This is a genomic window from Hydrogenophaga sp. UC242_50, assembly GCF_042697355.1.
Lineage (GTDB): Bacteria > Pseudomonadota > Gammaproteobacteria > Burkholderiales > Burkholderiaceae_C > Hydrogenophaga.
Genome location: NZ_CP170553.1, coordinates 1,699,070 through 1,753,547, shown reverse-complemented (window position 1 = coordinate 1,753,547; position 54,478 = coordinate 1,699,070). Strand labels below are relative to the sequence as shown.

General features: G+C 69.7%; 47 protein-coding genes and 12 pseudogenes (2 of these 59 cut by a window edge). 30 read left to right on the top strand and 29 right to left on the bottom strand.

Annotation, left to right across the window (positions count from 1 at the left end):
- Nucleotides 1-129, bottom strand: a pseudogene (locus ACFJGX_RS09000) (CoA transferase); its annotated part reaches 309 nt to the left of the window's first position; the annotation flags it as partial.
- A 14-nt stretch (nucleotides 130-143) separates the two neighbouring features.
- A complete protein-coding gene (locus tag ACFJGX_RS08995; protein ID WP_382328236.1) occupies nucleotides 144-860 on the bottom strand; it encodes a glutathione S-transferase N-terminal domain-containing protein in 717 nt (238 codons plus the stop codon).
- A gap of 107 nt (nucleotides 861-967) precedes the next feature.
- Between ACFJGX_RS08995 and ACFJGX_RS08990 the strand changes: the two genes are divergently transcribed.
- Both ACFJGX_RS08990 and ACFJGX_RS08985 read left to right on the top strand, forming a co-directional pair.
- Nucleotides 968-1,819 (top strand): LysR family transcriptional regulator, encoded by an 852-nt coding sequence (locus ACFJGX_RS08990; RefSeq protein WP_382328234.1) that lies wholly within the window; start codon nucleotides 968-970, stop codon nucleotides 1,817-1,819.
- Between the two features lie 190 nt (nucleotides 1,820-2,009).
- Nucleotides 2,010-3,245, top strand: a complete 1,236-nt coding sequence (locus ACFJGX_RS08985) for a CaiB/BaiF CoA transferase family protein (RefSeq protein ID WP_382154282.1) — start codon at nucleotides 2,010-2,012, stop codon at nucleotides 3,243-3,245.
- Between the two features lie 65 nt (nucleotides 3,246-3,310).
- Here ACFJGX_RS08985 and ACFJGX_RS08980 read toward each other — a convergent pair whose 3' ends face one another.
- The 7 genes from ACFJGX_RS08980 to ACFJGX_RS08950 all read right to left on the bottom strand — a co-directional run bounded on the left by ACFJGX_RS08980 (nucleotide 3,311) and on the right by ACFJGX_RS08950 (nucleotide 9,643).
- Nucleotides 3,311-3,913, bottom strand: coding sequence for a 2-hydroxychromene-2-carboxylate isomerase (locus tag ACFJGX_RS08980; protein ID WP_382321892.1), 603 nt, complete (start codon nucleotides 3,911-3,913; stop codon nucleotides 3,311-3,313).
- A gap of 93 nt (nucleotides 3,914-4,006) precedes the next feature.
- Nucleotides 4,007-5,224, bottom strand: coding sequence for a tetratricopeptide repeat protein (locus ACFJGX_RS08975; RefSeq protein ID WP_382328232.1), 1,218 nt, complete (start codon nucleotides 5,222-5,224; stop codon nucleotides 4,007-4,009).
- Nucleotides 5,225-5,233: 9 nt separating this feature from the next.
- The gene (locus ACFJGX_RS08970) at nucleotides 5,234-6,451 is read right to left on the bottom strand and encodes a Tm-1-like ATP-binding domain-containing protein (RefSeq protein ID WP_382321894.1); all 1,218 of its coding nucleotides are present in this window, start codon (nucleotides 6,449-6,451) and stop codon (nucleotides 5,234-5,236) included.
- On the bottom strand, nucleotides 6,448-6,891 hold the full coding sequence (locus ACFJGX_RS08965; RefSeq protein WP_382154270.1) for an SRPBCC family protein: 444 nt from the start codon (nucleotides 6,889-6,891) through the stop codon (nucleotides 6,448-6,450). The genes ACFJGX_RS08970 and ACFJGX_RS08965 overlap by 4 nt, the downstream gene beginning before the upstream one ends.
- A gap of 26 nt (nucleotides 6,892-6,917) precedes the next feature.
- The gene (locus tag ACFJGX_RS08960) at nucleotides 6,918-7,748 is read right to left on the bottom strand and encodes a phosphoenolpyruvate hydrolase family protein (protein WP_382328231.1); all 831 of its coding nucleotides are present in this window, start codon (nucleotides 7,746-7,748) and stop codon (nucleotides 6,918-6,920) included.
- A 48-nt stretch (nucleotides 7,749-7,796) separates the two neighbouring features.
- The gene (locus ACFJGX_RS08955) at nucleotides 7,797-8,753 is read right to left on the bottom strand and encodes a branched-chain amino acid ABC transporter permease (RefSeq protein WP_382321895.1); all 957 of its coding nucleotides are present in this window, start codon (nucleotides 8,751-8,753) and stop codon (nucleotides 7,797-7,799) included.
- A complete protein-coding gene (locus tag ACFJGX_RS08950) occupies nucleotides 8,750-9,643 on the bottom strand; it encodes a branched-chain amino acid ABC transporter permease (RefSeq protein WP_382328229.1) in 894 nt (297 codons plus the stop codon). Before ACFJGX_RS08950 ends, ACFJGX_RS08955 begins: the two co-directional genes overlap by 4 nt.
- 29 nt (nucleotides 9,644-9,672) lie before the next feature.
- Between ACFJGX_RS08950 and ACFJGX_RS08945 the strand changes: the two are divergent.
- Together ACFJGX_RS08945 and ACFJGX_RS08940 are read left to right on the top strand one after the other, a co-directional pair.
- A pseudogene (locus ACFJGX_RS08945) lies at nucleotides 9,673-10,290 on the top strand (AraC family ligand binding domain-containing protein); the annotation flags it as partial.
- A 136-nt stretch (nucleotides 10,291-10,426) separates the two neighbouring features.
- A complete protein-coding gene (locus ACFJGX_RS08940) occupies nucleotides 10,427-10,516 on the top strand; it encodes a hypothetical protein (protein ID WP_382328227.1) in 90 nt (29 codons plus the stop codon).
- On the opposite strand, the pseudogene ACFJGX_RS08935 reads toward ACFJGX_RS08940, so the two are convergent.
- The 3 genes and pseudogenes from ACFJGX_RS08935 to ACFJGX_RS08925 form a co-directional block, all read right to left on the bottom strand.
- Nucleotides 10,513-11,218 (bottom strand): annotated as a pseudogene (locus ACFJGX_RS08935) (ABC transporter ATP-binding protein). The gene ACFJGX_RS08940 and the pseudogene ACFJGX_RS08935 overlap by 4 nt on opposite strands.
- Complete coding sequence (locus tag ACFJGX_RS08930) at nucleotides 11,211-11,999, bottom strand: ABC transporter ATP-binding protein (protein ID WP_382321898.1); 789 nt, start codon at nucleotides 11,997-11,999, stop codon at nucleotides 11,211-11,213. The pseudogene ACFJGX_RS08935 and the gene ACFJGX_RS08930 overlap by 8 nt, the downstream one beginning before the upstream one ends.
- Before the next feature lie 112 nt (nucleotides 12,000-12,111).
- Complete coding sequence (locus tag ACFJGX_RS08925) at nucleotides 12,112-13,338, bottom strand: ABC transporter substrate-binding protein (RefSeq protein ID WP_382321899.1); 1,227 nt, start codon at nucleotides 13,336-13,338, stop codon at nucleotides 12,112-12,114.
- 169 nt (nucleotides 13,339-13,507) lie between these two features.
- Between ACFJGX_RS08925 and ACFJGX_RS08920 the strand changes: the two genes are divergently transcribed.
- From ACFJGX_RS08920 to ACFJGX_RS08910, 3 genes are all read left to right on the top strand, one after another.
- Nucleotides 13,508-14,401 carry a LysR family transcriptional regulator gene (locus ACFJGX_RS08920; RefSeq protein WP_382321901.1) on the top strand — a complete coding sequence of 298 codons (894 nt, stop codon included), beginning with the start codon at nucleotides 13,508-13,510 and terminating at the stop codon, nucleotides 14,399-14,401.
- An 89-nt stretch (nucleotides 14,402-14,490) separates the two neighbouring features.
- Nucleotides 14,491-15,471, top strand: coding sequence for a Bug family tripartite tricarboxylate transporter substrate binding protein (locus ACFJGX_RS08915; RefSeq protein ID WP_382321903.1), 981 nt, complete (start codon nucleotides 14,491-14,493; stop codon nucleotides 15,469-15,471).
- 8 nt (nucleotides 15,472-15,479) lie between these two features.
- Nucleotides 15,480-16,439, top strand: a complete 960-nt coding sequence (locus ACFJGX_RS08910; protein WP_382321904.1) for a succinylglutamate desuccinylase/aspartoacylase family protein — start codon at nucleotides 15,480-15,482, stop codon at nucleotides 16,437-16,439.
- A 104-nt stretch (nucleotides 16,440-16,543) separates the two neighbouring features.
- Here ACFJGX_RS08910 and ACFJGX_RS08905 read toward each other — a convergent pair.
- Nucleotides 16,544-17,248, bottom strand: a pseudogene (locus ACFJGX_RS08905) (helix-turn-helix domain-containing protein); the annotation flags it as partial.
- A gap of 197 nt (nucleotides 17,249-17,445) precedes the next feature.
- Here ACFJGX_RS08905 and ACFJGX_RS08900 point away from each other — a divergent pair.
- The 4 genes from ACFJGX_RS08900 (at nucleotide 17,446) to ACFJGX_RS08885 (ending at nucleotide 20,732) form a co-directional block, all read left to right on the top strand.
- Entirely contained in the window at nucleotides 17,446-18,630 is a 1,185-nt protein-coding gene (locus ACFJGX_RS08900) for a thiamine pyrophosphate-binding protein (protein WP_382328225.1), read from the top strand.
- Entirely contained in the window at nucleotides 18,606-19,229 is a 624-nt protein-coding gene (locus ACFJGX_RS08895) for a thiamine pyrophosphate-dependent enzyme (protein WP_382328649.1), read from the top strand. Before ACFJGX_RS08900 ends, ACFJGX_RS08895 begins: the two co-directional genes overlap by 25 nt.
- Nucleotides 19,230-19,309: 80 nt before the next feature.
- The gene (locus ACFJGX_RS08890) at nucleotides 19,310-20,257 is read left to right on the top strand and encodes a Bug family tripartite tricarboxylate transporter substrate binding protein (protein WP_382328223.1); all 948 of its coding nucleotides are present in this window, start codon (nucleotides 19,310-19,312) and stop codon (nucleotides 20,255-20,257) included.
- Between the two features lie 52 nt (nucleotides 20,258-20,309).
- Complete coding sequence (locus tag ACFJGX_RS08885) at nucleotides 20,310-20,732, top strand: heme-binding protein (protein ID WP_382321908.1); 423 nt, start codon at nucleotides 20,310-20,312, stop codon at nucleotides 20,730-20,732.
- Between the two features lies 1 nt (nucleotide 20,733).
- Here ACFJGX_RS08885 and ACFJGX_RS08880 read toward each other — a convergent pair whose 3' ends face one another.
- Both ACFJGX_RS08880 and ACFJGX_RS08875 read right to left on the bottom strand, forming a co-directional pair.
- The gene (locus ACFJGX_RS08880; RefSeq protein ID WP_382321909.1) at nucleotides 20,734-21,153 is read right to left on the bottom strand and encodes a LysR substrate-binding domain-containing protein; all 420 of its coding nucleotides are present in this window, start codon (nucleotides 21,151-21,153) and stop codon (nucleotides 20,734-20,736) included.
- An 85-nt stretch (nucleotides 21,154-21,238) separates the two neighbouring features.
- A pseudogene (locus ACFJGX_RS08875) lies at nucleotides 21,239-21,601 on the bottom strand (LysR family transcriptional regulator); the annotation flags it as partial.
- 168 nt (nucleotides 21,602-21,769) lie between these two features.
- Between ACFJGX_RS08875 and ACFJGX_RS08870 the strand changes: the two are divergent.
- From ACFJGX_RS08870 to ACFJGX_RS08840, 7 genes are all read left to right on the top strand, one after another.
- Nucleotides 21,770-22,744, top strand: coding sequence for a Bug family tripartite tricarboxylate transporter substrate binding protein (locus ACFJGX_RS08870; protein WP_382321910.1), 975 nt, complete (start codon nucleotides 21,770-21,772; stop codon nucleotides 22,742-22,744).
- A gap of 82 nt (nucleotides 22,745-22,826) precedes the next feature.
- A complete protein-coding gene (locus ACFJGX_RS08865) occupies nucleotides 22,827-23,600 on the top strand; it encodes an SDR family NAD(P)-dependent oxidoreductase (protein WP_382321911.1) in 774 nt (257 codons plus the stop codon).
- 23 nt (nucleotides 23,601-23,623) lie between these two features.
- Nucleotides 23,624-25,288: a (2,3-dihydroxybenzoyl)adenylate synthase gene (locus ACFJGX_RS08860; protein WP_382321912.1), complete on the top strand. Its 1,665-nt coding sequence runs from the start codon at nucleotides 23,624-23,626 to the stop codon at nucleotides 25,286-25,288.
- A gap of 22 nt (nucleotides 25,289-25,310) precedes the next feature.
- Nucleotides 25,311-26,153: an amidohydrolase family protein gene (locus ACFJGX_RS08855; RefSeq protein WP_382321913.1), complete on the top strand. Its 843-nt coding sequence runs from the start codon at nucleotides 25,311-25,313 to the stop codon at nucleotides 26,151-26,153.
- 2 nt (nucleotides 26,154-26,155) lie between these two features.
- Nucleotides 26,156-27,370 carry a 3-oxoadipyl-CoA thiolase gene (gene pcaF / locus ACFJGX_RS08850; RefSeq protein ID WP_382321914.1) on the top strand — a complete coding sequence of 405 codons (1,215 nt, stop codon included), beginning with the start codon at nucleotides 26,156-26,158 and terminating at the stop codon, nucleotides 27,368-27,370.
- Nucleotides 27,367-28,176, top strand: a complete 810-nt coding sequence (locus ACFJGX_RS08845) for a crotonase/enoyl-CoA hydratase family protein (protein WP_382321915.1) — start codon at nucleotides 27,367-27,369, stop codon at nucleotides 28,174-28,176. The genes pcaF and ACFJGX_RS08845 overlap by 4 nt, the downstream gene beginning before the upstream one ends.
- A complete protein-coding gene (locus ACFJGX_RS08840; protein ID WP_382321917.1) occupies nucleotides 28,173-28,946 on the top strand; it encodes an enoyl-CoA hydratase-related protein in 774 nt (257 codons plus the stop codon). Before ACFJGX_RS08845 ends, ACFJGX_RS08840 begins: the two co-directional genes overlap by 4 nt.
- Here ACFJGX_RS08840 and ACFJGX_RS08835 read toward each other — a convergent pair.
- Together ACFJGX_RS08835 and ACFJGX_RS08830 are read right to left on the bottom strand one after the other, a co-directional pair.
- Nucleotides 28,943-29,137: a hypothetical protein gene (locus ACFJGX_RS08835; RefSeq protein WP_382321918.1), complete on the bottom strand. Its 195-nt coding sequence runs from the start codon at nucleotides 29,135-29,137 to the stop codon at nucleotides 28,943-28,945. The genes ACFJGX_RS08840 and ACFJGX_RS08835 overlap by 4 nt on opposite strands.
- Nucleotides 29,138-29,222: 85 nt before the next feature.
- A pseudogene (locus ACFJGX_RS08830) lies at nucleotides 29,223-29,822 on the bottom strand (LysR family transcriptional regulator); the annotation flags it as partial.
- 169 nt (nucleotides 29,823-29,991) lie between these two features.
- Here ACFJGX_RS08830 and ACFJGX_RS08825 point away from each other — a divergent pair.
- The 7 genes and pseudogenes from ACFJGX_RS08825 (at nucleotide 29,992) to ACFJGX_RS08795 (ending at nucleotide 35,385) form a co-directional block, all read left to right on the top strand.
- Nucleotides 29,992-30,963, top strand: a complete 972-nt coding sequence (locus ACFJGX_RS08825) for a Bug family tripartite tricarboxylate transporter substrate binding protein (RefSeq protein ID WP_382328221.1) — start codon at nucleotides 29,992-29,994, stop codon at nucleotides 30,961-30,963.
- Between the two features lie 5 nt (nucleotides 30,964-30,968).
- Nucleotides 30,969-32,018, top strand: a complete 1,050-nt coding sequence (locus ACFJGX_RS08820) for an amidohydrolase family protein (RefSeq protein ID WP_382328219.1) — start codon at nucleotides 30,969-30,971, stop codon at nucleotides 32,016-32,018.
- Entirely contained in the window at nucleotides 32,015-32,542 is a 528-nt protein-coding gene (locus ACFJGX_RS08815) for a VOC family protein (RefSeq protein WP_382328217.1), read from the top strand. Before ACFJGX_RS08820 ends, ACFJGX_RS08815 begins: the two co-directional genes overlap by 4 nt.
- Nucleotides 32,500-32,919: pseudogene (locus ACFJGX_RS08810) on the top strand (VOC family protein); the annotation flags it as partial. The gene ACFJGX_RS08815 and the pseudogene ACFJGX_RS08810, both read left to right, overlap by 43 nt.
- 32 nt (nucleotides 32,920-32,951) lie before the next feature.
- Nucleotides 32,952-33,818: a fumarylacetoacetate hydrolase family protein gene (locus ACFJGX_RS08805; RefSeq protein ID WP_382321921.1), complete on the top strand. Its 867-nt coding sequence runs from the start codon at nucleotides 32,952-32,954 to the stop codon at nucleotides 33,816-33,818.
- A gap of 2 nt (nucleotides 33,819-33,820) precedes the next feature.
- Nucleotides 33,821-34,450: pseudogene (locus tag ACFJGX_RS08800) on the top strand (FAD-dependent monooxygenase); the annotation flags it as partial.
- The gene (locus tag ACFJGX_RS08795) at nucleotides 34,447-35,385 is read left to right on the top strand and encodes an FAD-dependent monooxygenase (protein WP_382328216.1); all 939 of its coding nucleotides are present in this window, start codon (nucleotides 34,447-34,449) and stop codon (nucleotides 35,383-35,385) included. The pseudogene ACFJGX_RS08800 and the gene ACFJGX_RS08795, both read left to right, overlap by 4 nt.
- On the opposite strand, the gene ACFJGX_RS08790 is transcribed toward ACFJGX_RS08795, so the two are convergent.
- Entirely contained in the window at nucleotides 35,286-36,824 is a 1,539-nt protein-coding gene (locus ACFJGX_RS08790) for a UdgX family uracil-DNA binding protein (RefSeq protein ID WP_382321923.1), read from the bottom strand. The two genes, ACFJGX_RS08795 and ACFJGX_RS08790, sit on opposite strands and share 100 nt — an antisense overlap.
- Before the next feature lie 7 nt (nucleotides 36,825-36,831).
- Nucleotides 36,832-38,124, bottom strand: a complete 1,293-nt coding sequence (locus ACFJGX_RS08785; RefSeq protein ID WP_382325733.1) for a putative DNA modification/repair radical SAM protein — start codon at nucleotides 38,122-38,124, stop codon at nucleotides 36,832-36,834.
- A gap of 127 nt (nucleotides 38,125-38,251) precedes the next feature.
- Here ACFJGX_RS08785 and ACFJGX_RS08780 point away from each other — a divergent pair, with 127 nt between their 5' ends.
- Nucleotides 38,252-38,461, top strand: a complete 210-nt coding sequence (locus ACFJGX_RS08780; protein ID WP_382321925.1) for a VOC family protein — start codon at nucleotides 38,252-38,254, stop codon at nucleotides 38,459-38,461.
- A 19-nt stretch (nucleotides 38,462-38,480) separates the two neighbouring features.
- Here ACFJGX_RS08780 and ACFJGX_RS08775 read toward each other — a convergent pair whose 3' ends face one another.
- Nucleotides 38,481-39,245 (bottom strand): enoyl-CoA hydratase, encoded by a 765-nt coding sequence (locus tag ACFJGX_RS08775; protein WP_382321926.1) that lies wholly within the window; start codon nucleotides 39,243-39,245, stop codon nucleotides 38,481-38,483.
- A 190-nt stretch (nucleotides 39,246-39,435) separates the two neighbouring features.
- On the opposite strand from ACFJGX_RS08775, the pseudogene ACFJGX_RS08770 reads away from it, so the two are divergent.
- Both ACFJGX_RS08770 and ACFJGX_RS08765 read left to right on the top strand, forming a co-directional pair.
- Nucleotides 39,436-39,852: pseudogene (locus tag ACFJGX_RS08770) on the top strand (patatin-like phospholipase family protein); the annotation flags it as partial.
- Between the two features lie 130 nt (nucleotides 39,853-39,982).
- Complete coding sequence (locus ACFJGX_RS08765; protein ID WP_382328214.1) at nucleotides 39,983-41,710, top strand: patatin-like phospholipase family protein; 1,728 nt, start codon at nucleotides 39,983-39,985, stop codon at nucleotides 41,708-41,710.
- A 7-nt stretch (nucleotides 41,711-41,717) separates the two neighbouring features.
- On the opposite strand, the gene ACFJGX_RS08760 is transcribed toward ACFJGX_RS08765, so the two are convergent.
- The 9 genes and pseudogenes from ACFJGX_RS08760 to ACFJGX_RS08720 all read right to left on the bottom strand — a co-directional run bounded on the left by ACFJGX_RS08760 (nucleotide 41,718) and on the right by ACFJGX_RS08720 (nucleotide 53,280).
- Nucleotides 41,718-42,542: an acyl-CoA thioesterase gene (locus ACFJGX_RS08760; RefSeq protein WP_382321928.1), complete on the bottom strand. Its 825-nt coding sequence runs from the start codon at nucleotides 42,540-42,542 to the stop codon at nucleotides 41,718-41,720.
- A gap of 55 nt (nucleotides 42,543-42,597) precedes the next feature.
- Nucleotides 42,598-43,806 (bottom strand): acetyl-CoA C-acyltransferase, encoded by a 1,209-nt coding sequence (locus ACFJGX_RS08755; RefSeq protein WP_382321929.1) that lies wholly within the window; start codon nucleotides 43,804-43,806, stop codon nucleotides 42,598-42,600.
- A 9-nt stretch (nucleotides 43,807-43,815) separates the two neighbouring features.
- Nucleotides 43,816-46,215, bottom strand: a complete 2,400-nt coding sequence (locus tag ACFJGX_RS08750) for a 3-hydroxyacyl-CoA dehydrogenase NAD-binding domain-containing protein (RefSeq protein WP_382321930.1) — start codon at nucleotides 46,213-46,215, stop codon at nucleotides 43,816-43,818.
- A 34-nt stretch (nucleotides 46,216-46,249) separates the two neighbouring features.
- Nucleotides 46,250-46,687 (bottom strand): DUF2147 domain-containing protein, encoded by a 438-nt coding sequence (locus ACFJGX_RS08745; protein ID WP_382154167.1) that lies wholly within the window; start codon nucleotides 46,685-46,687, stop codon nucleotides 46,250-46,252.
- Nucleotides 46,688-46,725: 38 nt separating this feature from the next.
- Nucleotides 46,726-48,522, bottom strand: a complete 1,797-nt coding sequence (locus ACFJGX_RS08740) for an acyl-CoA dehydrogenase C-terminal domain-containing protein (RefSeq protein ID WP_382321931.1) — start codon at nucleotides 48,520-48,522, stop codon at nucleotides 46,726-46,728.
- A 40-nt stretch (nucleotides 48,523-48,562) separates the two neighbouring features.
- Nucleotides 48,563-49,256, bottom strand: a pseudogene (locus tag ACFJGX_RS08735) (TetR/AcrR family transcriptional regulator).
- A gap of 170 nt (nucleotides 49,257-49,426) precedes the next feature.
- A complete protein-coding gene (gene slmA / locus ACFJGX_RS08730; RefSeq protein WP_382328647.1) occupies nucleotides 49,427-50,056 on the bottom strand; it encodes a nucleoid occlusion factor SlmA in 630 nt (209 codons plus the stop codon).
- A gap of 183 nt (nucleotides 50,057-50,239) precedes the next feature.
- On the bottom strand, nucleotides 50,240-51,139 hold the full coding sequence (gene argB, locus ACFJGX_RS08725; RefSeq protein WP_382321935.1) for an acetylglutamate kinase: 900 nt from the start codon (nucleotides 51,137-51,139) through the stop codon (nucleotides 50,240-50,242).
- A 154-nt stretch (nucleotides 51,140-51,293) separates the two neighbouring features.
- Nucleotides 51,294-53,280 (bottom strand): annotated as a pseudogene (locus ACFJGX_RS08720) (SDR family oxidoreductase).
- Nucleotides 53,281-53,493: 213 nt separating this feature from the next.
- Between ACFJGX_RS08720 and ACFJGX_RS08715 the strand changes: the two are divergent.
- Nucleotides 53,494-54,021 carry a phasin family protein gene (locus tag ACFJGX_RS08715; RefSeq protein WP_382154151.1) on the top strand — a complete coding sequence of 176 codons (528 nt, stop codon included), beginning with the start codon at nucleotides 53,494-53,496 and terminating at the stop codon, nucleotides 54,019-54,021.
- Between the two features lie 120 nt (nucleotides 54,022-54,141).
- Nucleotides 54,142-54,478: pseudogene (locus ACFJGX_RS08710) on the top strand (patatin-like phospholipase family protein); it runs 914 nt beyond the window's last position.

Below are 54,478 nucleotides of genomic sequence, written 5' to 3'. Positions count from 1 at the left end.
GCGGGTGCGGTCGCCGAAGGGCGCGAGCTCGAGCTTGACCACCTCGGCGCCCATCTCGGCCAGGATGCGGGTGCAGGTCGGGCCGGCCACGATCTGCGTGATGTCGAGCACGCGGTAGCCGGTGAGCATGGGGGTCTTCTGGGTCATGGGGTCTTTTCCGAGGGGGAGAACTGGCCGGCGCCGAACAGGTTGTCCCAGCGCTCGCCGGTGGGCTTGGCGCCGGAGCGGTCGACCTTCTCTTCCAGCACGGCCAGGCCGCGCTGCACCGCCGGGCGCGCGCGCACCACCGCGTACCAGCGCTGCAGGTGAGGGAAGTCGGCGAGGTCCTGGCCCTGCCACTTGTGGGCGCGCAGCCAGGGGTAGGTCGCCATGTCGGCGATCGAGTACTGGTCGCCCGCGAGGTACTCGGCCTCGGCCAGGCGGCGGTCGATCACGGTGTAGAGCCGGCGCGCCTCTTTCGTGTAGCGGTCGATCGCGTATTCGATCTTCTCGGGCGCGTACTTGCGGAAGTGGTGCGCCTGCCCGAGCATGGGGCCGACCCCCCCCATCTGGAACATGAGCCACTGCACCACGTCATAGCGCGCGCGCAGGTCCTGCGGCAGGAAGGCCCAGCCCTGCTTCTCGGCCAGGTACATCATGATGGCCCCCGACTCGAACAGCGCGATCGGCGCGCCGCCCGGGCCCTCGGGGTCCACCAGCGCGGGGATCTTGTTGTTCGGGCTGATCCTGAGGAACTCGGGCCGGAACTGCTCGCCCTTGCCGATGTGCACGGGAATGACGCGGTAAGGCAGGCCCAGCTCTTCCAGCAGGATGGAGACCTTGTAGCCGTTGGGCGTGCTCCAGAAGTAGAGATCGATCATGGGCGGTGATGATGGTGCGCATGGCCAAGGTGCGCCAATACCGTGTCGGGCTTGGGGCATCGTGAAAAGATATGGAGCCCCCCAAGGGCCGATAGGACAATGGCCCGATGGAAATCCGCCAGCTCAAGTACTTCGTGCGCATCGTCGAACTGGGCAGCGTCTCGCGCGCCGCCGCCGACCTGTTCATCGCCCAGCCCGCGCTCAGCCACCAGATGGCGAACCTGGAGGACGAGCTCAAGGTCAAGCTGCTCTCGCGCAGCGTGCGCGGCGTCTCGGCCACCGAAGCGGGCGAGGTGTTTTACCGCCACGCGCGCGCCATGCTGCGCCAGATGGAGCGCATGCGCACCGACGTGCAGCACGCCGGCGACTACCCGCAGGGCCTGGTCTCGGTGGGCCTGCCCAGCAGCGCGGCCACGCTGCTCGCGCCTTCGCTGATCGCCGAGGCCGCCGCGAAGTACCCCGACATCCAGCTGCAGATCACCGAGAGCCTGAGCGGCCACCTGGAGGAGCTGGTGGTCAACGGCCGCATCGAGATGAGCCTGCTGTTCGAGCCGCTGGCGCCGGACACCGGCACGGCGCGCCAGAAGGTCTCCAGCCACCTGGACGTGCGCCCGCTGCTGATCGAGGACCTGTTCCTGATGTCGGCGCAGGGCGTGGGCGATGGCGACACGGTGTCGCTGGCCCAGGCCGCGCCCTGCGCGCTGGCCCTGCCCGGCCGCTCCAACGTGACGCGCCAGATCATCGACGCGGCCTTCCAGGCCGCCGGGCACGAGATGCGCGTGCTGGCCGAGCTCGACTCGCTGGCGCACCATCCGCGCGGTGGTGCGCCAGCGGCGTGGGCGCCACCATCGGCTCGGCGGCCATTCCGGGCGGCACGGCCGGCCTGCGCGTGCAGCGCATCACCGAGCCGGCTCTGCAGCGCCGCCTGTCGCTGTGCACCTTCGACATCGTGCCCCTGAGCAGCGCGGCGCACCGCATCGTCGAGCTCATCACCGAGGTCACGCACCGGCGGGTGGAGGCGGGCCAATGGCCCGGCGCCTCGCCCGTGCCGCCCCCATAGGACGGCGCGATACCGCCACGTCAAAGACCTATTTCCCCCCGCGCGGACCCGCTGCCTACACTGCGGCGCACATTTCCAACGGTGGGCCCATGACTGCAAAGATCCTCGACGGCGTGGTCGTTCTCGACCTCACGCGTTTTTTCTCCGGCCCCCAGGGCACGCTGTTCCTGGCCGGCCTGGGCGCGGAGGTCATCAAGATCGACGACCCGAAAACCGGCGACCCGACCGCCTTCGCGCCGCCCTTCGCGGGCCCGCAGGGCGTGAGCTTCCAGCGCCAGACCGACGAGGACATGGGCATTGCCTACCTCAAGCGCGCGCGGGGCAAGAAGTCGGCCACGCTCAACCTCAAGAGCGCCGAGGGGCGCGAGATCTTCCTGCGCATGGTGCGCCACGCGGACGTGGTGGTGGACAACTTCAGCGCCGGCGTGGCCGAGCGCCTGGGCGTGGGCTACGCGGCGCTGAAGGAAGCCAACCCGCGCATCGTGTACTGCTCGCTCACCGGCTACGGCGCCACCGGGCCGGACCGCCACCTCAAGGCCTACGACCTGATGGTGCAGGCCGCCGTGGGCCTGATGAGCATCACCGGCCAGCCCGGCAGCGCGCCCACCAAGGCCGGCTCGCCGGTGTCCGACGCGATCTCGGGCGTGTTCGCGGCGCTGGGCATCGTGGCCGCGCTGCTGCACCGCGACCGCACCGGCGAGGGCCAGGCCATCGACGTGTCCATGGCCGACTGCCTGTTCTCGCTGATCTTCGACGAGCCGCTGGACTGCTACCCGCAGCTCGGCCTGCAGCCCCAGCAGGGCAACCGCATCATGCGTTTCTCGCCCTTCAACGCCTACCGCACACGCGACGGTTGGGTCACGCTCGGCGCGGCCACGCACGACGACTGGCTCGCGCTGCTGGAGGTGATGGAGCGCCGCGACCTCCAGGACGACCCGGACATGATGTCGGTCGCCTGGCGCCTGGCGAACAACGCCCAGGTGGACGAGGTGGTCGCGTCGTGGGCGCGGACCATCACCACCGAGGAGGTCGAGGCCCGCCTGGCGCAGGCCAAGCTGGCCTGCAGCCCGGTGCGCGACATCCACGGTGTGCTGCGCTGGGACCAGATGGTCCAGCGCCAGATGGCGGTGCCGCTGTGGAACCCGCTGAGCCGCTCCACCATGGTGGCCGCGGGCTCGGGCTTTCCGATCAAGTTCAGCGCCGCCCCGGGCGGCTACGACCAGCCGGCCCCGCTGCCGGGCGCGCACAGCGACGAGGTGCTCACGCGCCTGGCCGGCCTGGACGCGGCGCAGATCGAGGCCTTGCGCGGGGCGCGGGTCGTCTGACACCCACCCCCCAAAAAAGCGCCGGCTCGAAGCCGGCGTTTTGTGAAGGGGCGCGGGAGAAACGCTCAGGCGGTGGCGCGCGCCAGCTCGTCTTCCATGAAATCGAGCCGGTCCTTGCCCCAGAACATCTCGTCGCCCACGAACATCATGGGCACGCCGAACACACCGCGCGCCACCGCGTCGTCCGTGCTCTTGGCGAGCTGGGCGCCGGTCTCGTCGCTGGCGCTGGTGGCCTCGAACCAGTCCGGGTCCACGCCGAGCCGCTCGGCGATGGGGCGCAGGCCCGCGTATTCCACGATGCCCGCGTTGCCCTGTTCCCAGTAGGCCTCGAGCGCCGCTTCGACGAAGGGCAGCTCCAGCCCCTTCTGGCGCATCGCCAGCGAACCGCGCAGCACGCGGCTGGACTTGATCGGGAACTGGAGCGGAATCTGGAACGGCAGCTGGTGCTTCTCGGCCCAGCGCATCAGGTCGCGCTTGCGGTAGCGCAGCTTGGCCTTGGACTCTTTCATGAGCTCGTACTCGTTGTTGCGGAACACGTAGCCCAGGTTGTAGGGGTGCAGCACGAGTTCGGCGCCGTGGCGCGCCACGATGGGCTGGAGGAGCTTGAACGCGAAATAGGTGTTCGTGCTGCCGATGTCCCAGTACAGATCGACGTGTGGCTTGGTCATGCGCTTTCCATGGTGGCTGTTGAGTGGCCCACAGTCTAGGAAGCGCGGCGCGCGCTGACCAATACGGAATGGCGATTCGGGTATAGGGCCGCGTTATGGGGCGCCGGCCGGCTCCAGCAGCACGTACAGGCCCATCACCGGTTTCTGCTGGTCTTCGCGCAGCGGCGCCTGCCAGGTCTGGCGCACCTGGAAGCCGTGCGCCCGGGCCAGGCGCTCCACATAGGCCGGGGCATGCGCGTAGCGCAGGCTGGGCCGCAGTTGCAGTTCTTCGGCGCCGGTGGCGAGTTCGACCGAGAAGGCGAAACAGCCCGAGGGCGCGAGGCGCTCGCGCACCGCGGCGAAGACGCCGTCGAGCGCGCCCACGTAGATGAACACGTCGGCGGCGATCACGAGGTCGGCGGGTTCACTTTGCGAGCGCAGGAATTCGAGCAGCTCGCCCTGCACCACCTGGCGGTAGGCGCCGCTGGCCCGCGCCTGCTCGACCATGGCCTGGGCCAGGTCCACGCCGTCCACCGCGTCGGCGTGCGGGCGAATGAGCTGGCCGCACAGGCCGGTGCCGCAACCCAGGTCCAGCACCAGCGGGTAGCGCCGGCCGCCCACGCGCAACGGCGCCAGCAGGGTCTCGTGCGCCTGGTACTTCAGCTGGTGGATCAGGTGGTGCTGGAAATCGTCGGCGTACTCGTCGAACAGCGCTTCCACGTAGGCGCGCGGCGGCTGCGGTGGCGTGGCCTCGCCGGCCTTCACCGAGGCGAGGTAGAAGCGGTGCAGGGTTTCGTCGCCACCGTGGGCCAGGGCCTGCTCGAAGCAGCGCGCGGCCTCGGCGTGCCGGCCGGCGTCGCGCAGCACGCTGCCACGCTGGCTCCAGGCCTCGGCCAGGGTCGGGTCGAGCGCGAGCGCCCGGTCCAGCGCCGCCAGCGCGTCGTCGGGCCGGTCCAGCCGCAGCAGGCACATCGCCAGGGACAGGTGGATCTGCGCGGTGGACGCCCCCAGCCGCACGCCCTGCTGCAGCGCGTGCGCGGCGCCGGCCCAGTTCGACAGGGCTTCGTGCGAGAGGCCGAGCGCGACCCAGGCGTCGCGGTGGGTGGGGTCGGCCTGGGTGGCCTGCGCCAGCGTGGCCACGGCCTCGGGCCAGCGGCCCAGGCGGCACTGGGTCACGCCCAGGTCTGCCAGGATGGACGGCCGCCCCGGCACCAGGGCCAGCGCGGCCTCGTAGCGGCTCTGCGCCTCGTCGAGCCGGTCGGCCTCGAAGAGGGCGTTGCCTTCGAAGAAAAAGGCCTTGGCCTGTTCGGTGGGGTCGGTGGCGTTGCTCATGCGGCAACCTTACACCACCGCCCTCAGCTGTTCGGCCACGGCCGCCGCGAAGGCCGGGTCGTTGATGTGAAACGGCAGCGGGATCAGCCGGTGCGCGTCGCTCGCCTCGAACAGGCGCTCCAGCGTGTCGAACAGCACCGCGTTGGCCTCGGGCGCGTGGAAAGCCAGGCCGGGCGCGTCGATCATGGACAAGCCGCCCAGCGGCAGCAGCAGGCGCACCGGGCCCCGGGCGCGGTTGAGCTGTTCGGCGATGCGCCGCGCCGCCGCCTCCAGCTCCTGGGCGTTGCTGCGCATCAGCGTCACGTTGGCGTTGTGCACGTGGAAGGTGCGGCCCTGGTGCCGTTCGGGAATGGTGGACGGCGCGCCCCAGTTGATCATGTCCAGCGCGCCCACCGAGCCCACCCAGGGCAGGCCATGGCGCGCGGCGGCGTCGAGCCGGTTCGGCCCGGCGTCGCACACGCCGCCGGCCAGGTGCTGACCCACCTCGGTGGTGGTGATGTCGACCACGGCGCGCAGCATGCCGGCGGCGGCCAGGGCCTCCAGCGTGCGACCGCCCGCGCCGTTGGCGTGGAACACCTGGGTGTCGAAATCGGCCTCGAGCAGCCCGCGCACAGCCTGCACGCAGGGCGTGGTGACGCCGAACATGGTCAGGCCGATGGAAGGCTTGTCGGCCCCGTGGTCCGTCGGCGCGTGGTGCTGCAGCATGCCCACCAGCGCGTGCGCCGCGTTGGCCAGGATGGTGCGCGAGAGCCGGTTGAGGCCGGCGATGTCGGTCACCGGGTACATCAGGGTGAGGTCCACCACGCCCACGTAGGCCGAGACATCGCCGGCCGCCATGGTGGAGACCAGCAGCTTCGGCATGCCGATGGGCAGCAGGCGCATGGCCGGCGCGATCATGGAGCTGCCACCCGAACCACCCACGCCCAGCATGGCCTGGATCCCGCCTGCGCCCAGGCGCTCGCGCACCAGCGCGCTCAGCGCCTCGCTCATCGCGATCACCGCTTCGCCCCGGTCGGTGGGCTCGAACACGGCGGCCGCGCCCTTGGGGTGGTGCCGCGCCACGGCGGCGGCGTCGATGTCGGCCACGCCGCTCGCGCTGCGCGTGCCGATGTCCACCGTCAGCACGCGCACGCCGGCCGCGCGCAGCAGGCCGGCGAGGTAGTCCAGCTCGGCGGCCTTGGTGTCGAAGGTGCCCACCACCCACGCGGCGGCTGGCGCGGTGGTCATCGGGTCTTGCCGTGGTGCGCGTTGACGCACTCGAAGAAGGTGCGGAAGGTGCCTTTCACGCGCTCCACCGCCTCGGCCTCCTGGTCGGCCGGCACGTCCCACTCGGCCCACCACTCACCGAAGCAGCGGTTGCCTTCGGTGATGGGCAGCAGGTGCATCTCGGCCACGTAGTTCTTCCAGTCGGCGTCGATGTGCAGGATCCTGTAGCGGCAGCGGTGCGTGTCGTCGGACAGCGCGAGCAGCTGTTCGCGCAGGAAGCCGCCGCCGTCGCGCACGGTGAAGTGGCGCACGCAGCCGACCTGGTCGGCCGGTTTGCCGTCTTCGATGTAGGAGTTCTCGAAGTACGGGTGGTAGTTGCCGAGCGCGCCGAAGTCGCGCAGGTAGGCCCACGCCTCCTCCAGCGTCGCGTCCATCACCGCGCTCACGTAGACCCTGGCCATGTCCTGTCTCCTGTGGTGGTTCGAATTCAGAAAGTCACTTGCTTGTAGCGCTCCACGTGCGACTTGATCGCGATCTCCGTCGGCAGCCGTTCCATGCTGCTGGCGCCGTAGAAGCCATTGCAGTGTCGGCTGTGCTTGAGCACGTGGGCCACGTCTTCCGGGCTGGAGATCGGGCCGCCGTGCGCGATCACGATCACGTCCTTGCGCACCTTGCGCGCCGCCTCGCCCCACTCGTCGATGAGTTTCACCGATTCGTCGAGCGACTTGGCCGTGGTGGCGCCGATGGTGCCACCGGTGGTCACGCCCATGTGCGGCACGATGAAGTCGGCGCCGGCCTCGGTCATCGCCACGGCCTCCTCGGCGGAGAACACGTAGGGCGTGGTCAGCAGGTCGATGGCGTGTGCCTCGCCGATCATCTCGACCTCGGTCGCGTAGTTGATGCCGGTCTCCTCCAGGCTCTGGCGGAAATTGCCGTCGATGATGCCCACGGTCGGGAAGTTCTGCACGCCGGAAAACCCGAGTTCCTTGAGTTTCTTGAGGAACACCGGCATGACGATGAAAGGGTCGGTGCCGTTCACGCCCGCGATCACCGGCGTCTTCTTCGCCACCGGCAGCACCTCGCCGGCCATCTCGAGCACGATGTCGTTCGCGTTGCCGTAAGCCAGCAGGCCGGCCGAGGAGGCGCGTCCGGCCATGCGGTAGCGGCCCGAGTTGTAGATCACGATCAGGTCGATGCCGGCGGCCTCTTCGCACTTGGCGGAGATGCCGGTGCCGGCGCCCCCGCCGACGATGGGCTGGCGCTGGCGCACCATGTCCTGGAATTTCGCCATCAGGGCTTGGCGTTCGAAACGCGGCATGAAAATCTCCTTGAAACGGAAAACGGAAACGTGAAGGGGGCCGCGGGCTCAGGGCCCGGGGCGTGGGCGGGTTCTGAGCGCATCGATCGCACCGGCGATGCCGCTGCGGAACGAGAGCACGCACACCATGAAGATCAGGCCGGTGACCAGGGTCACCCAGCCGCCGAAGGCGTCGAGGTAGTACTGCAGGCCCACCACCAGCGTGGCGCCGATGGCCGGGCCGAACACGGTGTGCATGCCGCCGAGCAGGGCCATCAGCACCACGTCGCCCGAGAGGTGCCAGTGCACGTCGGACAGCGCGGCGAGCTGGAACACCAGGGCCTTCATGGAACCGGCCAGGCCCGAGAGCGCGGCCGAGAGCACGAACAGCGTGAGCTTGTAGCGCTCCACCGGGTAGCCGAGCGAACGCGCGCGCGGCTCGTGCTCGCGGATCGCCACCACCACGTGGCCGAACGGCGAGCGCACCACGCGGTGGATGAGCCAGAGGCCGGCCACGGTGAGCAGCAGCACCAGGTGGTACATGGCGGTGTCGTTGCGCAGGTCGATGAAGCCGAACAGCGTGCCGCGCGGGATCTGCTGCAGACCGTCTTCCGCGCCAGTGAAGGGCAGCTGCAGGAAGATGAAATACACCATCTGCGCCAGCGCCAGCGTGACCATGGCCAGGTAGATGCCCTGGCGGTGGATGGCCAGCGCGCCGAACACCGCGCCCAGCAGCGCCGCGAACAGCGTGCCGCCCAGCAGGCCCAGCTCGGGCGGCAGACCCCAGATCTTCACCACCAGGCCGGTGATGTAGGCCGCGCTGCCGAAGAAGGCCGCGTGGCCGAAGGACATCATGCCGCCGAAGCCGAGCAGCAGGCTGTAGGCACAGGCGAACAGCGCCATGCACAGCAGCTTCATGACGAACACCGGGTAGACCACCTGCGGCACCCAGGGCACCGCGAGCAGCAGCAACAGCAGCAGGACCCCGACGAAGGCCTTCTGCCAGGGAGCGAGCGAGCGGTTCATGCTGCACCTTCCTTGCCGAACAGGCCGCGCGGGCGGAACAGCAGCACCAGGGCCATGACGACGAAGATCACGGTGGTCGATGCCTCCGAATAGAAGACCTTGGTGAGCCCCTCGATCACGCCGATGCCCAGCGCGGTGACGATGGAGCCGAACACCGAGCCCATGCCGCCGATGACGACGATGGCGAACACGATGATCACGAGGTTGGAGCCCATGCCCGAGTTCACGTGCAGGATGGGCGCGGCCAGCACGCCGGTGAAGGCGGCCAGCGCGATGCCGCCGGCGTAGGTGAAGGTGAGCAGGCGCGGCACGTTCACCCCGAAGGACTGCGTGAGCGCCGGTTTCTCGGTGGCGGCGCGCAGCCGCGCGCCCAGCGGGGTGCGCTGGATCAGCCACCAGGTGAGCAGGCAGGCCGCGAGCGCCGCGAAGATCACCCAGGCGCGGTAGATCGGCAGCACCATGAAGCCCAGGTTGAACACGCCCTGCAGGTTGGACGGCACCGGGTAGGGCTGGCCCGAGGTGCCGAAGGCCACGCGAAAACCGCCTTCGAGCACCAGCACCAGGCCGAAGGTGAGCAGCAGGCCGTAGATCGGGTCCAGACCGTAGAGGCGGCGCAGCAGGCCGCGCTCGAACACGCCGCCCAGGCCACCCACCACCAGCGGCACCAGCAGCAGCGCGGCCCAGTAGCCCAGGCCCGCGTAGCGCTGCAGCATCCAGGCGCCGAAGGCACCGGCCATGAAGAAGGCCCCGTGCGCGAAGTTGACGATGCGCAGCAGGCCGAAGATCACGGCCAGGCCCAGGCTGAGCACGGCGTAGAAGCAGCCGTTGACCAGCCCCAGCATGACCTGGCCCGCGAGCACTGGCAGCGGCAAACCGAACACCTCCGTCATACAGCCTTCCTCTCTATGATGCGCAGGCCATGTCGATGAAACATCCCGATATCTCCACAGAAACCCATGTGCTGGGCGACGCCACCGTGCAGACGGTGGTGCGCGCCGAACATTGCGATGCCCTGGCCGCGCGCCACATCGCCCACGTGGCGGTGGTGGACGCGGCCGCGCCTTACACGGTGGTGCGCACGCACCTGAGCGGGGCCTTCATGCAGGTCTGCCTGAGCGGCGAAGGCCAGACCCTGCTCGACGGCCGCTGGTACCCGCACAAGCCCGGCAGCGTGAGCTTCGCGCCCGCGCACGTGCTGCACGCCTTCCATTGCGTGCCGGGCCAGCGCTGGCGGCTGGCCTGGGTGCGCTTCATGCCCGACTCGGTGCGCTCGGTGGACGGTGCCATGGCCCCGACCATGAGCCCGTTCGACGGCCAGGTGCTGGAGCACGCCATCCTCGGCCTGCACGGCGAGATGCAGGGCGCGGCCGACCCCGGCACCTGCGTGGTGTGGGTGGACGTGATCGAGCGCTACGTGGCCCGCCTGCTCGAACCGCTGCAGCGCGAGCCGCGCCTGGTGCCGGTGTGGAACGCGGTGAAGGCCGACCTGGCGCGCGACTGGACCCTGGCCGACCTGGCCAGCCTGGCCAACACCAGCGAGGAGCACCTGCGCCGCCTGTGCCAGAAGAACCTGGGCCGCAGCCCCGGCCGCCAGCTCGCCACGCTGCGCATCGCGCACGCGGCCCACCTGCTGCGCCACCAGCGACGAGAAGGTCGAGGCGATCGCGCGCAGCGTGGGCTACGTGAACCCGTTCGCGTTCTCCAACACGTTCAAACGGTTGACGGGATTTCGCCCTTCCGATTACAGGATGCGCCATCTCTAGACTCCGATCCTGGCGGTAATGGCGTCGAAATCGCGCAGCAGCGTGGCCGCGTCGAAGGTGTCGGTGATGCGGCCCGATTCCATCAGGCAGTGCCGGTCGGCCAGCTCGGCCGCGAAATGCACGTTCTGCTCCACCAGCACGATGGTGTAGCCCTGCCCTTTCAGCTGGCGGATGAGCTCGCCGATGCGGTCCACGATCACCGGGGCCAGGCCCTCGGTGGGTTCGTCCAGCAGCAGCACGCGCGCGCCGGTGCGCAGGATGCGCGCGATCGCCAGCATCTGCTGCTCGCCGCCCGAGAGGTGCGTGCCGGCCGAGCCGGCGCGCTGCGCGAGGTTGGGGGAACAGCTCGTACAGCGCCTGCTCGCTCATGCCGCCCTCGGCCACCACGGGCGGCAGGCGCAGGTTCTCGCGCACCGTGAGCGAGGCGTAGATGCCCCGGTCGTCCGGGCAGAAGGCCAGCCCCAAGCGGCCGATGTGGTGCGGCGCCATCCCGATGAGTTCCCGGCCCTGGAAGCGGATCGAGCCCTGGCGCCGGCCCATCATGCCCATCACGGTCTTGAGCAGGGTGGACTTGCCGGCGCCGTTGCGGCCGAGCAGCGTGACCAGCTCGCCTTCGCGCACGTCCAGGCTCGCGCCGTGCAAGGCCTGGCTCGGCCCGTACCAGGCCCTCACGTCGCGCAGGGTCAGCAGCGGTTCAGCCATGCGGGGCCTCCGCCTTGTGGTGCTTGCGCTGGCCGCCATGGCGATGGCCCAGGTAGGCCTCGACCACGCGCGGGTCGCGCGAAACGCTGGCGTAGTCGCCCTCGGCCAGCACCTCGCTGCGCGCCAGCACGGTGATGCGGTCGCACAGGTCGGCCACCACCGAGAGGTTGTGTTCCACCATGAGCACGGTGCGCCCGCGCGCGGCCTGGCGGATCATCGCCGCCGCGTGGGCGATGTCCTCGGCGCCCATGCCGGCCATGGGCTCGTCGAGCAGCAGCACGCGCGGCTCCAGCGCCAGCGTGGTCGCCAGCTCCAGCGCGCGCTTGCGGCCGTAGGGCAGTTCACCGGCGCTGTGCTCGGCCCAGGCCGAGAGGCCGGCCTCGTCCAGCAGCTCGCGGGTGCGGCCGTCGTACTGGGCCAGCGCGCGGTCGCTGCGCCACCAGTCCAGCGAATGGCCGCGGCGGCGCTGCACCGCCAGGCGCACGTTCTCGAACACGCTGAGCTGGCCGAACACGGCCGAGATCTGGAACGAGCGCACCAGGCCCTGGCGCGCCACCGCGTCGGCCGGTGTGCGCGTGATGTCCTGGCCCTGGAAGCGGATGCGGCCGGCGCTCGCGTCGATGAAGCGGGTGAGCAGGTTGAAGCAGGTCGTCTTGCCCGCGCCGTTGGGGCCGATCAGGGCGTGGATGCTGCCTTCGCGCACCGACAGGTTCACGTTCGAGACGGCGTGAAACCCGTTGAAGCTGCGCGAGAGGCCCTGCGTTTCGAGGATAGAAGACATGGTGGAGAGAGGCAATCAAGGGGCCGCTGCGCACGGCCGCTCCGAAGCGGCCGGCCCGCCCCCCGGTGGGGGGTATGCGGCTACACGCAGTGAGCAAGCAACGGGGGGCTTCTTACTTCTTGACCAGGTAGCAGGTGCTCTGCGCCAGCGGCATGAAGGCCTGCTCGCCAGGGATCGTCTTCACCAGCTTCAGGTAGTCCCACGGGTACTTGGACTCGGCCGGCGCCTTCACCTGCCACAGGTACATGTCGTGCACCATGCGCCCGTCTTCGCGGATCTTGCCGCCCTTGGCGAACATGTCGTTGATCGGCAGCTCGCGCATCTTGACCGAGACGGCGTCCGGGTCGTCGGAACCGGCGGCCTGCACGGCCTTGAGGTAATGCAGGGTGGACGAGTAGTCGCCCGCGTGCGCCATGTTGGGCATCTGGCCGCCCACGCGCTGCTGGTAGCGCTTGGCGAAGGCGCGCGTCTCGTCGTTCATGTCCCAGTACCAGGCGTTGGTGAGCTGCAGGCCCTGCGCGGTCGGCAGGCCCAGGGCGTGCACGTCCTGGATCCACAGCAGCAGCGCGGCGAGCTTCTGGTTCTTGGTCAGGCCGAACTCGTTGGCCGCCTTGATCGCGTTGATGGTGTCGTTGCCGGTGGAGGCCAGGCCGATGATCTTGGCCTTGGAGGCCTGCGCCTGCAGCACGTAGGACGAGAAGTCCGTCGTGCCCAGCGGGTGGCGCGCGGCGCCCACCACGCGGCCCTTGGCGTTGCGCACCACGTCACCCACCTGCTGCTCCAGGCCGATGCCGAAGGCGAAGTCCACCGTCAGGAAGAACCAGGTGTCGCCGCCGCCTTCCACGATGGCCTTGCCCGTGCCGTTGGCCAGGGCGTACGCGTCGTAGGTGTAGTGCACCGCGTAGGGCGAGCACTGCGCGTTGGTCACGCCCACGTTGGAGGCGTTGTTCACGATGGCGTGGCGCTTCTTCTCCTTCGCCACGCCGGCCACGGCCAGCGCCACGCCGGAGTTGGCGAGGTCGTTGATCATGTCCACGTTGCCCGAGTCGTACCACTCGCGCGCCTTCGCGGCGCCCACGTCGGCCTTGTTCTGGTGATCGGCGAAAACCACCTCGATCGGCTTGCCGAACATCTTGCCGCCGAAGTCCTCCACGGCCATCTTCACGGCCTCGACCGCGCCCTTGCCCGAGATGTCGGCGTAGACGCCGGAGATGTCGGTCAACACGCCGATGCGCAGCACGTCGTTCGACAGTTTGCCCTGCTGGGCGGTTTGAGCCTGGGCCACGCCCACGCTGGCGGCGGCGACAACGGACGCGGCGGCCCACAGTTTCAGATCCATGCTGCTTGTCTCCTGTTTTGGTGATGGCCCCGAACAAGGGTGTTCGAGTCGGGCCAATGCTAGGAGACGGGGGCCCCCTCAACCATGGTCTGAAGGCACAGGAATCTACTCAAAACCCACATGACCACTTCCACGCATCATGTGCCATCCCTTCAACGAGGACCACCCCATGCAGATCAAATGGCTGGAAGACCTGATTGCCCTGGCCGAGACCCAGAGCTTCGTGCGGGCCGCGGCTCGGCGCCATGTCACCCACCCCGCGTTCGGCCGGCGGATCCGCAGCCTGGAACAATGGGCCGGCGCGGAGCTGGTGTCGCGGGATGGCGCGCCGTTGAGCTTCACCCCCGCCGGAGAAACCCTGCTCCAGCATGCGCGGCAAGCGGTGGAGGCACTGGCATCCGCCCGCAGCGAGATCCAGGACCACGCTTTCCCCGGGCAGAACGTTCTCACGCTGGCCACCGGCCGTACCCTGGCCCGGACGCTGGCCGCCGACTGGCTGTGGCGAATCAGGGCCCACACTGCCGGGGCGCTGGTCCACGTGCGCACCGGGTCGATGGGCGAGTCGCTGCAGCGCTTCGAGCGCGGCGATGCCGACTTCCTGCTGACCTACTACCACCCCGCCATCAGCGTGCGCCTGCAACCCTCCCGGTACCTGCAGCACACCATGGCACACGACCGGCTGGTGCCGGTGTCGCGCGCCAGCGCCGGCGGAAAGCCGCTCTACAACTTCTCGTCCAGCAAACCCGTGCCTTATCTGGCCTACGCCAACACGCTGGCGCTGGGACAGCTGGTCTCCGATCACCTCTCGAACCATGCCCAAGCCCCGCGTCTGACGCACACTCTGCAATGCGATTCGGCCGACGCCCTGCTGGAGTACGTGCTCAAGGGACTGGGCGTTGCATGGCTGCCCTGGTCGCTGGTGGTGGGGGCCCACAAGGCAGGAAAGGTCACCCCGCTGGCCGGCAAGGCGCTGGAGGTCGTTTTCGAGATCCGGATGGTCCGCACCAAACGGCGCCTCTCATCGCTGGCGGAAAGGCTCTGGGAGGTCTCCTGCGTGGGCTGATGTCAAAAAGGCACTGAAAGGTGCCGTTTCAGCACCTTGGCGAAAGGCCCCGACACCAAGAATCGCGGTTGTTCAAAGAGGAGACCCACATGAGAAACCTTCACCGCGTCCTTTCCACCGTCCTGCCGATGGTGCTGTCCGTGGGCCTGGCGCCTGCCGCGCTGGCCCAGACCGGCGCCTATCCAGAGCGTCCGATCACGGTCGTGGTGGCCTACCCACCCGGCGGGAGCACCGACCTCACCGGCCGGGCCGTGGCCGACCAGCTGGCGAAGAAGCTGGGCGTCGCCGTCATCGTGGAAAACGTGGGCGGCGCGGGCGGTGCCATTGGCGCGCACAAGGTTTCGCGGGCGGCACCGGACGGCTACACGCTTCTCCTGGGGGCCAACAACGAGATCGCGATCAACCGCCTCATTTCGTCTTCGGTCAAATACAGCTACAAGGATTTCACGCCCATCGGGCTGGTGGCGTCGCAGCCCATGGTGCTGGTGGCCTCCACGCAGAGCGGCGTCAAGACGGTGGACCAGTTCATCAAGACGGTCAAGTCCAGGCCTGGCAAGTACATCTACGGCAGCTCCGGGGTGGGCACCGCGCTGCACCTGTCGGCGGAAATGGCCAAGCAGCAGGCCGGCCTTTTCATGTCGCATATTCCTTACCGCGGTGTCGGCCCGCTGACGACAGACCTGTACGCTGGCACGGTCGATTTCGGTGTGTACGTGCTCTCCAGCGGGCTGCCGCACATCCGCGGTGGCAAGGTGGTGGCCCTGGGCATCACCGAGAAGAAGCGCTCGGCCGTCGCCCTGGACATCGCGCCGCTGGCCGATCACCCCTCGCTCAACCAGATGGACATCAGTGTCTGGTTTGCCCTGATGGCGCCACCCAATCTGCCCGAGGCGATCACGGTGCGCCTGCGCAACGCGCTCGCCGAATCCCTGCAGACACCGGAGTTCCGCAAGAAGCTGGAGGACAGCGGGTCGACCGTGGCGCCGCTCAACGTCGAGATGAACGGGTTTCTCGCCACGGAGTCGGCGAAGTACCAGAAGATCGTCGACTTCGCGAACATCAAGGAATGAGCCATCCCATGTTCTCCCTCAGCCCTCCCGATCTCGGCCGCTGGCGCGTCGGCAACACCGGCGTCGAAGGCGTGTGGCACTTCGACACCGGCGTGGCCGGCCGCCGCGTCATGCTGAGCGCGCTGGTGCATGGCAACGAGTTGTGTGGTGCCTGGGCGGTGAAGGAACTCCTGGAGGCGGGCCTGCGGCCCGAGGCCGGTTCGCTCACGCTGGCGTTCTGCAATCTGGCGGCCTTCGACCGCTTCGACCCGGCCGACAGCGATGCATCTCGGTTCATCGACGAAGACATGAACCGGCAATGGACGCCAGAGCGCCTGCGCGGTGCCGACACCCGCGAACGCCAACGCGCTGCCGCCCTGGAGCCCTTTGTCGAACGCGCGCAATGGCTGCTGGACCTGCACTCCATGCACGAGCCAGGACAACCGCTCTCGCTGGTGGGGTTGCACCGGCGCAACCTGGCGCTGGCGCGCCAGCTGGGCGGGCCAGCGCACGTGGTCGTGGACACGGGTCATCAGGACGGGGTGCGCATGCGGGACTATGGCCAGTTCGGCCTGCCGGACGAGGACGCGCCCGACACGCGCTCCCTGCTCATCGAATGTGGCTATCACGGCGACCCGACCAGCCTCGATGTCGCCCGCGATCAGTGCGCGCGCTTCCTGCTTCAGGCCGGCACGGTCACGCATGCGGGCGCGCTCCGATGGATGCCAGGGTGGAGGCAGCCCGACGCCCCCCGGCAGTGGGCGCTGCACGTGACCGGGGCGGTGGTGGCGAGAAGCCCCCGCTTCTTCTTCACCGAGCGCTTCCTGGGTTTGGAGACGATTGCCCACGCGGGCACCGTCATCGGGGACAACGACGGCGAGCCGGTGGTGACGCCGCACGACGACTGTGTGCTCGTGATGCCCTCGACGCGGCAGGCCCGCCGGGGTGTGACGGTGGTGCGGTTCGCGCGCCGCGAAGCGCTCGACTGACCTCCCGCACGGCGTTTCGTCAGGCCGCGCCGCGCACCCCGCTGCGCCACCAGCGCGCGGTAGTCCGAGGGCGTGTTGCCCACCGCGCGGCCGAAGAACTTGCTGAAGTAGGCCGCGTCGTCGTAGCCCAGTTGCTGCGCCACCTGCGCCACCGGCAGCGACGAATACGCCAGCAGGCGGCGCGCCTCCAGCATCAGCCGCTCGTGCAGGATCTGCAGCGCCGACTGGCGCGCCACGTGGCGGCAGGTGCGGCTGAGGTGGTCGGGCGTCACGCCCAGGGCCAACGCGTAGAAGCTCAGCGGCTCGTGCTCGCGGTAGTGCTGCTCGACCAGCGCGAGGTAGCGCTTGACCAGCGCGTCGCGCTCGCCCTGCCCGCGCTCGCGCTTGAAGTGCTCGCCGCGGCGGCGCAGGTATTGCACGGCGAGCAGCGTGGCGCTGGCCAGCAGCGCGTGCACGCGGCCCGGGTGCTGGGCGCGGAACTCGCGCGCCACCTGCGCGAAGAGGTTCGCGCATTCCGCCTCGTCCCCGTCCTGCAGGCGCGGCAACACGCAGGAGGTGCCCAGCCCGTCGTCCACCAGGTTCGAGCCGCCCAGCAGCTGGCGCAGCGTGGTGGTGGGCAGCGTGACCTGGTGGCCCACGGCGTCGGGCGTGTAGGTGAAGCCGTGCACCGAGCCTGGCGCGAGCAGCAGCATCACCGGGGCCTGGGCCTCGAAGTCCTGGCCGTCGATGGTGCCGCGCACGCTGCCGTGCGCGAGGAACTGGAACTGGTGCAAACCCTCGTGCCGGTGCGCCGGAATCGTCCAGTCCATTTCGGCGCCGCGCACCGCCACGGACTCGTAATGCAGGCAGTCGTCGGGCTGGTCGTGGCGGACTTCCCGGAAGGGAACGAGCAGCAAGGGGGAGGCGGTCATGGCAGGGGCGGGTGGCAGGCGATGCCGGAAAAGTACCTGAATCGGGCCGAAACGTCCATCGCTTCGGCGGCGCGGCTCGCGCATCATCCGCCTCCATGACACGCAACCCCCACCCCGACGCCGCGCTGCCGCCGGCGCCCGCGACCGCCGTCCCGCCCCTGCGCCTCACGGGGGCGCAGGCGCTGGTGAACGTGCTGCTGGCCGAGGGCGTGGACACGGTGTTCGGCATCGTGGGCGGCAAGCTCTCGCCGCTGTTCCACGCGCTCAGCCGCGAGCCGCGCATCCGCTTCATCGGCGTGCGCCACGAAGCCGCCGGGCCGATGATGGCCGCCGCCGTGCACGCGGGCACCGGCCGGCTCGCGGTGGCCGTGGGCGAGCTGGGCCCCGGCGGCCTCAACCTCGCCGCCGGCCTGGGCGTGGCCTTCAACAACAACCTGCCGCTGCTGGCCGTCACCACCAACCAGCACCGCGCCTCGTCGTATCCGCACAGCGGTGTGTTCATGGACCTGGACACGGTGGCCGTGACCCGGCCCCTGACCAAATGGAACGCGGTCGTGCACGACGCGCGCCGCATGCCGGAACTCGCGCGGCGCGCCTTCCGCGAGGCCCTGGGCGGGCGGCCCGGCCCGGTGCACCTGGACATTCCGCAGGACGTGCTGGGCGAGGTGCACGCCTTCGCGGCCGACGAGTTCGACGTGGCCCCCGGGCGCTACCGCGCCACGCTCGGGCCGCGCCCGGCCCAGGCCTCGGTGAAGGCCGCGGTGCGGCTGCTGCGCGGCGCGCAGCGCCCGCTCATCGTGGGCGGTGGCGGCGTGGTGGCCGCCGGGGCCGCCACCGCGCTGCGCGCGCTGGCCCAGCGCCTGAACGCGCCGGTGGTGCCCACGCAGATGGCGCTGGGCGTGGTGCCCTCGGACAGCCCGCACTTCATCGGCCACGGCGGCATCATCGCGGGCGATTCGGTGAAACACGCCTTCGAGCGCGCGGACGTGATCCTCAGCGTGGGCTGCCGCTGGTCGTCGTGGATGTGGGACGCGCGCGGCGCGCTCGCGCGGCGCCACCACCGCCTCATCAACATCAACATCGACCCGTCTTCGCTCGGCCAGGCCGCGCTGCACGAGGCGCGATGCAGGCCGACGCGGGCGAGGCGCTGCGCGACCTGCTCGCCGCCCTTGGCGACGGCGCCGCGCCGGCCGACGGCGCCTGGCTCGCCGAGCTGCGCGCGGTGCGTGCGGTGCACGAAGGCCAGCTCGCGCGCATGGTGGCCGACCCCGACCCCGTGATGCACCCCGCCGCGCTGGCCAAGGCCCTGGGCGATGCGCTGCCGGCCGACGCGCTCGCGGTCTACGACGGCGGCCACACCACCTTCTGGAGCAACGACCTCACGCCGGTGCACGAGGTGCGCACGCGCTTTCACGAACCCGGCATGTCCCACCTGGGCTACGGCCTGCCGGCCGCGATCGCGCTGCAGACGCAGTTCCCCGGCCGCCCGGTGCTCAACATCACCGGCGACGGCGCCTTCGGCTTCACGCTCAACGAACTCGACACCGCGCGCCGCCACCGCCTGCCGGTGATCACGGTGGTGCACAACAACGCGGCCTGGGGCGTGATCCGCATGGGCCAGAAGGCCGGGCTCGGCTTCGAGATCGCCACCGGCCTGGAAGACACCGACTACGCGGCGATCGCGCGCGGCTTCGGCTGCCACGGCGAGGTGGTCACGCGCGCGGCCGACGTGGCCCCCGCCTTGCAGCGCGCGATCGCCTCCGGCCTGCCCGCCGTGCTCGACTGCCGCACCCGCTTCGTGCCACACCCGGCGGTGGGCGCGTTCGTGGGCATGAACAAATACGGTTTCGCCTCGCTCACCCGGCTCGACCCGCCCTGACACCGGGCGCCCCGTTTTCCACAACAACAGGAGACAAGACATGCAACGCAGAACCCTGCTGCGCGCCAGCGCCGCCTTCGGTGGCCTGCGCCACCACCGGCCTGCCCGCGTTCGCCCAGGCCCCGGCCGCCAACGCCACGCTGTGGTCGGGCTTTCCGGTCGGCGGCGGCCTGGGCGACCAGGTCGCGCGCCCGCTGATCGACCAGCTGCGCGGCAAGTACCCGCAACCCATCATCTACGACAGCAAACCCGGCGCGGGCGGCCGCATCGCGGCCGAGTTCGTCAAGCGCTCGGCGCCCGACGGCAACACCCTGTTCGGCTGCCCGAGCTCGGTCATGACGCTGCACCCGCACGTGTTCAAGAAGCTGCCCTACGACACGCTGGCCGACTTCACGCCCATCGCCGGGCTGTGCACCTACACCGCCGTCTTCACCGCCGGCCCGGGCCTGCCGGCCGAGATCCGCAGCGTGGCCGACTACCTGAAGTGGGCCAAGGCCAACCCGGCCCAGGCCAACTACGGCGTGCCGGCCACCGGCTCCTCGCTGCACCTGGCCGGCGCCATGCTGGGCAAGCAGTCGGGCGTGGACATGCAGGCCGTGCCCTACAAGGGCGGCGCGCCGCTGCTCACCGACCTGCGCGGCGGCCAGATCCCGGTCAGCTTCAACGTGGTCAGCGAGGTGCTGCCGCACATCCGCGCGGGCAGCCTGCGCGCGCTCGCGGTCTCGGCGCCCACGCGCTGGAAGGCCCTGCCCGACACGCCCACGCTGACCGAGCTCGGCTACAAGGACGTGGCCTTCGTCGACTGGCTCGGCTGGTACGGCCCGGCGGGCATGGAGCGGGCCAAGGTGGCCGCGCTCAACACCGCCGTGAACGACGCGCTGGCCTCGGCCGCGATGAAGGACGTGATCGACAAGAACGGCCTGGAGGTCATGCGCGTCACGCCCGAGGGCCTGGCCAAGGCCATCCGCGAGAACCACGCGTTCTGGGCCCACGTGGTCAAGGTCACCGGCTTCAAGCCCGAAGACTGAGCGTGGCAAGATCGCGCGCCCCTTTTTTCCCTTTCCGAACCGCCACCCCACCATGAGCCTCACCCTCGATCAAGCCCGGCAGATCCTCGACGCCGCCCTCGCCACCTCCAAGGAGAAGGCCTACGCGCCGATCGCCATCGCCGTGCTCGACGCCGCCGGCCACCTCAAGGCCTTCGTCAGCGAAGACGGCGCCAGCATGTTCCGCTTCGACATCGCCCAGGCCAAAGCCTGGGGCGCGGTCGGCATGGGCGTGTCCAGCCGCACGCTGAGCGAGCGCGCCAAGGGCAACCCCAACTTCTTCGTCTCGCTCGCGGCCACGGCCGAGGGCAAGTTCCTGCCGCAGACCGGCGCCGTGGTGATCAAGGATCCGCAGGGCCGGCTGCTCGGCGCGGTGGGCGCCAGCGGCGGCACCGGCGATGAAGACGAGCTGATCTGCCTGGCCGGCGTGGCCGCCGCCGGGCTGCAGGCCGGCTGATTCAGGCCTTCGGCAGGCCGCGCAACAAGACGTCGCAGAAGAACTCGGCCGGCGGCGAGAGCGGCAGGTCGGGCCGCCGCACCAGCACGATCGCCGGCGCCGGCAGCCGCTCGCGCACCGGGATCACCTCCAGCAGGTCGCGCGTCATCGCGAAGTCCATCCACTGCCGGGGCAGCATGGCCAGCAGGTCGGTCTGCACCAGCGCCACCTGCACCGACAGCGCCGAATGCGCGCTCAGCATCACGCGCGGCGCGGGCTGGCCGTGCGTGGCGAACAAGCGTGCCAGGTCTTCCTCGGCGTTGTAGTCGATGGTGGTGCTGGCCCAGTCGGCCCCGGCCAATGACTTCAGGCTGCGCACGCGCGCCAGCGGGTGGCCCTTGCGGCACACCACCACGCGGGTGTTGTCGCACAGGTGCTGCATCGCCAGGACCCGGCGCGGTCTTCTGCCAGGGCGCCGCGCCGAGGTAGAAGTCCAGGCTGCCGTCGCGCAATGCGCCCTCCACCGCGGGCATCAGGCTTTCCGTGAGGTTGAGTTTGACCTTGGGGTAGGTCTTGCGGAACACCGACAGGGCATCGGGCAGCATGCCCAGGTGCGGCATGATGGACAGCGCCACCGACACCGTGCCTTCGTAGCCCGGCCCGGGGTGCTGCACCTCCTCGCGCGCGCGGCGCGCTTCGCTGGAGATCACGCAGGCCCGTCGGTGAAAGCGCACGCCTTCGGCCGTCAGCACCATGCCCGTGGTCTGCCGCGCGAACAGGCTCACCCCCAGCTCCCGCTCCAGCGCGCGCACGCTGCGCGTGAGCGCGGGCTGGGGCATGTCCAGCCGCCGCGCGGCCGAGCGCAGGCTGCCGTGTTCGACGATGGCCATCAGGTGCTGCAGCTGATCGAGTTTCATGCGCAGGTGTGTCTCCAGGGGGATGCGATTTTCGTATCGCTTTCGCAATCACGCCATCTTATTGGAATCCTCGTGTTTGCCTAGAGTCCGCCTCAGCCCCACCGAGCGGGGACACCAAGACCAACGATCCGGAGACACGACATGACCTGCCTTTCCAAACGCCATGCCCTGCATGCGGCTTTCCTGCTGCTCATGCTGGGCAGCACCACCGCCATGGCCCAGGCCTGGCCCCACAAACCGGTGCGCATGATCGTGCCGGTGGGCGCCGGCTCCGCACCCGACGTGATCGCGCGCATCGTGGGCGACAAGCTCGCCGCCGCCTGGGGCCAGGGCGTGGTGGTGGACAACCGGCCCGGCGCCGGCGGCATTCCCGGCATGTCGGCGCTGGCCCGCTCGGCGCCCGATGGCTACGCCATCGGCTTCGTGCCGGCGGCCATGGGCACCATCACGCCGCTGGTGTTCAAGAACCCGCAGTTCAACCCCGACACCGACCTCACCCCGGCCGCGACGGTGGGCATCAGCCCGCTGATGCTGGTGGTGCCGGCCGCCAGCGACATCCGCTCGGTGAGCGACCTCGCGAAACACGCCAAGGCCCAGCCCGGCAAGGTGAACTTCGCCGCGCCGCAACTCAACTCGCTGCCGCACCTGGCCGGCGAGATGGTCAGCAAGGCCGGCGGCATGGGCATGTTCACCGTGCCCTACCGCACCCCGCCGGAGGCCGTGGCCGCCGTGCTCGCGGGCGACGCGCTGCTCACCGTGGACGGCGTGCCGGGCCTGCTGCCGCATGTGAAGTCCGGCCGCCTGCGCGCGGTGGGCGTCACCTCGGCCAAGCGCCTGCCGGGCATCGACGCCCCCGCCGTCGCGGAGACCTACGCCGGCTACGAGGCCATCGGCTGGTTCCAGATCATCGTGCCCGCCGGCACGCCGGCCGCCATCGTCGAGCGCATCAACGCCGACGTGAACCGCATCACCGCCTCGCCCGAGGTCACCGCGCGCCTGGGCGAGCTGGGCGTGTACCCGCGCCAGGACAGCGTGGTCGGCGCGCGCGAGTTCTTCGTGCAGCAGCAGGGCGCGATGAAACACCTGGTGACCGAACTCGGCGTGCAGCCGCAATAAGCCGCCTCAACCCCACCGCCCGAGGGCACCGGTCACGCCGGTGTCCGGGATGAACTCACCCTTTCAACTGGAGAAACCCACCATGACCCCACGCAAAAAAGCCCTCGTGACCGGCGGCGGCACCGGCATCGGCCGCAGCGCCGTGCTGGCCCTCGCCCAGGCCGGTTACGACGTCGCCATCAACTACGCCTCCAGCGCCAAGGCCGCGCAGGCCGTGGCCGCCGAAGCCCAGGCCCTGGGCGCGAAGACCCTGCTGCTGCAATGCGACGTGAGCGACGACGCGGCCGTGCGCCAGATGCTGGCCCAGGTGGGCGAGGCCTTCGGCCACCTGGATGCGCTGGTCAACAACGCCGGCACCACCGCGACCTGGAAGGTGAAAGACCTGGAGAGCCTGAAGATCGACGAATGGGACCGCACCTTCGCGGTCAACGTGCGCGGCAACTTCCAGGTGAGCCGCGCGGCCGTGCCTCTGCTGCGCCAAGGCAAGGCGCAAGGCGGCGAGCCCTGCATCGTCAACACCGCGAGCATCGTGGGCCTGCGCCCCGGCCCGCAGCCCTTGCCCTACGCCGCGAGCAAGGCCGCCGTGGTGAGCCTGACCAAGATGCTGGCCTGGAACCTCGGCCCGGACATCCGCGTGAACGCCGTGGCCCCGGGCTGGATGGAAGGCGACTGGATGGAGCGCATGTTGGGCGACAAGTACGACGCCCTCATGGGCGCGCGCGCCAAGGCCACGCCGCTCAAGCGCTGTGTGACCGCCGACGACGTGGCCGAGGTGATGCTCAACCTGATCCAGGGCATGCGCTTCGTGACCGGCGAGGTCGTCGTCATCGACGGCGGCTTCACCAGCTCGACCTGATCGAACCACCCAGGAGACCCACCATGCTTGAAGGATTCGTTCCCTTTCCCCCCGAGTACGCGGCGCGCTACCGCGCCAAGGGCTACTGGCGCGACCAGTCGCTGGCGCAGGAGTTCGACGCCGTGTTCCGCCGCTACGCGGACCGCGTGGCGCTGATCGATGGCGACGTGAGCTTCACCTACGCCGAGCTCGACCGCGCCACCACCAACCTGGCGCTGAACCTGCTCGAACTCGGTCTGAAACCGTTGGACCGCGTCGTGCCCACGTTGCCCAACGTGCACGAGTTCGTGCTGCTGTACTTCGCGCTGCAGAAGATCGGCTGCATCCCGATCGCGGCGCTGGTCACGCACCGCTACGCCGAGATCAGCCAGTTCGTGCAGCTCTCGGGCGCGACCACCTGCGTCTACCCGGACACGGCGGGCGACTTCGCCTTCGCCCCGGTGATCGCCCGCGTGCAGGCGGAAAACCCGTCGCTGAAATTCCGCCTCGTGCTCGGCGAGGCCGGCCCGGGCGAGGTCTCGCTGCGCGAGCTGATCAACAAGCCCGCCACGCTGCCGGCCTCGCGCCTGGCCGAGATCCGCATCGACCCGACCGACCCCTGCATCTTCCAGCTCTCGGGTGGCACCACCGGCATCCCCAAGCTGATCCCGCGCACCAACAACGACTACGCCTACAACTCCAAGGTGGCCGCCGAGGTCACGGAGATCGACGCCGAGTCGGTGCTGCTGCTGGTGCTGCCGATCGCGCACAACCTGCCGCTGGCCTGCCCAGGCATCCAGGGCTTCCTGTTCCGGGGCGCCAAGGTGGTGCTGCACGCCAACACCCGGCCGAGCGAGATGTTCGCGCTGATCGAGAAGCACAAGGTGACGCACCTGAAGGTGGTGCCCGCGCTGCTGATCCGCCTGATCAACGACGACGCGGCCGAGGCCTTCGACCTCTCCAGCCTCAAGCTGATCCAGAGCGGCGGGCAGCGCATGCAGCCCGAGGTGCGCGCGAAGACGCGCGCGCTGATCCCCGGTGTGTTCGTGCAGGAGAACTTCGGCATGTCCGAAGGCACGCTGATGTTCGTGCGCGCCGGCGACCCGGAAGAGGTCAAGCTCGAGACCTGCGGCCGCCCGGTGTGCGACGACGACGAGGTGCTGCTGCTCGACGAAGAAGGCCGCGTGGTGCCCGACGGCGAGGTGGGCGAATTCACCGTGCGCGGCCCCTACACGCTGCGCGGCTACTTCGGCGTGCCCGAGTACAACGCGCGCCAGTTCACGCCCGACGGCTTCTACCGCTCGGGCGACCTGATGCGCAAGCACCCCTCGGGCAACTACATCGTGGAGGGGCGCAAGAAGGACCTGATCAACCGGGGCGGCGAAAAGATCAGCGCCGAAGAGGTGGAGAACCTGATCCTGATGCACCCCGCCGTGCAGAACGTGGCCTGCGTGCCCATGCCCGACGCGGCCCTGGGCGAAAAGATGTGCGCCTTCGTGATCCTCAAACAGGGTCAGTCGCTGCACCTGAAGGAACTCGTGGGCTTCCTGCTCACCAAGGAAATCGCCAAGTTCAAGCTGCCCGAGCGCCTGGAGGTGCTGCCGGATTTCCCGGTCTCCACCTTCGGCAAGGTCTCCAAGAAGGCCCTGGGCGAACTGATCGCGCACAAGCACGCGGAAGAAGAGGCCGCGCGCCGCGTGCCCCACTGAACACCGAAAGAAAAGAGCCACCATGCGAATCATCGACCTGCACTGCTACCCCGGCACCCCGACCTGGATCGAGTCCCAGGGACCCTACCCCGCCGAACTGGCCCGCTACTGGAAACGGGACTGGGTCGGCAAGACCGAAGACGAGGTGATCGCCGAGTTCACCGGTGCCGGCGTCGAGGCCTGCCTCGTCGCGCTGGACCTGGAGACCACGGTCGCCGCGCCGCCCTGCACCAACGAATACGTGCACGGCATGTGGAAGCGCCACCCGAAGCGGGTCATCCAATGCTGGGGCGCGGTGGAGCCGGCCAAGGGAGAGATCGCGATGATCCAGGCCCGCAAGGCGATCCGCGAGCTGGGCTTCATCGGCTTTCACTTCCATCCCATCATGCAGCACTTCGCCGTGAGCGACCGGCGCTACTACCCGCTGTTCGAGGAGATCAACGCCATGGGCGCGGCGGTGATGATCGACGTGGGCACCACCGGCATGGGCGCCGGCATGCCGGGTGGCAACGGCGCGCTGGTGCGCCACGCCCACCCCAAGCACATCGACCAGCTGGCCGCCGACTTCCCGAACCTGAAGATCATCATGGCCCACCCCGGCTGGCCCTGGGTGGAGGAGACCACCGCCGTGGCGCTGCACAAGGGCAACGTGTACTGGGAGATGTCGGGCTGGGCGCCCAAGCACTTCCCGGGCAACCTGAAGGTGGACATCCGCGGCCGGCTGCAGGACAAGATCATGTTCGGCAGCGACTACCCCAGCCTGCCCTACGAGCGCATCCTGCGCGAGTGGGACGAGCTGGGCTACAAGCCCGAGGTGATGGAAAAGATCATGCACGGCAATGCCGAAAGGGTGCTGGGCCTGTGAACATGGATGCCTATCTTTGCGACGGCGTGCGAACGCCGATCGGCCGCTACGGCGGCGCGCTCTCGGGCATCCGCACCGACGATCTCGGAGCCCTGCCCCTGCAGGCCCTGCTGGCGCGCCACCCTTCGCTGGACCCGGCGCTGATCGACGAGCTGATCTACGGTTGCGTCAACCAGGCCGGCGAAGACAACCGCAACGTGGCGCGCATGAGCGCGCTGCTCGCGGGCCTGCCGGTGGAGGTGCCGGCGGTCACGGTCAACCGGCTGTGCGGCTCGGGCCTCGAAGCCGTGGCGCAGGCGGCGCGCGCGCTGCACGCGGGCCAGGCGCGGATCGCCGTCGCCGGCGGCGTGGAAAGCATGAGCCGCGCGCCGCTGGTGATGCCCAAGCCCACGGCCGCGTTCTCGCGCCACGCCGAGGTGCACGACTCCACCATCGGCTGGCGCTTCGTGAACCCGCGCATGGAGGCGCTGCACGGCGTGGACAGCATGGGCGAGACGGCCGAGAACGTGGCCCGGGAACACCGCATCTCGCGCGCCGACCAGGACGCCTTCGCGCTGCGCAGCCAGCAGCGCGCCGCGGCGGCCCAACAATCGGGTGTGCTCGCACAGGAGATCGTGCCGGTGTCGGTGCCCGGCCGCAAAGGTGCGGCCACGCGGGTGAGCGTGGACGAGCACCCGCGCGCCGACACCACGGCCGACAGCCTGGCCGCGCTCAAGCCCGCGTTCCGCCAGGGCGGCACCGTCACCGCCGGCAACGCCTCGGGCGTGAACGACGGCGCGGCCGCGCTGCTGATGGCCAGCGAGGCGGCGGCGCAGCGCCACGGCCTGCGGCCGCTCGCGCGCATCGTCGGTTGCGCGAGCGCCGGCATCGCGCCGCGCGTGATGGGCTTCGGCCCCGTGCCCGCGGTGCACAAGCTGCTGGCGCAGACCGGCCTGCGGATGCGCGATTTCGACGTGATCGAACTCAACGAGGCCTTCGCGGCCCAGGGCCTGGCCGTCACGCGCGCGCTCGGCCTGCCCGACGACGCACCGCACGTGAACCCGAACGGCGGCGCCATCGCCTTCGGCCACCCCCTGGGCATGAGCGGCGCGCGCCTGGTGCTCACCGCGGCGCGGCAGCTGCAGCGCAGCGGCGGGCGCTATGGCCTGGTGACCATGTGCGTGGGCGTGGGCCAGGGCGTCGCCATGGCGATCGAACGCATGGGAGACACCGCATGAACGAACCCGCCATCCTCATCGAACGGCGCGGCCCCATCGCCCTGCTCACCCTCAACCGGCCGGACACCCGCAACGCCCTGAGCGGCGAAGCCATGTTCGCGGCGTTCGAGCAGACCTTCGCAGCCTTGAACGCCGACCTGGGCGTGCGCGTGGCGATCCTCACCGGTGCGGGCACGGCCTTCTGCTCGGGCGGCAACGTGGCCGAGATGCGCGACCGCACCGGCATGTTCGCCGGCTCGCCCGAGCAGATCGCCCAGGGCTACCGCGAAGGCATCCAGCGCATCCCGCGCGCCTTCGAGGCGCTGCAGGTGCCCATCATCGCGGCGGTCAACGGCCCGGCCATCGGCGCCGGCAACGACCTGGCCTGCATGTGCGACCTGCGCATCGCATCGACCAGCGCGCGCTTCGCCGAGAGTTTCGTCAAGGTCGGCATCGTGCCGGGCGACGGCGGCTGCTGGCTGCTGCCGCGCGTGATCGGTCACGCGCGCGCGGCCGAGATGGCCCTCACGGGTGACACCATCGACGCCGAAGAGGCCTTGCGCTTCGGCCTGGTCTCGCGCGTGGTCGCGCCCGAGGCGCTGCTCGACGAGGCGTTCCGCCTGGCCGGGCGCATCGCGGCCAACCCGCCGCAGGTGCTGCGCTGGACGCGCCAGCTGCTGCAGCAGGCCCGCACCGGCACGCTGGACGAAGCGCTGATCGCCGCCGGCCGCCTGCAAGGCCTGGCCCACCACACGGCCGACCACGCCGAGGCGGTGGCCGCGTTTTTCGAGAAGCGCGCGCCCACGTTCACAGGTGGTGCGGCATGAGCGAGCCCATCCTGCTGGAAGAACGGCCCTTCGAGGGCGTGGCCCTGCTGCGCCTGAACCGCCCCGAGGTGTTCAACGCGCTCAACCTGGCCTTGCGCCACGCGCTGGCCGAGGCCTTTCGCCGGCTGGACGCCGACCCCTCGGTGCGCGTGCTGGTGCTGGCCGGCGGCCCGCGCGCCTTCTGCGCGGGCGCCGACCTCAACGAATACGTGGACGCCACGCCCATGGACCTGCTGGCGCGCCGGCACGACCTGCTCTGGGGCCCCATCGCCGCCTGCCGCAAACCGGTGATCGCGGCGGTGCGCGGCCACGCGCTGGGCGGCGGCTGCGAACTGGCCCTGCACGCCGACCTGATCCTGGCCGGGCGCAGCGCGCGCTTCGGTCAGCCCGAGGTGAAGGTGGGCATCATGCCCGGCGGCGGCGCCACCCAGCGGCTGACGCGCGCGCTGGGCAAGTTCGGCGCGATGAAGCTGCTGCTGCTCGGCGAGCCGATCACCGCGGAGGCCGCCCTGCACGGCGGCCTGGTGGCCGAGGTGCTCGACGACGACGCCGTGGACGCCACCGCCCTGGCGCTGGCGCAGCAGCTGGGCGAGCTGCCGGCGGTGGCGCTGCGCCTGATCAAGGAGTCGGTGCTGATGGCGATGGAGACGCCGCTGTCGGCCGGCCTGGAGTACGAGCGCAACGCCTTCCAGACCGCCTTCGCCAGCCCCGACAAGCACGAGGGCATGCGCGCCCGGCTGGACAAGCGGCCCGCGCGGTTTTCCCGCTAGGGCCGCAGCCCCTCGTTCGCCTCGCGCCGGTTCACCTCGTGGAACAGGCCGCGCAGCCAGCGATTCGCCGGGTCGTGCTGCATGCGGCGGTGCCAGAACTGCTGCACGTCGATCACCGGCACCGCGAAGGGCAAGGCGATGCGGCGGATCGCGATGTGGCGCTCCATCACGGTCGCGATGTCCTCCGGCACCGTTGCGCACCAGGTCGGTGCCGGGCAGCAGCGAGAGCAGGCTCATGAAGTGCGACAGCTCCAGCGTCACGTGGCGCTGCCAGCCCTTGTCGTCGAGGTAACGGTCCAGCAGGTGCTCGCGCCCGTCGGGCCGCACCACCACGTGCCGCGCCGCCAGGTACTGCCGCTGCGTCATGCGCTCCACCGCCGGCCCGGCGTGCGCGCAGGTCACACACGCGTAGGAGGTCTTGAACAGCGCCTGCTGGAAGAAGCCGGCCTTGTGCAGATCGGGGAAAAAGCCCACGGCCAGGTCGCCCTCGCCCGACTCCAGCGCCTCGGCGGCGGCGAAGCGCGTGCGCGCCGTGGCCCGCAGGCGCACCTGCGGCGCCTCCTGCCGCAGGCGGCGCAGCACGCCGGGCAGGAAGGCCACTTCGCCGATGTCGGGCGTGAGGATGGTGAAGGTGCGCTCGGCCCGCGCGGGGTCGAAGCTGGCCTTCTGCAGGATCTCGGCGTTGATCGCCTCCACCACCCGGTGCACCGCGGGCGCGAGCTCCATGGCGCGCGGCGTGGGCTTCATCTGCGCGCCGGCGCGCACGAACAGCGCGTCGTCGAACACGGTGCGCAGCCGCGCCAGCGCCGCGCTGGTGGCCGGCTGGCTCAGGCCCAGGGCTTCGCCCGCGCGGCCCACGCTGCAATGCCGGGCCATGGCGTCGAACACCACGAGCAGGTTCAGGTCCACGGTTCGAATATCCATGGCATGGATTCTATGAATCCATGGAGGCATCTGGTCATCCATGGCGTTGATCCCTAGCATCCGCTGCGGATTCATCCCAACACCATCGGCACCGCACGCACGGCGCCCAGGAGACAAGACCATGAAACGCAGAGACTTCGCGGGAGCCGCACTCCTCTTGCCGCTGGCCGGCGCCTTGCACGCCCAGGCCCCGGCCTGGCCGCAGCGGCCGGTGAGATTCATCCTGTCGCAGCCGGCCGGCGCCGGCCCCGACATCCTGGCGCGCTACATCGGCGAGCAGCTCGCCCGCCTGTGGAACCAGGGCGTGGTGGTGGAGAACCGCCCGGGCGGCCAGAACGTGATCGGCGCGCAGGCCGCCGCGCGCTCGGCCGCCGACGGCTACACCTTCTACTACGCCACCACGGCCGCGATGGTGACCAACGCCTTCACCTTCAAGGCCCTGCCCTACGACCCGGTGAAGGACTTCGCGCCGGTGCGCCTGGTGGGCCGCAGCCCCTTCGTGATCGCCACCAGCAGCGCAGCGCCGTTCAAGGACCTGGCCCAGGCCCTGGCCGCCGCCAAGGCGCAGCCGGGCGCCGTCACCATCGGCACCGAAGGGCCCAAGACCTTCTCCGGCATGCTGGCCGACAGCGTGGCCGTCAAGGGCGGTGTGAAGCTCAACCACGTGTCGTACACCAAGGGACCGGAAGCGATCCAGGACCTGATCGGCGGCCGCATCCAGCTGGTGTGCCTGCCCGACGCGGCGCTCACCGCCTTCATCAAGAGTCGCCAATTGCGCGCGCTGGCGATCAGCACCGCGCAGCGCCAGCCCGACATGCCCGATGTGCCGGCGCTCGCCGAAACCTTCCCCGGTTTCGAGTACACCGGCTGGAACGGCCTCTTCGCGCCCGCCGGCACGCCGGCCGACGTGGTGGCCCGCGTGAACCGCGACCTGGAGACCGTGCTGCGCCAGCCCGAGGTGGCGCAGCGCCTGCAGACGCTGGGCTCGCTGGCCGAACCGAAGATGTCGGTGCCCGAGTTCGAGGCCTTCATGCGCGGCGAGCACGAGCGCTGGCGCGAGGTGATCAAGTCCCTCGGCATCACGGCGGAGTGAACGGAATGAGCGGCGTGGCGGCACGGGCTTCCTGCACCTGCGGCGGCATCGACGTGCATGCGCACGTCGTGCCCGAGAACTTCCCGGCCTACATCGGCCGCAGCATGCCGGCCGACTGGCCGTCGATGGCGCCGGCGCAGCCCTGCCACCGCCACGTGATGATCGCGGGCAAGAACTACCGCACCGTCGCCGACAAGTGCTGGGACGTGCCCAAGCGCCTGCAGGACCTGCCCGGCATGGGCCTGGCCCTGCAGGTGATGTCGCCCATGCCCGAGCTGCTGTCGTACTGGATGCCGGCGGCCGATGCGCAGCAGCTGCTGCGTTTCCTCAACGACCAGATCGCCGCCATGGTGGACGCCGGCGGCGGCCAGCTGGCCGGCCTGGGCGCGGTGCCGCTGCAGGACGTGGACCTCGCCATCCGCGAGCTGGAATACGCGGTGAAGACGCTGGGCTTCGCGGGCGTGGAGGTGGGCAGCAACATCAACGGCGTGCCGATCGGTGCACCGGTGTTCGACCCCTTCTTCGAGGCCTGCGAGGCACTGGGCGCGGCGGTGTTCGTGCACGCCATCCGCCCCGCCGGCATGGAGCGCCTGGTGGGCCCCGCGCCCCTGCAGCAGGTGATCGCCTACCCCGGCGACGTGGGCCTGGCCGCCGCCTCGGTGATCACCGGCAACCTGCTGGTGCGCCGGCCGAAGCTGCGCATTGCGTTCAGCCACGGCGGCGGCACGCTGGCTTCGCTGCTGCCGCGCCTGCAGCAGGGCTGGGGCGTGTTCCCGGCGCTGCGCGACAGCGTGCTCGAAGCCCCGGCCAAGCAGGCGCGCCGCCTGTTCTACGACACCCTGGTGTTCGACACGCCCACGCTGCGCCACCTGGTGGCGAGCTTCGGCGACACGCAGCTGATGGTGGGCACCGACCACCCCTTCAACTTCCACGACCACACGCCGGTGCAGCGCATCGAGGCCGCTGGCTTCGATGCCGACACCACCGCGCGCCTGGTGCACCAGAACGCCGAGCGTTTCCTCGGCCTGCCGCACAAGAAAGTGAGCACCCCATGAGTTCCCCCTGGATCGAGGCCGTGCGCAGCGTGGCCCTGAACGTGCCCGACCTGGCGCAGGCCGAAACCTTCTACACCGAGGTCTGGCGCCTGAGCGTGGCGCACCGCGGCGAGCAGGCGATCTGCCTGCGCGGCACCGGCAGCGACCACCACCTGCTCGCGCTGCACGCGGGCGGCCCGGTGCCGCAGATCCGCCAGGTCACGCTGCGCGCGCGCAGCCTCGACGCGCTGCACGCCGTGGCCGAGGCCGTGCCGCGCGCGGGCGGCACCCTGCTCTCGCCCATCGGCCCGCTGCGCGACGACCCGGCCGGCGGCACCGGCCTCACGCTGCGCGACCCGCACGGCCGCGTGATCCAGGTGGTGCACGGCGATGCGCGCGGCGAAGACACCGGCCCGCAACGCGACCAGCCCGCGCGGCTCACGCACGTGGTGCTCAACAGCCACGCGGTGGACGACACGCAGCGCTTCCTCACCGAGGCCCTGGGCTTCACGCTGGCCGACCGCACCGTGCCATTGCCTTCATGAACTGCAACCACGACCACCACACGCTCGCGGTGGGCGTGGCCGACAACGACGCGCTCAACCACATCGCCTTTCTGATGCCCGACGCCGACTCGGTGATGCGCGGCGGCGGCCGCATGAAGGACGCCGGCCACCCCATCGAATCGGGCCCCGGCCGCCACGGCCCCGGCAACAACCTCTTCAACTACTTCATCGACCCCTTCGGCATCGTCATCGAGTACACGGCCGAGGTCGAGCAGGTGGACGACAGCTACGTGCCCCGGGGCCCGGCGGAATGGAAATGGCCGCCCGGCCGCGTCGACCAGTGGGGCATTTCGCCGCCGCCCGGCGCCACGCTCAAGGAAGCGCAGCGCCGCGTGCTGTTCGCCCCCATGCCCTGAACCCGTTTTTTTCTCCGCAACCTGACCGCACCATGAAATTCACCACCTACCTGCGCGATGGCGCGCCACGCCTGGCCGTCGTCGACGGCGCCGACTTCGTCGACCTGCACGACGCCCAGCCCCAGGTGCCCGCCGACCTGCGCGCCGCGCTGAAGGCCGGCGTGGACCTGCACGCCGCCGCGAACGCCGCACTGGCCGGCCCTTTCAAGCGCCAGGCGCTTGCCGGTGCCGCGCTCGCGCCGCTGGTGCCCGAACCCGGCAAGACCGTGTGCCTGGGCCTCAACTACTTCGACCATGCCAAGGAAGGCGGCCGCGAGAAACCCGACTACCCCTGGTTCTTCTACCGCGGCAGCTCCTCGCTGATCGCGCACGGCGACGCTGGCGTGGTGCCCCGCGTCTCCGGCAAGTTCGACTACGAGGCCGAGCTCGCCGTCGTCATCGGCCGCACCGTGCCGCGCCACACCACGCAAGCGGATGCGCTGCAATACGTGTTCGGCTACAGCTGCTTCAACGACATGAGCGTGCGCGACTACCAGAAGCGCACGCCGCAATGGACCATCGGCAAGAACTTCGACGGCACCGGCGGCTTCGGCCCGGTGCTGGTGACGGCCGACGAACTGCCGCCCGGTGCCGCCGGCCTGAAGATCCAGGGCCGCCTCAACGGCCAGGTGATGCAGGACGCCAACACCAGCGACATGATCTTCAGCGTGGCCGAGACCATCGCGCTGCTGGCCGAGGTGCTGACGCTGGAAGCCGGCGACGTGATCGTGATGGGCACGCCCGCCGGTGTCGGCCAGGCGCGCACGCCACCCGCCTGGATGAAGGCCGGCGACACCTTCGAAGTGGAGATCGAGCGCATCGGCACGCTGGTCAACCCCATCGTGAACGAACAGGCCTGACCATGCAGCAGCGCGTCTTCGATGTCGCCATCGTGGGCTGCGGGCCCTCGGGCGTGGTGGCCGCCGGCCTGCTGGGCCAGGCGGGCCTGAGCGTGTACGTGTGCGACCGGCTCACCGACGTGCACCAGATCCCGCGCGCCATCGCGCTGGACCACGAGATCATGCGGGTGTTCCAGCAGCTCGGCGTGGCCGATGCGGTGGCACCGTTCTGCGAACCTTTCACGCCCTCCGAGTACTTCGGCGTGGACGGCCAGCTGATCCGCCGCATGACCATGGTGGCGCCGCCCTTTCCGCAGGGCCACACGCCCTCGATGGTGTTCACCCAGCCCGAGGTCGAGAAGGTCCTGCGCGCGCGCGTGGCGCAGTTGCCCAACGTGGTGGTGGAACTCGGCGTGGAGATGACCGGCCTCACGCCGCACGACCAGGGCGTGGACCTCGCCATCGGCGGTGCGCAGGGCGAGCCCGCCCGCACCGTGCGCGCGCAATACACCATCGCCTGCGACGGTGGTTCCAGCGCGGTGCGCACCGCGCTGGCGATGCCGCTGGAAGACCTGGACTTCGACGAACCCTGGCTGGTGGTGGACGTGCTCATGAACGAGCGCGGCCTGGCAAGCTGCCCCAGGTCAGCGTGCAGTACTGCGAGCCCGAACGGCCTTGCACCCTGGTCATCGGCCCGAAGAACCACCGCCGCTGGGAAATCTCGCTCAACCCGGGCGAAGACCCGAAACACGCCGCCACGCCGGAGGAAACCTGGCGCCTGCTCTCGCGCTGGATCACGCCCGAGGACGGCACGCTGTGGCGCCAGTCGAGCTACCGCTTCCACGCCCTGGTGGCGCAGCAATGGCGCCGGGGCCGCGTGTTCCTCGCGGGCGACGCGGCGCACATGCAACCGCCCTTCCTGGGCCAGGGCATGTGCCAGGGCATCCGCGACGTGAGCAACCTCGCCTGGAAACTCGCGGCCGTGCTGCGAGGCGAGGTGTCCGGCGCGAGCGCCGAGGCCCTGCTCGACAGCTACGGCGACGAGCGCAAGGCCCACGTGCGCGAACTCACCAGCCGCATCAAACACGTGGGCGCGGTGATCTGCGAACGCGACCCGGTGAAGGCCCGGGAGCGCGATGCGGCCATGCTGGCTCAATGCGGCGGCGTGGTGAAGGACACGCCGCGCCAGGACATCCTGCCCGCACTGACCACCGGCTGGCTCGCACCGCAGGAGCACGCCGCGCGCGGCAGCCTGTTCCCCCAACCCTGGCTGCTCAGCGGCCCGCAGCGCCAGCGCATGGATGCCATCGCCGGCAACGGCTGGCGGCTGGTGCTGGCCCCCGGCCAGGCCGTGCCCGGCGGGGCGGGCGCCCTGCCGTGGTTGCGCTGCGTCGCGCTCGGCACGGTGGGTGCGCTGGAGACCGACGGCGTGGCCGAAGCGTGGCTGCAGCGCCACCAGAGCGTGGCGGCGCTGGTGCGGCCGGACAACTATGTGTATGGCGTGGCCGGCACGACCGACGAAGTGGCGGCGATGGTGTCGGCACTCGCCACGCGGCTGGGCGTGGCGGCCGAGGCCTGCGCGGCCTGAGGCCAAGCCGGGCGCAGCGCCTCCACCCAATCCTCGAACGGCGGCGCGCCCGACTCCGCGCGGCGCAGCACGGCCGCCGGGTGGTGCACCACCCAGACCGGCAGGCCATCGGCCCGCACCTGCCAGCGCCCCAGGTTCTGCGCCACGCCCACACTCCCGCCGAGCAGGCTGGACGCGGCGGTGGCGCCGAGCGCGATCACCGCCTGCGGCTGGACGAGGCGGATCTCCGCTTCCAGCCACTGCTCACACGCTTCGGCCGCGCGCTGGCCGGGCGTCTTGTGCAGGCGCCGTTTCCCGCGCGCCAGAAAGTGGAAGTGCTTGACGGCGTTGGTGAGGTAGATCGATTCCACCGGCCAGCCGAGCTCGGTGATGGCGCGCCGCAGCAGCGCGCCCGCGGGCCCGACGAAGGGGCGGCCCGCGAGGTCTTCCTGGTCGCCCGGTTGCTCGCCCACGATCATCAGGCGCGCGCCCACGCGGCCTTCGCCCCAGACGACCTGGGTCGCGCTGCAGGCCACCGGGCAGTCCGTGCAGTGGCGCGCGCGGCGACCCAGGTCGTCCAGCTGCTCCTGCGGTGTGCGCGGTGCGCGCGCCGCCGCGCGAGGCGCGCCGATGGGCAGGCGGCGCTGCGACTCGCTGGCCTGCGCCACCATGCGCGCGCTGCGCTGCGGCGCGGTCTGGATCAGTTCGGTGATGGCCTGCGTCTCGGGCAGGTTGTGCCAGTAGCGGCGCGGCATCTCGCGCAGCATGGCGGCGGTCTTGAGCCGCGAAGGGTTGAAGATGCTGCGGTAGTAGTCGAGCCACAGGGCTTCGCCGGCGTCGGGCGGGGGCGCGAGCGAGCGGTCCACGCCGGGCGAGAACACAAGGCTTTCGCGGTTCCAGTGCACACACAGGCGCGGCGTGAGGATGGCCCAGCGCATGGCGGCGAACCGCTGCGCGAAAAAAGGTGCGGCCGCGCGCACGATGTGATGCACCGGCTCGAACCAGGCCACATAGCGCGTGTCGCCGCCATCGCCGTCCTCGATCGGGCGGAAGCGCACGAAGGCGTGCATCTTGTGGGTCTCGCGCCGCACCTCGCGCGCCATGCGCTCCAGCGCGAGGCGGCGCGGGTCCAGGGCGTCGCGCCAGCGGCGGGGGTCGGCCTTCACATCCAGCGCGAGCTCGTGCAACCGGCGGAAGCGCTCGGGGTGCGCGTGCTGCGCCACCGTGTCGGCCAGGTCCATGGCCTCGGCCGGCAGGTTTCGCAGGGCGCGCAGGGGCACGGCTTCGGGCGGCGGTGCGCTGGTGGGCGAAGCCGCGTCCTCGCCCAGCAGATCGCCCTGCCCTTCGGTGCCGTCGCGCCACACCACGTCGCGCGGCTCGGCACCGCAGGCGATCAGCGCCGACAGCGCGCGCAGCGAGGCGGGCACGTCGTTGGCGTCGTACTCGATCTGCCAGCGCATGGGCGTCTCAGGCAGCGGCGGGCGCTTCGGCCCAGCCGAACAGATCGGGTTGCTCGCCCACGGCGGGTGAGCGAGACCGTGGCCGAGCGAGGGGGGCCAGCGGCACCGCGCCGGGCCGGTGGTCCGGCAGGTGCACGAAGTCCAGCGCCTTGCGGCCCGCCGTGCCCAGGCGCTCCATGTCGGCGCGCCGCACCTGGCGCACGCGCCGCGCGTCGAGCAGGCGCTGCACCGAGTGCGCGCCCAGCCCGGGCACGCGCAGCAGGATCTCGCGCGGCGCGCGGTTCACATCCACCGGGAACCACTCCGGGTGCGCGAGGGCCCAGGCGAGCTTGGGGTCCATGTCCATGGACAGCATGCCGCCGGGCAGCACGAGTTCGCTCGCGTCGAAACCGTAGAAACGCATCAGCCAGTCGGCCTGGTACAGGCGGTGCTCGCGCACCAGCGGCGCGGCCTGCCCGGGCAGCCGGGCGCTGGCGTGCGGGATCGGGCTGAAGGCGGAGTAGTAGACGCGCTTGAGGCGGTAGCCCGCGTAGAGCCCGGCGCTGACCTGCAGGATGCTGCGGTCGTCCGACGCGTCGGCGCCGACGATCATCTGCGTGCTCTGGCCGGCGGGCGCGAAGCGCGGCGGTGGCGCGCTGGCGGCGGGCCGGCCGGGCAAGGAGCGGATCTGTTGCGCCTGCGTCTTCTGCTCGCGCGCTTCGTCCAGCTTCAGGCGGATGCCGGCCATCGACTGGCGGATCTGCTGGCTGCTCTTGCCCGGCGCGAGCGCGTCGAGCGAGTCCTGGCTGGGCAGCTCGATGTTGATGCTGAGGCGGTCGGCGTAGCGCCCGGCGCGCGCGAGCAGGGCCTCGTCGGCATCGGGGATGGTTTTGAGGTGGATGTAGCCGCGAAAGCCGTGCACCTCGCGCAGCTGGCGGGCCACCTCCGCGAGCTGCTCCATGGTGTAGTCGGGCGAGCGGATGATGCCGGAGCTCAGGAACAGGCCCTCGATGACGTTGCGGCGGTAGAAATCGAGCGTAAGGTTCACCACCTCTTCCACGCTGAAGCGGGCGCGCTCGACGTCGCTGGAGACGCGGTTGACGCAGTAGAGGCAGTCGTACACGCACCAGTTGGTGAGCAGGATCTTGAGCAGCGAGATGCAGCGCCCGTCGGGCGCGTAGCTGTGGCAGATGCCCATGCCCTCGTTCGACCCCAGGCCCTGCTGGTCGCTCGAATCCCGGCGCGTGCCGCCGCTGGAGGCGCAGGAGGCGTCGTACTTCGCGGCATCCGCGAGGATGCGGATCTTGCGGGCGACGGACATCATGCTGTAATTTTATACAGTATCTCGTCCGGGCGCTCGCCGGCTGTCACTTGGCGGCCGTCTTGCCCTACAGCGCGCCGATCACACCGAGGCCGGCAGGAGCAGTTTTCTGCTGACGAAGTTCTACGTGAAGGACTTCGCCGAGAACCTCATGATGCATTTGCTGGTGGAGGACGTGGACGCATGGTGGGCGCACGTCGAGGCGCAGCGGTTGGGCGAGCGCTACGGTGTGCGCGCCGAGCCGCCCGAAGACCGGCCCTGGGGCATCCGCGATTTCATCCTGAACGACCCGGCGGGCGTGTTGTGGCGCATCGGGCAGGACATCGAGGCGGCGTAGCCGATCAGCAAAGGCCTGCTCACACCTTCGAGAAGTCCGGCTTCCTGCGCTCCATGAACGCGCCAAACGCCTCGCGCGCGGCCGGCTCGCCCAGCATGCGGCCGAAGCTCGCGCCCTCTTCGGCCATCACGGCCATCACCTGTGGCGTCTGGTGCTTCTTCATCAGGCGCTTGGTCTCGATCAGCGCGCTGATGGGCTTGGCCGCGAGCTTGCGGGCCACGGCCTGCGCATAACCGGCCGCCTCCATCGGGGGCAGCACGCGGTTGACCAGGCCCACTTCCAGCGCGGCTTCGGCCATGAAGGGCTCGCCCAGCAGCAGCGCCTCGGCCGCACGGTGGTAGCCCAGCATCTGTGGCACCAGCAGGCTGGACGCGGCCTCGGGGCACAGGCCGAGGTTGACGAAGGGCAGGGAGAAGGCGGCGTTGTCGCCGGCGTAGACCAAGTCGCAATGGAACAGCATCGTGGTGCCCACGCCCACGGCCGGGCCGCACACCGCCGCCACCAGCGGCTTGGGAAACTGCGCGATGCCGCGCAGGAAGCGGAACACCGGCGAATCCGTGCCGGCCGGCGGGTTGTTGAGGAAGTCGGCGATGTCGTTGCCGGCCGAGAAGATGGTCTCGTTGCCCTGGAGCACGACGCAGCGCACGGCGGCGTCGTCCTGCGCGGCCTGCAGCGCGTCGGCCAGCTGGCCGTACATGGCGGCGGTGATGGAGTTCTTCTTGTCGGGGCGGTTGAACGTGAGGGTGCTGACGCCGGCTTCGGTGTGGACGAGGATGTCGCTCATGGGTGTCTCTCAGTGTGCGAAGAAAGGACCCGCAAATTACCACGAACGGGCGTGCTTTTTTCGAGGCGGGCCGCCCAGGGGCTGACCGGTGCGTGACAGGGTGTTTCCGGCCACGCCCGGGACACGGCCGCCGCCTACACTTGCCGCTTCCGGGCGCCATGGCGCCGCCGTTGTCCACAGGTGCCGTTCCATGCCAGCCCGACTCACCGCCCTTCTCGTCCATGGCCTCGCCGGCGCGCTCGCCCTGCTGCTGGCCGGCGCACCCGCGCTGGCGCAGCAGGCACCCGCGCCGAAGGCCGAGCGCCCGCGCGTGGGCCTGGTGCTCTCGGGCGGCGGGGCGCGCGGCTTCGCGCACGTGGGTGTGCTCAAGGCGCTGGAGGCGGCTCGCGTGCCGGTGGACCTGATCGTGGGCACGTCGATGGGCGCGATCGTGGGCGGGCTGTACGCCAGCGGCATGACGGCGGACGAGCTCGAGCGCGAGATCCTGGCGGTGAACTGGGGCGACCTGTTCGACCGCCGCGAGCCGCGCCAGCTGCTGTCGCAGCGCCGCAAGGAAGAGGACTTCGAGCTCTCGCCGGTGCTGATGCTGGGTTTTCGCGACGGCGCCTTCGTGCTGCCCACGGGCGCGGTGTCCACCCGCTCGCTGGAAATGCTGCTGCGGCGCTACACGCTGTCCACGCGCCACCTGGCCAGCTTCGACGGCCTGCCCACGCCGTTTCGCGCGGTGGCCGACCGACATGGAGACCGGCAAGGCCGTGGTGCTGGACCGCGGCGACCTCGCGGCCGCGCTGCGCGCGAGCATGTCGGTGCCGGGCGTGTTCTCGCCGCTGGCGGTGGACGGGCGCATCCTGGGCGACGGCGGGCTGGTGGACAACCTGCCGGTGGCCGTGGCGCGGCGCATGGGCGCGGACGTGGTGATCGCGGTCAACATCGGCACGCCGCTGGCCGGGCGCGAGACGCTGGGCAGCGTGGTGGGCATCACCACGCAGATGGTGAACATCCTGACCGAGCAGAACGTGCAGGCCAGCATCGCCACGCTGACGCCGAACGACCTGCTGCTGACGCCGCCGCTGGGCCAGCTCACCTCGTCTGATTTCGGCCGGGCGCCCGAGCTGGTGAAGATCGGCAACGACTACGCCAAGACGGTGGGCGACGCGCTGGCCCGGTTCTCCGCGGAGGCGCCGCGCTACGAGCGCTGGGTGGCCGCGCGCGAGGCGCAGGAGAAAGCCAACACGGGGCGCATCGGCACCGTGGCCTCGGTGACCTTCGAAGGCGTGAACGAGATCCGCGCCGAGCGCCTGGCCACCGCGCTGGACACCTCGGAAGGCCAGCGGCTGGACGTGCCCAAGCTGGAGAACGACCTGCAGCGGCTCGCGGCCATGGGCGACTTCGAGGCCGTGGACTACACCCTGACGCGGCGCGAGGACGGCGCCGAGGACCTCAAGGTGCACCTGCGCGAAAACACCTGGGGCCCGAACTACCTGCGCGTGGGGCTGGACCTGCGCACCGACTTCCAGGGCCAGGGCGCGTTCAACCTGCGCATCAGCCACAACCGGCATTGGCTCAACGACACCGGCGCCGAGTGGCGCAACCGGGTGCAGGTGGGCGAGACGCTGGGCCTCTATTCCGAGATCTACCAGCCGCTGACCCTGCGCAGCGACCGCTTCGCGGCGGCCTACGTGGACGCGAACCTGCGCAAGGTGGAGCTGTTCGGCACCGAGGGCGAGGCCCTGGCGCTGGTGCAGCGGCAGAGCCTGCGCGTGGGCGCCGACATCGGCTGGCCCATGGGCCTGCTCGGCAACGTGGGCGACATGCGCGTGGGCCTGGTCGCGGCGCAGCGCAAGGTGACGCCGGAGCTGCTGGCCGCCGCCATCCCGGCCGGCGCCACCACCTCGCTGAAGTGGCGCGAGGTCGGCGTGCGCGGCGCGGTGATCGCCGACCAGCTGGACTACGCGAACTTCCCCTCGCACGGCTACCGCGCGCAGGGCGAGGTGGTGTTCGGCCGGCGCAGCTTCGACGGCGCGCCCAGTGGCAGCTTCACCAGCTTCGAAGGCACGGCCACGGCCGTGAAGAGCTGGGGCCCGCACACCTTCAACTTTGGCGCACGCCTGGCGAAGACGAGCCAGATCCCGCTGGGCGCGATCGACGAGTATTCGCTCGGCGGTTTCCAGCAGCTCTCGGGCTACCGCGTGGGCCAGGTGGCGGGCAACTACCTGGTGTTCGGCCGCCTCACCTACTACCAGCGCCTGCCCTGGAGCGTGGGCGTGGCGCGCGCGCTGTTCGTGGGCGGCTCGCTGGAGGCCGGCAACGCCTGGACGGCGCGCCGGGACATCTCATTGGGCGACCTGCGCGCGGGCTCCAGCCTGTTCGTGGGCGCGGACACCGGCATCGGCCCGCTCTACCTGAGCATCGTGAGCGCGCCGCGCGGCTACACCGGGCTCTACCTGTTCCTCGGCAGACCCTGAGCGCGGGTCACTCCTTGTAGTAGACGATCTGGTGCGTGGTCGCCAGCAGCACACCGGCCTCGTTCCAGAGCTGCGCGGTCTGGTCGAAGAAGCCGTTGCGAAAGGCCTGGGCGCGCGCCTGCGCGAGCAGCCAGCCGCTGCCGGTGGCGGCGTGTTCGGCCGAACCGGCGTGGAAGTACACCGTCATGGACACCGTGCCCGTGGGCACGCGCGTGGCGCGGCGCAGCCAGATGCGCGGGTAGAACACGTCGGCCAGCGCGGACAGGCTGGTGAAGTCGAGCCCGCGCCGCGGTTCGTCGCGCACCCACATCTGGATCAGGCTGGTGTCGCCCTGGCCGTCCCAGCGCTCGGGGATGATGCCGGTGACGAAATGCATGGCGTAGCGCTGAGGCCAGGCCACCTGCGGCGCGATCGAGGCCCGCGCGATGCGGTCGGGCGCGGGCACGTCGGGCATGGGCTCGTCGTCCACGCCCCAGGTCTCACGCCGCACGGCGGTGACGGCGGTGGCCGTGAGCACGGTGGCGGGCGCGCCACTCGCATCGGGCTGGGTGATCTCCATCACCCAGTGCTGCGTGGAGCGGTTGGTGCGCACCGGCCGCGCGGTGACGGCGAATTCACCATCGGCCAGCGCGGCGGCGTAGTTCACCGTGAGCGAGATCGGCTCGCCCAAGCGCTCGGGGTGCTGCATCACCGACTGCATGGCCGTGGCGGCCGTGATGCCGCCGAACGGCCCCACCATGTTGGCGTAGGCGGGCGAGGTGGCGCCGCGGTATTGGTGGGCGCCGGTGGGGTGCAGCGCGACGGCCTGGTCGAGAGCGTGTGTGGTGGTCATGCGATGAGTGTGCAAGAAGGCGCGCGAGCGCGCCGTCCTGCCCGCGACACGGTGCTCAGACCCGCTCGAAAATACCTGCGGCCCCTTGGCCCATGCCCACGCACATCGTGACCATGCCGTACTTCTTGTTGTGCCGCTTGAGCGCGTGCACCACGGTGGCCGAGCGGATGGCGCCGGTGGCGCCCAGCGGGTGGCCCAGCGCGATGGCGCCGCCCATGGGGTTGACCTTGCTCGGGTCCAGGCCCAGGGTGTTGATGACGGCGAGCGACTGCGCGGCGAAGGCCTCGTTGAGCTCGATCCAGTCGATCTGGTCCTGCGTGAGGCCGGCGTACTTCAGCGCGGCGGGAATCGCCTCGATCGGGCCGATGCCCATCAGGTGCGGCGGCACGCCGCGCGAGGCGTAGCTCACGAAGCGCGCCAGCGGCGTGAGGCCGAAGCGCTTGATGGCCGCTTCGCTGGCCAGGATGAGCGCGCCCGCGCCGTCGCTGGTCTGCGAGCTGTTGCCGGCGGTGACCGAGCCGCGCGCGGCGAACACCGTGCGCAGCTTGGACAGGCCTTCGATGGAGGTGTCGGGCCGCGCGCCTTCGTCCAGGCTCACGGTGCGCGTGCTCGTGCTGACCTCGGCGCTTTCCAGATTGACGCTGCGTTCGGTCACTTCCACCGGCGTGATCTCGTCGCTGAACTCCCCGTTCTTCATGGCCAGCACAGCGCGCTGGTGCGACTGCAGGGCGAAGGCGTCCTGCGCCTCGCGCGAGACCTTCCACTTCTGCGCCACCTTCTCGGCCGTGAGGCCCATGCCGTAGGCGATGCCGTAGCTCTCCACGTCGTCGGTGTTGCGGAAGATGGTGGGCGAGAGGCTGGGCGAGTTGCCCATCATGGGCACCATGCTCATGCTCTCGGTGCCGGCGGCGATCATCACGTCGGCCTCGCCCACGCGGATGCGGTCGGCCGCCATCTGCACGGCCGACAGGCCCGAGGCGCAGAAGCGGTTGACGGTGATGCCGCCCACGCTGTTGGGCAGGCCGGCCAGGATGGCGCCGATGCGCGCCACGTTCAAGCCCTGCTGGGCCTCGGGAATGGCGCAGCCGCAGATCACGTCTTCGATGGCCTTGGGGTCCAGGCCCGGGGCCTGCGCCAGCGCCGAGCGCAGCGCCAGGGCGAGCATGTCGTCCGGGCGCAGGTGCTTGAAGGAACCCTTGTGCGAACGGCCGATGGGGGTGCGGGTGGCGGCGACGATGTAGGCGTCTTGAATCTGTTTGCTCATGTCGTGTCCTTAGTTGCGGACGGGCTTGCCCGTGTTGAGCATGCCGAGGATGCGTTCTTGTGTCTTGGGGTGCACGATCAGCGAGCAGAAGGCCTGGCGCTCCAGCGTCATCAGGTAGTCCTCGTTCACCAGCGTGCCGGGTTCGACGTCGCCGCCGGTCACCACGTTGGCGATCAGCGAGGCGATGTGGAAGTCGTGCTGGCTGATGAAGCCGCCGTCGCGCATGTTGACCAGGCTGCCCAGGATGGTGGCCTTGCCGTCGCGGCCGGCCACCGGGAACAAGCGCCTGTGCGGCGCGCGGTAGCCGCCGTTGAACAGGCCCTTGGCCTCGTTGATGGCGACGTACAGCAGCTCGTCCTTGTGCGGCACGATCACGTCGGAGTGCAGCACGTAACCGAGCTGGCGCGACTCCAGCGCGCTGGTGCCCACCTTGGCCATGGCGGCGGCGGTGAAGCCTTCGGTGAGGAAGGGCAGCAGGTCCTTGCCGGTCGAGGTCTCGGCGTTCTCGGCCGCGCGGCGGGCGATGTAGGTCAGGCCGCCGGCCCCGGGCACCAGGCCCACGCCGACTTCCACCAGGCCGATGTAGCTTTCCATGTGCACCACGCGGCGCGCGCTGTACACGGCCATCTCGCAGCCGCCGCCCAGCGCCAGGCCGCGCACGGCGGAAACCACCGGCACGTTGGCGTAGCGCAGGCGCAGCATGGTCTGCTGCATGAAGCCTTCGGCGTCTTCGATGGCGCTCACGCCCACGGCCATGAAGGCCGGCAGCATGGCCTGCAGGTCGGCACCGGCGCTGAAGGGCTCGTCACCCGACCAGATCACCAGGCCCTGGTACTCCTTCTCGGCCAGGTCCACGGCGGCCATCAGGCCTTCGCACACCTCGGGGCTGATGGCGTGCATCTTGGTCTTGATGCTGGCGATGAGCACCTGTTCGTCCAGCGTCCAGAGGCGGATCGAATCGTTCTCTTCCAACGTACTGCCGGCGGTCTCGAACTTCGGACCGGCTTCACCGAGCAGCAGCTCGGGGAAGTGCTGGCGCTGGTAGACCGGCAGTTGCAGGCGCGCCTCGAACGTGCCCTTGGTGGGGTTCCACGAACCCTGCGCGGTGTGCACGCCGCCAGCCTCGGCCACCGGGCCCTTGAACACCCAGTCGGGCAGCGGCGCCTTGCTCAGGGCCTTGCCGGCGTCGATGTCTTCCTGGACCATCTTCGCCACCTCGAGCCAGCCGGCTTCCTGCCAGAGCTCGAACGGGCCCTGCTTCATGCCGAAGCCCCAGCGCATGGCCTGGTCCACGTCGCGCGCGGTCTCGGCGATGGTCGCCAGGTGCACGGCGGCGTAGTGGAAGCTGTTGCGCAGGATGGCCCAGAGGAACCGGCCTTGCGGGCCTTCGCTGTTTCGCAGCAGTTTCAGGCGCTCGGCGGCCGGGCGCTTGAGCATGCGGCCGTAGACCTCATCGGCTTTCTCGCCGCCGGGCACGTACTCGCCGCTCTCCAGGTCGAAGCGCAGGATGTCGCGACCGACCTTCTTGTAGAAGCCGGCCTTGGCCTTCTGGCCCAGGTTGCCGGCCTCGATCAGCGCCTTGAGCACCGGCGGCGTGCCGAAGCTGCCGTAGAACGGGTCGGTCTCCAGGCTCAGGTTGTCCTGCAGGGTCTTGACCACGTGGGCCATGGTGTCCAGGCCCACCACGTCGGCGGTGCGGAAGGTGCCGCTGCTGGCGCGGCCCAGGCGCTTGCCGGTGAGGTCGTCGACCACGTCGTAGGTCAGGCCGAAGTTCTCCACCTCCTTCATGGTGGCCAGCATGCCGGCGATGCCGATGCGGTTGGCCACGAAGTTGGGCGTGTCCTTGGCGCGCACCACGCCCTTGCCCAGGCCGCTGGTGACGAAGGTCTCCAGGTCGTTGAGGATCTGCGGCTCGGTGGTGGGCGTGGCGATCAGCTCCACCAGCGTCATGTAGCGCGGCGGGTTGAAGAAGTGGATGCCGCAGAAGCGCGGTTTGATCGCCTCGGGCAGGGCTTCGCTGAGCTTGGTGATCGACAGGCCCGAGGTGTTGGACGCGACGATGGCGTGCTCGGCGATGAAGGGCGCGATCCTGGTGTAGAGGTCGAGCTTCCAGTCCATGCGCTCGGCGATGGCCTCGATGATGAGGTCGCAGTCGCGCAGCTGCTCCATGTGCTCTTCGTAGTTGGCCTGGCCGATGAGGTCGGCGTCGGCCGCGACGCCCAGCGGCGAAGGCTTGAGCTTCTTCAGGCCTTCCACCGCGCGGGTGACGATGCCGTTCTTCGGGCCTTCCTTCGCGGGCAGGTCGAACAGCACCACCGGCACCTTGACGTTGACCAGGTGCGCAGCGATCTGCGCGCCCATCACGCCTGCGCCGAGCACGGCGACTTTCTTCACTTGAAATCGGTTCATTGGTTTTCCATGAAAGGGGTCGGACGCGCGGGCTTCACTCGACACGGATCCACACTTGGGTGCGGTAGAACGGGCCGATGTAGCCGCGCATTTCCAGCTTCTTGCCGTCTTCGACGGGCTTGAGGCGCGTGCGGTAGACCTTGCCGTTGTTCGGGTCGACGATGTCGCCGCCGTCGTAGACAGTCTTGTCATCGGCGCTCTGCTTGAGGTTGCGCAGGATGGTCATGCCCAGCACGGGCTTGTCCTTGCGCTCGTCGGTGCACTTGTCGCACACCGCGTCCTGCTTGCTGCTGGGGTCCAGCAGCTTTTCGATGGTGCCGCTGTAGACGCCGTTGTTTTCCTTGATGCGCACCAGGGACTTCTCTTTCTTCGAGTCGTCGTCGATCGTCTTCCACAGACCCACGGGCGACATCTGCGCGAAGGCGTGGCCGGTGAGCACAAGAAGCGAAACTGCCAGCGTGGTCTTGATCATGAAAGTCTCCTGGTGGTGGTGGGAAAGAAACCGCGTATTTACGCCAGCGCCGCGTCGGTGTCCATCAGCACCTTGCTGCCGGCGCGCGCGGTGCGCATCAGCGTCGCGGTCTCGGGGAACAGCTTGGCGAAGTAGAAACGCGCGGTCTGCAGCTTGGCGGTGTAGAACGGGTCGGTGTTGCCGGCCGCGATCTCGCGCAGCGCGACCTGCGCCATGCGCGCCCAGAAGTAACCGAACACCAGGTGGCCGGCCACGCGCAGGTAGTCCACGGCGGCGGCGCCCACTTCGTCGGCGTTCTGCAGGCCCTTGAAGCCGATCTCGGTGGTGAACTTGGTGATCTGCTCACCCAGCACGGCCAGCGGGTTGATGAACTCGGCCATCTTCTCGTTGACGCCCTCTTCCATCACCAGCGCACCGACCAGCTTGCCGAACTTCTTGAGCGTGGCGCCGTTGTTGCCCAGCACCTTGCGGCCGAGCAGGTCCAGGCTCTGGATGGTGTTGGTGCCTTCGTAGATCATGTTGATGCGGGCATCGCGCACGTACTGCTCCATGCCCCATTCCTTGATGTAGCCGTGGCCGCCGAACACCTGCTGGCACTGCGTGGCGGCGTTGTAGCCGTTGTCGGTCAGGAAGGCCTTGGTGATGGGGGTGAGCAGCGAGAGCATCTCGTCGCTGTCCTTGCGCACCTTCTCGTCGGGGTGGTTGTGCGCCTTCTCCAGCAGCACCGAGCAGAACATGGCCAACGCCCGGCCGCCTTCGGCGTAGGCCTTGGCGGTGAGCAGCATGCGGCGCACGTCGGGGTGCACGATGATGGGATCGGCCGGCTTGTCCTTGGCCTTGGGGCCGGTCAGCGAGCGCATCTGGATGCGGTCCTTGGCGTAGGCCAGCGCGTTCTGGTAGGCCACCTCGGTCAGGCCCAGCGACTGGTTGCCCACGCCCAGGCGGGCCGCGTTCATCATCACGAACATGGCCTGCATGCCCTTGTTGGGCTGGCCCACCAGGGTGCCGATGGCGCCGTCGATCACGATCTGCGCGGTGGCGTTGCCGTGGATGCCCATCTTGTGCTCCAGGCCGCCGCAGTAGATGCCGTTGCGCTCGCCCAGCGAACCGTCGGCCTTCACGTTGAACTTGGGCACGATGAACAGGCTCACGCCCTTGATGCCGGGGGGCGCGTCGGGCAGCCGGGCCAGCACCAGGTGGATGATGTTGTCGGCCATGTCGTGTTCACCGGCGCTGATGAAGATCTTGTTGCCGGTGAGCTTGTAGGTGCCGTCGGCCTGGGGTTCGGCCTTGGTGCGCATCAGGCCCAGGTCGGTGCCGCAGTGCGGTTCGGTCAGGCACATGGTGCCGGTCCATTCGCCGCTGGTCATCTTGGGCAGGTAGGTCTTCTTCTGATCGTCGGTGCCGTAGGTGTGCAGCGCGGCGTAGGCGCCGTGCGTGAGGCCGGGGTACATGGTCCAGGCCTGGTTGGCCGAGTTCATCATCTCGTAGAAGCACTGGTTCACCACCAGCGGCAGGCCCTGGCCGCCGAACGTGGGGTCGCACGACAGCGCGGCCCAGCCACCTTCGACGTAGGTCTTGTAGGCGTCCTTGAAGCCGGTGGGCGTCTTGACCTCGTGCGTGGCCTTGTCCAGCGTGCAGCCTTCGGTGTCGCCGCTGATGTTGAGCGGGAAGATCACCTGCGTGGCGAACTTGCCGGCTTCTTCGAGCACGGCGTTGATGGTGTCCACGTCCACATCGGCATGCTGGGGCATGGCCTTGAAGTCGTCGGTGACCTTGAGCACTTCGTGCATCACAAACTGCATGTCTCGCAGGGGCGGGTTGTAAACGGGCATGAGGAACTCCTGTGCTGGGTTTGTGAAAAGGCGAAAGGGATCAGCCCTGCGGCTTGCGCGCAGGCACCGGGGATTTGCGGGCGCGCGCGGGGGCGTCGCCGGGGGCGTGGCTGTAGCGCTCCACGATGCCCTCGAACGCCTGCAGCGCGCGGCGCACCGAATCGGGGCTGCGCAGGAAGCGGGCTTCGTAGTGCAGCGCGAGGATCTGTGCGTGGATTTCAAACGCCATCTGTGACGCGTCGGTGTCGGCCGCCAGGTGGCCTTCCTCGATCGCGATCTCGACCGCGCGGCGCATGGCCGAGAGCCAGGTGTTGACCGAGCTGGCCAGCGCGTCGCGCACCGGGCCGGGCCGGTCGTCGAACTCGACCGCGCCGCTGATGTAGATGCAGCCCGAATCGATCTCGACCGAGGTGCGCTTCATCCAGTTGTCGAACAGCTTGCGCAGGCGCGGCAGCCCGCGCGGCGCGACCATGGCGGGGTAAAACACCTCGTCCTCGAAACGCGTGTGGTACTCGCGCACCACCGAGATCTGCAGTTCCTCGCGCGAGCCGAAATGGGCGAACACGCCGGACTTGCTCATCTGCATGACCTCGGCCAGCGCGCCGATGGACAGACCTTCCAGGCCGATCTGCGTCGGCCAGGCCGAGCGCGGCATCGACGATGGCGGCCTTGGTCTGCTGCCCCTTCTGCAAGGGCTTGTGGGCCGGGGCGTCGGCGCGCGCGCGGGCGGGCAGTGGGTGTGACGCTCATGGGGGTCGGTCCTGGTTGGATGAGGGCTCGAAAAAACGACCGTCCGAATAAATACGAACGGTCGTTCTATTTTTACCGCAAAACCGGGCTCCGGTGCAAACCACCGGCGTTTTGTGTGACCTTTGTTTAGGGGCTGCGCCCTAAATGCCGTGTTTCAGTGGCGAACGATGGGCAGCAGCAGCGCGAGGCTGTGCTCCAGGCTTTCGCTGGGCGAGCGCTTGAAGCCGCTGCGCGCGAACCGCTGCAGGCGCCCGACGCAGAAGGCGGTGATGACCGAGGCATCGGCCTGGGCATCGACCGTGGGCGTGGCGGCACCGGCCACCAGCGAGGTTTCGCGCAGGTTCTGGCGCAGCGCGGCTTCGATCTTGTCGAAGAACAGGTTCATGCGCTGCTGCAGGCGCTCGTTCTCGAACACCAGCGCGTCACCGACCATCACGCGCGTCATGCCGGGGTTCTTTTCGCCGAACTGCAGCAGCAGGGTGACGAGCTTGCGCGAGCGCACGTTGGCGTCGGCTTCGCGTTCGCCCAGCTGGTTGATGAGGCCGAACACCGACTGCTCGATGAACTCGATCAGGCCTTCGAACATCTGGGCCTTGCTGGCGAAATGGCGGTACAGCGCGGCCTCGCTCACCTCCAGCTTGGCGGCCAGGGCGGCGGTGGTGATGCGCTCGGCGCCGGGCTGCTGCAGCATGGTCGCCAGGGCTTCGAGGATCTGCACCCGGCGCTCGCCGGGTTTGGGCCGCTTGCGTCCACCACCCCCATCGGCATGCGCCGCCGCCTCGATGGCCTCGGCGGCTTCGCGCGCGGCTTTGTCTTCCGGGGTGGGGGGACTCAGGGGCGTTGGATGTCATGGGCGGGCGATCCGTGAGGTTTCGGCGATTCTCGCACAGCGAGGTGACTTCTTTCTCAGTGCAACCGCGTGGTTGGCAGACAGTGAGTGACCGCCTCGATCGTGCGGCAACGGCCCTCAGTGCGAGCGGATCATGGTGCCGAAGGGCTCGTTGCCGAGCACCTCCAGCAGCAGGGCGTGCGGCACGCGGCCATCGATGATGTGCACCGCGTTCACACCGCTCTTGGCCGCGTCCAGCGCGCCGGCGATCTTGGGGATCATGCCGCCGGAGATGGTCCCATCCTCCACCAGGTCGTCGATCTGGCGCGGCGTGAGTTCGGTGAGCAGGCGCATGTCCTTGTCGAGCACGCCGCGGATGTTGGTGAGCATCAGCAGCTTCTCGGCCTGCAGCACGGTGGCCAGCTTGGCGGCCACCACGTCGGCGTTGATGTTGTAGCTCTCGTTCTGCTCGCCGAAGCCGATCGGGCTGACGACGGGGATGAACTGGTCGTCCTGCAGCGCCTTGACCACGGAAGGATCGATGCTGACGATGTCGCCCACCTGGCCGACGTCGTGCTCCAGGTTCGGGTCCTTCTGGTCGGTCATGCGCAGCTTCTGCGCGCGGATCATGGCGCCGTCGCGCCCGGTCAGGCCCACGGCCTTGCCGCCGGCCTGGTTGATCAGGCCCACGATGTCCTGCTGCACCTCGCCGGCCAGCACCCACTCCACCACTTCCATGGTTTCCGGGTCGGTCACGCGCATGCCCTGGATGAACTGGCCCTGCTTGCCCAGGCGCTTGAGCAGCGTCTCGATCTGCGGGCCGCCGCCGTGCACCACCACCGGGTTGATGCCGACCAGCTTGAGCAGCACCACGTCCTCGGCGAAATCCTGCTGCAGGGCCGGGTCGGTCATGGCATTGCCGCCGTACTTGATGACCATGGTCTTGCCGTGGTACTTGCGGATGTACGGCAGCGCCTGCGCCAGGATCTCGGCCTTGTCGCGCGGTGCAATGGAGGTGATGTCGGAGGGCTCGGTCATGCGGGTTCCTGCTATGCGGGCAAAAGCGAAATTCTAGGGCCGGCGCATGACACGCCCCGCTTGCCTGTCTCCAATCCAGAAATGCCGCGGAACCGGCTTTGCCGGGCCACAGGCATTGCCCCCTGCAAGGGGGTCGCGCGCAGCGCGGCGGGGGCTAGAAATGGATTCCTCGCATCATCTGCTGCATCGCCACCGCTTCGGGTGACAGCTGCGGCTTCGCGCCCTTCTCGCCCTTGGCCGCCGACGAGTCCGGGAACATGCGGAAGCTGGTGTTCATCACGATCTGCGCCACGCGCGGCACCAGCGCGTGCATCACCTGGCCGGTGACGCCCAGGCGCGTGGCGATGCGCACCGGCTTGAAGATGCAGGCCTGCGCGATCATGTCGGCCGCCTCTTCGGGCGCCAGCGTGGGCACGTTCTGGTAGATCTTGGTGGGCGCGATCATGGGCGTGCGCACCAGCGGCATGTTGATGGTGGTGAAGGTGATGCCCTGGTCGGCGAACTCGCTGGAGGCGCATCGCGTCCAGGCGTCCAGCGCGGACTTGCTGCGCCACGTAAGCCGAGAAACGCGGCGCGTTGGTGAGCACGCCGATGGAACTGATGTTGACCACGTGGCCCTTGCGCTTGGCCACCATGCCCGGCAGAAAACCCATGGTCACGCGCAGGCAGCCGAAGTAGTTGAGCTGCATGGTGCGCTCGAAGTCGTGGAAGCGGTCGTAGCTGCCTTCGATGGCGCGGCGGATCGAGCGGCCGGCGTTGTTGATCAGGAAGTCCACGCCGCCGTGGTTCTGGATCAGCAGCTGCACGAACCGGTCGGCGTCGGCCATGTCGGCGATGTCGGCCGGGTAGGCGATGAACTGGTAGCCCTTGTCCTTGGCCTCCTTGCAGGCCTCGTCGAGCTTGTCCTGGTCACGCCCGCAGATGATGGTGACGGCGCCCGCCTCGGCGAACTTGTGCGCCGCCGCCAGGCCGATGCCCGAGCTGCCGCCCGTGACCAGCACCACCTTGCCCGCCACCGTGCCCTTGAGGCTGCGGTCGATGTGCAGGTCGGGGTCGAGGTGGCGCTCCCAGTAGTCCCACAGGCGCCAGGCGTAGTCCTTGAGGTTGGGGCATTCGATGCCGCTGCCCTTGAGCGCGGCCAGCGTCTCGCGGCAGTCGAAGCGCGTGGGGTAGTTGACGAAGGTCATCATGTCCTCGGGCAGGCCGAGGTCCTGCATGACAGCCTTGTAGACCCGGCGCACCGGCGCCAGCGCCATCAACCCCTTCTTAACGCTCTTGGGGATGAAGCCCATCAGCGCGGCGTTGACGAACAGGTTCATCTTGGGCGCGTGCGCGGCCTTGCTCAGGATGTCGAGCACGTCGCCGACGCGGTAGCCCATCGGGTCGACCAGGTGGAAGCAGGCGCCGCTGCCGCGCTTCTGGTGGGCGATGTGGTCGAGCGAATCGACCACGAAATCGACCGGCACGATGTTGATGCGCCCGCCCTCCAGGCCCACGCTGGGCATCCAGGGCGGCAGGATCTGGCGCATGCGCTGGATCAGCTTGAAGAAGTAGTAGGGCCCGTCGATCTTGTCCATCTCGCCGGTGCGCGAGTCGCCCACCACGGCGGCCGGCCGGTACACGCTCCACGGCACCTTGCATTCCTTGCGCACGATCTTCTCGCTCTCGTGCTTGGTCATGAAGTAGGGGTGGTCGTAGTTCTCGGCCTCCTCGAACATGTCCTCGCGGAACACGCCTTCGTACAGGCCGGCGGCCGCGATCGACGAGACGTGGTGGAAGTGGCCCGCGCCGATCGCCTTGGCGAACTCGACCGTGTTGCGCGTGCCATCCACGTTGACCGCGATCTGGCTTTCCTCATCGGCTTCCAGGTCGTACACGGCGGCGAGGTGGAAGAAGTGGTCGACCTGGCCCTTGAGCGCCTTCACGTCGTCGGCCGACACGCCCAGCTTCTTGGCCGTGAGGTCGCCGAACACCGGCACCGCGCGCGATGCGCTCACGCCCCAGTACTCGCGCAGCCCCGCCACCTTGCCTTCGCTCTCCTGACGGATCAGGAAATGCACCACCGCGCCCTTGCGCTGCAGCAGCTTGGCCACCAGGCGTTTGCCAATGAAGCCGGTGGCACCGGTGACGAAGTAATGCATGAAGGTCTCCTGAAGCGGTTGGAATCAAAGAAAGAGGGGCGCAGTGTGCCCGCCATTCTTGACCAGGTCGGGGGCCCCCGCCTTCCGCAAAAACCCGTGTGGGGTTTAGTCTTGCGCCCCTACACACGCCCGGCGCGCGGGCCGTACAGTGGCCCATCGTTGCGGCGGCCCGTTCGCCCTCCCCGTTTTTCCAACCCCTCCAGGAGCATCCCCATGGTCAAGAAAATCCAGAAAGCCGGCAGCGCCGCCAAGCCCACCGCCGCGGGCTTCAACTCCCCGCTGTCGGGTGCCATCAAGGATTCCGCGCAGCAGATCTGGCTGGCCGGCCTGGGTGCGTTCTCCAAGGCGCAGGAAGAAGGCGGCAAGGCCTTCGAGTCGCTCGTGAAGGAAGGCCTGTCCATCCAGCGCAAGACGCAGGCCGTGGCCGAGGAGCGCATTTCCGAAGCGACCAACCGCGTGAGCAGCATGGCCGCCGACATCTCGTCCAAGGCCACCGGCCAGTGGGACAAGCTGGAAAACATCTTCGAAGAGCGCGTGGCCAAGGCGCTGAACAAGCTGGGCGTGCCCTCGGCGCGCGATGTGGAAGCGCTGATCGAACGCATCGACGCGCTCAACCGCCACGTGCAAGGCCTGAGCGGCAAGGCCCCGGCCAAGACCGCGGCGCGCAAGGCCGCACCGGCCAAGAAGGCCGCTCCCGCCAAGAAGGCGGCCGCGCGCAAGGCCCCGCGCAAGGCGGCCTGAGCCGATGCGGGCCGGCCACGGCACGAAGAACCAGGGGGCGCATGACGCCCCCTTTTCGCGTCCGCGCCGCATGCTGCAACGCAGCAGTTTCGCCGCGCTTCGCGGTCTACACTCAAACGCATGACGACGTCCCGCAAAGCCTCCCAACGACCGGCCCCGCAGAAGTCGCGCCGTCCCCGCATCGCCCTGGCCCTGGCCGGTGGCGGGCCGCTCGGGGCGATCTACGAAATCGGCGCGCTGTGCGCGCTGGACGACACCCTGCCGGGCCTGGACCTCAACGACTGCGAGCACTACGTCGGCGTGTCCGCCGGCGGGTTCATCGCCGCCGGCCTGGCCAACGGCATCCGCCCGCGCCAGCTGTGCGAGGCCTTCATCGAAGACCGGCCGGGGGACGACAACTTCGACCCGTCCTGGTTGCTCAAGCCCGCCTGGGGCGAGTTCGGTGACCGGCTGCAGC

Coding starts and splice junctions, on each gene's coding strand:
- ACFJGX_RS08865 (WP_382321911.1), top strand. CDS start 22,827: ATGACCCCACGCAAAAAAGCCCTCGTGACCGGCGGCGGCACCGGCATC.
- ACFJGX_RS08845 (WP_382321915.1), top strand. CDS start 27,367: ATGAACGAACCCGCCATCCTCATCGAACGGCGCGGCCCCATCGCCCTG.
- ACFJGX_RS08820 (WP_382328219.1), top strand. CDS start 30,969: ATGAGCGGCGTGGCGGCACGGGCTTCCTGCACCTGCGGCGGCATCGAC.
- ACFJGX_RS08920 (WP_382321901.1), top strand. CDS start 13,508: ATGCAGATCAAATGGCTGGAAGACCTGATTGCCCTGGCCGAGACCCAG.
- ACFJGX_RS08840 (WP_382321917.1), top strand. CDS start 28,173: ATGAGCGAGCCCATCCTGCTGGAAGAACGGCCCTTCGAGGGCGTGGCC.
- pcaF (WP_382321914.1), top strand. CDS start 26,156: ATGGATGCCTATCTTTGCGACGGCGTGCGAACGCCGATCGGCCGCTAC.
- ACFJGX_RS08880 (WP_382321909.1), bottom strand. CDS start 21,153: ATGCAGCACCTGTGCGACAACACCCGCGTGGTGGTGTGCCGCAAGGGC.
- ACFJGX_RS08755 (WP_382321929.1), bottom strand. CDS start 43,806: ATGAGCAAACAGATTCAAGACGCCTACATCGTCGCCGCCACCCGCACC.
- ACFJGX_RS08915 (WP_382321903.1), top strand. CDS start 14,491: ATGAGAAACCTTCACCGCGTCCTTTCCACCGTCCTGCCGATGGTGCTG.
- ACFJGX_RS08985 (WP_382154282.1), top strand. CDS start 2,010: ATGACTGCAAAGATCCTCGACGGCGTGGTCGTTCTCGACCTCACGCGT.
- ACFJGX_RS08965 (WP_382154270.1), bottom strand. CDS start 6,891: ATGGCCAGGGTCTACGTGAGCGCGGTGATGGACGCGACGCTGGAGGAG.
- argB (WP_382321935.1), bottom strand. CDS start 51,139: ATGACCGAGCCCTCCGACATCACCTCCATTGCACCGCGCGACAAGGCC.
- ACFJGX_RS08745 (WP_382154167.1), bottom strand. CDS start 46,687: ATGATCAAGACCACGCTGGCAGTTTCGCTTCTTGTGCTCACCGGCCAC.
- ACFJGX_RS08990 (WP_382328234.1), top strand. CDS start 968: ATGGAAATCCGCCAGCTCAAGTACTTCGTGCGCATCGTCGAACTGGGC.
- ACFJGX_RS08855 (WP_382321913.1), top strand. CDS start 25,311: ATGCGAATCATCGACCTGCACTGCTACCCCGGCACCCCGACCTGGATC.
- ACFJGX_RS08995 (WP_382328236.1), bottom strand. CDS start 860: ATGATCGATCTCTACTTCTGGAGCACGCCCAACGGCTACAAGGTCTCC.
- ACFJGX_RS08765 (WP_382328214.1), top strand. CDS start 39,983: ATGGAGACCGGCAAGGCCGTGGTGCTGGACCGCGGCGACCTCGCGGCC.
- ACFJGX_RS08715 (WP_382154151.1), top strand. CDS start 53,494: ATGGTCAAGAAAATCCAGAAAGCCGGCAGCGCCGCCAAGCCCACCGCC.
- ACFJGX_RS08790 (WP_382321923.1), bottom strand. CDS start 36,824: ATGCGCTGGCAGATCGAGTACGACGCCAACGACGTGCCCGCCTCGCTG.
- ACFJGX_RS08960 (WP_382328231.1), bottom strand. CDS start 7,748: ATGCCGCGTTTCGAACGCCAAGCCCTGATGGCGAAATTCCAGGACATG.
- ACFJGX_RS08910 (WP_382321904.1), top strand. CDS start 15,480: ATGTTCTCCCTCAGCCCTCCCGATCTCGGCCGCTGGCGCGTCGGCAAC.
- ACFJGX_RS08975 (WP_382328232.1), bottom strand. CDS start 5,224: ATGAGCAACGCCACCGACCCCACCGAACAGGCCAAGGCCTTTTTCTTC.
- ACFJGX_RS08885 (WP_382321908.1), top strand. CDS start 20,310: ATGAGCCTCACCCTCGATCAAGCCCGGCAGATCCTCGACGCCGCCCTC.
- ACFJGX_RS08980 (WP_382321892.1), bottom strand. CDS start 3,913: ATGACCAAGCCACACGTCGATCTGTACTGGGACATCGGCAGCACGAAC.
- ACFJGX_RS08775 (WP_382321926.1), bottom strand. CDS start 39,245: ATGAGCGACATCCTCGTCCACACCGAAGCCGGCGTCAGCACCCTCACG.
- ACFJGX_RS08950 (WP_382328229.1), bottom strand. CDS start 9,643: ATGACGGAGGTGTTCGGTTTGCCGCTGCCAGTGCTCGCGGGCCAGGTC.
- ACFJGX_RS08740 (WP_382321931.1), bottom strand. CDS start 48,522: ATGCCCGTTTACAACCCGCCCCTGCGAGACATGCAGTTTGTGATGCAC.
- ACFJGX_RS08970 (WP_382321894.1), bottom strand. CDS start 6,451: ATGACCACCGCGCCAGCCGCCGCGTGGGTGGTGGGCACCTTCGACACC.
- ACFJGX_RS08955 (WP_382321895.1), bottom strand. CDS start 8,753: ATGAACCGCTCGCTCGCTCCCTGGCAGAAGGCCTTCGTCGGGGTCCTG.
- ACFJGX_RS08870 (WP_382321910.1), top strand. CDS start 21,770: ATGACCTGCCTTTCCAAACGCCATGCCCTGCATGCGGCTTTCCTGCTG.
- ACFJGX_RS08785 (WP_382325733.1), bottom strand. CDS start 38,124: ATGTCCGTCGCCCGCAAGATCCGCATCCTCGCGGATGCCGCGAAGTAC.
- ACFJGX_RS08815 (WP_382328217.1), top strand. CDS start 32,015: ATGAGTTCCCCCTGGATCGAGGCCGTGCGCAGCGTGGCCCTGAACGTG.
- ACFJGX_RS08900 (WP_382328225.1), top strand. CDS start 17,446: ATGACACGCAACCCCCACCCCGACGCCGCGCTGCCGCCGGCGCCCGCG.
- ACFJGX_RS08825 (WP_382328221.1), top strand. CDS start 29,992: ATGAAACGCAGAGACTTCGCGGGAGCCGCACTCCTCTTGCCGCTGGCC.
- ACFJGX_RS08895 (WP_382328649.1), top strand. CDS start 18,606: ATGGTGGCCGACCCCGACCCCGTGATGCACCCCGCCGCGCTGGCCAAG.
- ACFJGX_RS08760 (WP_382321928.1), bottom strand. CDS start 42,542: ATGACCACCACACACGCTCTCGACCAGGCCGTCGCGCTGCACCCCACC.
- ACFJGX_RS08805 (WP_382321921.1), top strand. CDS start 32,952: ATGAAATTCACCACCTACCTGCGCGATGGCGCGCCACGCCTGGCCGTC.
- ACFJGX_RS08930 (WP_382321898.1), bottom strand. CDS start 11,999: ATGTCTTCTATCCTCGAAACGCAGGGCCTCTCGCGCAGCTTCAACGGG.
- ACFJGX_RS08750 (WP_382321930.1), bottom strand. CDS start 46,215: ATGAACCGATTTCAAGTGAAGAAAGTCGCCGTGCTCGGCGCAGGCGTG.
- ACFJGX_RS08925 (WP_382321899.1), bottom strand. CDS start 13,338: ATGGATCTGAAACTGTGGGCCGCCGCGTCCGTTGTCGCCGCCGCCAGC.
- ACFJGX_RS08860 (WP_382321912.1), top strand. CDS start 23,624: ATGCTTGAAGGATTCGTTCCCTTTCCCCCCGAGTACGCGGCGCGCTAC.